Origin of the sequence: Lacinutrix iliipiscaria, assembly GCF_042686125.1 — a bacterium.
GTDB classification, from domain to species: Bacteria; Bacteroidota; Bacteroidia; order Flavobacteriales; family Flavobacteriaceae; genus Oceanihabitans; species Oceanihabitans iliipiscarium.
In genome coordinates, this window is record NZ_JBHUOV010000001.1 from 57,672 (window position 1) to 115,342 (window position 57,671).

The following is a 57,671-nucleotide window of genomic DNA, read 5'->3' on the forward strand; positions in this document are numbered from 1 at the left end:
AGTCCCAGAACGAGGCAAGCCAGAAACTATCACAATTTGATCTTTTCTGTGCTTATATTCTGCTTTATCAACAAATTCGTTAGTACCAATAAGCTTTTCTTCAATATTCTCTATCGCCTTTTCAGCTCGTTTGTGTTCCACTGGTTTTAACTTAGAAGCAGTTTCATAAGCTATTTTAGCATTTTCTAAATCACCTAATTTCTCAAGAGCTTCTCCTAATACATAATGCGCTTCTGGATAATATTTCACCAATTCAATAGCAGTTAAAGCGTGTTCTGCAGCTTCTTCATATTCGTTTAAACGCATTAAGACTGCAGCCATAGCTTGGTGGAATTTAGCACGATCTATTTCAAACTCTAGTGCTTTTTCAAAAGACGCTTTAGCCTCTTTAAATTGATCTAATTGCACATGAATTTTACCTATTTGATACCAAACCTCAGCATTTGGCTTCCTGTTTTTAGCAATTTGAAGCAATTTTAAAGCTTTATGAACTTGACCTTTACTCACTAAAATTTTTGCTTCAGCGAAATAAGTGTTGATTTCAAATTTTTTATCTAAAGTCCTTAGTTGATATAAATACTTTTCAGCGTTTTCAAACTGACTTTGGTTTAATGCTATAGTCAGTAAATCCATATAATAAGGAATAATATCTATCACAGAATCACCAACTTTAAAGCCTTGTTTCGTTAAACTTTCAGCATTTTTACCTTCAAAATCACTTTCTTGATATTTAGGATAAACGTCATGTATTAATTCTAATAAGATTTCTTTAGAGCTCTCAAAATCCTTTTTACCTAAAAACACTCTTGCCAAATTATGTTTTAAATCACATTTAGTTTTTAAAATAGCGATTTCTATTTTCTCATCTGGTTTTTGAATATAACCTAATTCTACTAACTGTTGTAAGGTTTCTTCATCATCTAAGGCATTAGGTTCATCTACATTTTCTAGTTGCCCAAAATCGCCTTCAACAGTTTCCCAACTTTCAATATAGCGAGGTTGGTTTGATTTTTTAAAAATATCAAGAGCCACTTTCCCATCCATATCCTCACCAATAGGTAAGTTAAACATATGCAATAGCGTTGGTGCAATATCTATTAAACTCAATCCAAACACTTTTTCGTTTTGTTTTATATTAGGTCCAGCAGCAACAAAAATTCCAAATTGGCGATGTTCTAAAGCTGGAGCCGCAGGATATTTAGGCATTTTTAAAATACGTTTATAACCAGACTCAAAACCATGATCAGACATCACTATAATTGTAGTATCATCATCAACCAACTGCATCGTACGCTCTAACATCATGTCCTGAATTTTATATGCACTAATCACAGCATCTTTATAAATATCAAATAAATGTTGTGGAACTGCATTTAATTTTGGTGGATGAAATTTCATAAAAGCATGGCAAAAATGATCTATTAAATCATAATAAACAGCCATAAAATCCCATTCGGTAGTTCGCAGTAAGTTAGTTGCTGCAGCATGTACTGAAGTATTCTCTGCTAATATTCTTGCAAAAGAAGAAAGCCCTCTATCATTGTCTTGGTCTATTTCTGAAGCTTTGGGAATACAAGGCAGAATATGCGCTTCGGTTACTTCATAAGGAAACATTCTTAAATCACTTAAGCCTTTTGAAAGTGATTTTGGATGTATTGTCCCTTCTAATAAAGGACTCTTTTTTTTAGGGTCTGCGCTTACCTTTTGAAATTTATCTGAAACGACAACTCCGTTTATAGGTTCGGCTGGATAGCTTGGCCACCAACCAACTAAATTGCTTTTAAATCCTTTATGATGTAGAATATTCCAAACGGCTTTAACTTTTCTAGAATTTGCAGTTACTGGGCGAATTCCATTCTTGTTTGGCATAAGCTCTATAAACCCTAACACACCATGTTTATCTGGAGTTTTTCCCGTAGCTACAGAAGACCAAAGCATAGGTGAATAAGGAGGATTCATAGTACTCATATTACCATAAACCCCCTTACTAATTAACTTTTTGAGTGCAGGCATTTCTCCTTTAGCAATTAAAGGCCAAATTGTTTTCCAATCAGCGGCATCCCAACCAATTAATAGTACTTTATTTTTTTTCATTAGTATTCTTCTCTTCCTTGCTTTTGTTCTTAACTTCTCGCCAAGCCCTTAAACCAATATCGCCATAAGCCAATAATCCTAATGATCCTTCAACAGTAACTACATAAGGTTGCTTTTCGTTAAGTTCTTTATTATCATGAGCCATTTTAATTGATTTATTTGTTTTATTAAATTATAATTAATAAATTGATATGTTTTTACATATGAAATGGAGGATTGTAAAACAACAAAACTTATGAATTAAAACCTAATTGATTATGAAAAAAACTACTTTAAAACCTACAAATAATTTAACAAAAAGGTTAGCTAAATATAGTGCGCTTACTGTCGCTATTGCAGGAATTGCAGATGCTAATGGGCAAATTATACACACTGATGTCGATCCCGATTTCGTGGGCACCTTACAAAGCACTTTTGATGTTGATTTTGATTCAAATGCTGTGAATGACGCGACCATTCTTCAAACTAATTTTTATGCTCCTGGCTACAGTTACATAGAACTTATGAGAGCTGAAGCTCCTGTAGGCAATGGTATTGTTGCCAATGTTGTTGGTGCTTATACTTATGGTGTAAACGTTCCTTTTGGCACTCCAATTGGTTCTACAGCTGCTGTGGCATCTTTTGGTGATATGTGTCAAGCTTCAGGATATACTAATAGTGGATTTTGCGGAACAACAGAAGATTCTTACGTTGGCGTAGCTTTTGACATCTCTGGAAACACACATTATGGTTGGATTAGATTAGCTCCAGGATCTAGTAGTGAAAACTTTACTATTGTGGATTTTGCTTATGAATCTACTCCAGGCGCTCCTATAAATGCTGGACAATCATTAAGTGTAGAAGATTTTGAACAAGCACATAATTATGTTATTAGTTTTGATGATAAACAAGTGACGATATCTAGTATTGTAGATGAAGCTAATTATAGAATTATTTCACTTAGTGGTCAGGTTGTTATAAATGGAAATACAACTTCAGAAACTCAGGTTATTGATTTAAGTCATCTTTCATCTGGTATTTATATTGTAGAAATTAGCGATGGAAATGAGCAAAGAATTCAACGCAAGAAGATTGCTATTCAATAATAGTTTATCTTTTATATGATTTAAAAAAAGAGTTGCTTAAAGCAACTCTTTTTTTTATGTTTTATTGGCTAATTGACCACAAGCTGCATCAATATCTTTGCCTCTAGATCGCCTTACTGTTACTGTAATATTGTTACGCTCGAGCATAGAAACATACAGGTCTATAGCTTCGTTGTCTGCTTGTTGAAACTCTCCATCGTCAATGGGGTTGTATTCAATAAGATTGACTTTACTAGGCGCAAATTTACAGAACTGAATAAGTGCATCTACATCTTGTTTGGTATCATTTATACCTTGCCAAACCACATACTCATAAGTAATTCTATTCTTGGTTTTTTTATACCAATATTCTAGAGCTTCTCTTAAATCTGCTAAAGGGAATGTTGCATTAAATGGCATAATAGATGTACGAACTGAATCTCTAGCCGAATGCAAAGACACGGCTAATTTAAATTTGACTTCATCATCAGCCATTTTCTTTATCATCTTTGGGACACCAGAGGTAGAAACTACTATTCGTTTAGACGACATGCCTAAACCTTCTGGAGACGTAATTTTATCGATAGCTTTTAATACATTTTTATAATTCATGAGTGGTTCTCCCATGCCCATAAACACAATATTACTTAACGGTCTGTTGTGATAAAGTTTACTCTCTTTGTCTATGGCAACAACTTGGTCATAGATCTCGTCTGGATTTAAGTTGCGCATACGCTTTAATCGCGCTGTAGCACAAAATCTACAATCTAAGCTACATCCTACTTGGCTAGAGACACATGCTGTGGTTCTTGTTTTAGTTGGAATTAAAACCGATTCAACAATCAAACCATCGTGTAAGCGCACAGCATTTTTTATAGTGCCATCGCTACTCTTTTGCATCGTATCGACATGAATGTGATTAATAACAAAGTGGTCTTGAAGCTTTTGCCTTGTGTCTTTTGAAATATTAGTCATATCTTCAAAAGTATGAGCTGATTTGCTCCATAGCCACTCATAAACTTGATTGCCTCGAAATGCTTTATCGCCTTCTTTGACAAAGAAATCTCTTAGTTGTTCTTTGGTTAATGCACGTATGTCTTTTTTATCTGCCATATAGTAGTACAAAAATAATGAATAGAAGTACGAATTACGATTATTAATTAATGAATTATGAAATGAAAGCGAATATGCATTAGGGATTGAGGCATTTGTTGAAGCTCTTTTTTGCTTGTCAGAAAAAGCGACTGCCGAAAGCCCGACATTTTGTTTACAAAATGAAATGCCATAAAAAAAGCCTCTAACACTTAGACATACTTCGTGACTAGAGGCTTAATATAGGTAGTAAAAACTATATGATTAACATGGCATCGCCATAACTATAGAATTTGTAATTTTCTTTAATTGCCTCTTCATAAGCTTTTTTAATAAAATCATGTCCTGCAAATGCTGAAGCCATCATTAACAAGGTTGATTTTGGTGTGTGAAAATTAGTAATCATGCAGTTAGCGATACTAAAATCGTAAGGTGGGAAAATGAATTTGTTTGTCCAACCATCAAACTCATTTAAGGTACCACTAGAAGACACTGAGCTTTCTATGGCTCGCATTGCAGTAGTCCCTACAGCACAAATACGTTTTCTGTTTTTAATCGCTTTATTAATTCGATCTGCTGTAGCTGTGCTAATAGTTACTTCTTCACTATCCATTTTATGTTTTGATAAATCTTCAACTTCAACTGGATTAAAAGTTCCTAAGCCTACATGCAATGTTACTTCTGCAAAATCGATACCTTTAATTTCTAAGCGTTTTAAAAGGTGTCTAGAAAAGTGTAATCCTGCAGTTGGTGCAGCGACTGCTCCTTCTTTTTTAGCAAAAATAGTTTGATAACGTTCTTCATCTTCTGGAGTGACGTCACGCTTAATATATTTTGGTAATGGTGTTTCACCAAGTTCGGTTAGTTTTCGTCTAAATTCTTGGTAAGAGCCATCATAAAGGAAACGTAAAGTTCTTCCTCTAGACGTGGTATTATCGATAACCTCAGCGACAAGCATTTCATCGTCACCAAAGTATAACTTATTTCCTATTCTTATTTTTCTAGCAGGATCGACAAGCACATCCCAAAGACGTTGTTCTTCGTTTAGTTCTCTTAATAAAAACACTTCAATTCTTGCTCCTGTTTTTTCTTTATTTCCATAAAGACGAGCAGGAAATACTTTTGTGTTATTAAGGATCATGACATCATCTTCTTCGAAGTAGTCTATAAGATCTTTAAATTGTTTGTGTTCTATGGTTTGCTTTTCTCTGTTTAAAACCATTAATCGAGATTCGTCTCTATTCTCTGCAGGAAACTCTGCTAGTAACTCTTCTGGGAGTTCAAATTGGAAGTGAGACAACTTCATTTTATAATTTTGCATCTATCTGTTTAAAATTTGTAAAACGGTTTACAAGATTGCAAATATACAATCTCAAAGTAGGCGTTGTCAAGTATTTAAAGGATTTTATTTGGAAATCTTAAAACCGATGTGTTTTAGGTCGTCCCAAAAACTTGGATAAGATTTTGAAACTACTGAAGCCTCCTCAATAACGATAGGTGTTTTCAAAGCCAAAGGCGCAAATGCCATGGCCATTCTATGGTCTTGATATGTTGCGATATTTATATTTGCATTTATTTTGTTTGTGGCTTCTAATTGCAAGGAATCTTCTGTAATTTGAATATGTCCGCCTAGTTTTTCAATTTCATTTTTTAAGGCCATTAATCTATCGGTCTCTTTTATTTTAAGTGTATGCAGTCCTGAAAGTTGACAAGCTAAGCCCAAACCTAAGCACGTTACAGCAATTGTTTGAGCAATATCTGGCGAATTATTTAAGTCTAATTTAATATAAGACGATGCTGGTGCTTCTTTTTTAAGAGTGATAGTATTATTCTTGAAAGTGGTTTGAACTCCAAACGCTTTATAAATATCTGCTAAGACCGAATCGCCTTGTAAAGAACGAGCCTTGTATGCTGTTAATCTAATTTCTGTGTCGATATCACTTAAAGCGACAATACTATAGTAATAAGATGCTGAAGACCAATCAGACTCTACTGTTAGGGTTTTAGTGTTTAGGGCTTGATTATTAGGCTTTATAGTGATTCTATTTTTATGGAAAGTAGACTTTATTCCTATTTCGTCTAATAAACTCAAAGTCATTTTTATGTAAGGCATTGAAGTGATTTCACCTTCTAAAGTCAGTTCTAAACCATTTTCAAGTTTTGATGCGATAAGCAATAATGCAGAGATGTATTGACTACTTACATGTGCTTTTAGTGTAACTTTATTTTTTGTAAGCGCTTTACCTTTAATTTTTAATGGTGGAAAACCATCATTTTCTAGATAAGTGATTTTTGCTCCGAGTTGAATTAGCGCATTAACTAATATTTGTATTGGCCGCTCATGCATTCTTGAAGAACCGCAAAGCGTAACTGATCGTCCTTCTTGTATAGAAAAATAAGCGGTTAAAAAACGCATCGCTGTACCAGCGTGATGAACATCAATGGTGTCTGATTTTGAACCTAATGCTTTAATCATGACCTTAGAATCATCAGAATTAGAAGCATTTTTAATTTCAATTTCCGGGTACAGTGCTTGTAATAATAACAATCTATTAGATTCACTCTTAGAGCCTGTAATTTGAATTACAGGTTTTTGGTTTTTAACTTTTGATAGATGAAGTTTGATATTCATATTTATTATAAGTGATGAGGCATAAAAACGACGAAGTGACTAAGCCGTTATTTTAACTTTTCATTATTATGATGACGCTCATGGTCACGATTCGTTTTAATCTCCAATTTTTTATTAAAAGCCTCTTGCAAATCTATTCCTGTTTGATTGGCAAGACATAATACAACAAACATGACATCTGCCAATTCTTCGCCTAAATCTTTACTTTTATCGCTTTCTTTTTCACTTTGCTCGCCATAACGTCTAGCAATAATACGTGCGACTTCACCGACTTCTTCTGTGAGTTGGGCCATGTTTGTTAGCTCATTAAAATAACGAACACCATGATTTTTTATCCAATTATCAACTTCCAGCTGGGCATTTTTAATATTCATGATTTTTAGTTTTTACAATAAACAAAGTTATTAAAATAATAAAGCATGGGATAGCAATATATTTAAGTTCGCTTAAAATAACGCGTATTCCCCATTCTGAAAAAAATTCTTGAATCCCTAAAGGAGACACTTTTATTAGTCGCCAAGGAAAGAAATACCTTGAGTTTTCAAAAGGAATAAAAAATCCAACGCCTTTTCCTCCAGTAGTCATAGCGTCTAAAAACCCATGAGAAAGTGTTGATAAAAATAGGATTGTAAAGTAAATTCCTTTTCTGTTTTTTCCGAAAATGAAAGCTAAAATAACACTCCACAACATTGCAAAAAGTATAGAATGTGTAAATCCTCGATGGCCTAAAGGATGCAAATAATCTATCCCAAAACTAAATGTTATAACATCTAAATCAGGAAGTACTGCAGAACTTATAGCCAAAAAAATCAGCCATTTATTTGACGTCCTGTCGCCTATTTTTGAAATGGTATATGCGACTAAGCCATGACCAAAAATAGATGCCATTTAGGATTTGGTTAGAATGATTTTTTCAGTTCCTTTAGAGATGATTTGGCTATAGAATTGTTTTATGAATTTATAATTGTTTGTTGGCACCAATGCATTAACAATTTCTTTGCTACACGATATTTGTAAGGTGTTCCCTATTACTTTTGTATTAAAAACGAATTTTGCGTTTCCATTTGGAGTTTTCATATTTATATTATCCACATTAGTTTTTATGGTATAGCCTTCTGGGATATTTATAGAAATATAAAATTGATCTTTTCTTGAATACCCAAAATCAATAGGATATAAACGCTCTTCTAATTTAAATGGATTCTCTTCAGTTTTAAATAACAAAAGTGGTTCGATGTAAATATCATCACCAATAATTTCAGCAGCATCTTCTAAAATAAAATTAAAAGACTCCAGTATATTACCTTCAACCTTCTCGATATTTTCTATAGTGTAGTCTGATATTTCAATATCATAAAAGTAATCTTCACGACTTGCTATAAAATCACTTTCGTTATTATTTTTATAATCTTCTCTAAACTCTAAAGCATAATGATTACTATATCTGGATTTCATGCTCCCAGACAATGTTCCATCTACATCAATACTTGCTTTTAATTGATGTTGGCCAATGGCTTGTTTTGGCTTATTAATAGAAATTAACTTATATGTATTTGTATTATTATTGATATAAACCCCTTGCCAATTATAATTTTTTGTAGGCATTAAATTAATATCGCTAAACTCATCTGTTGCATCAAGGAAAAACTTTTCATTATTAATAACTGCGTAAGCGACTACATAATTAAGTCGGTCTACTGTTGGAAAAAATGGCACACCATTGTCTTTTGTACTCATGACGACAGGATGAGCATCAATGCCTGCATAACGCAGCATTGCGACTAATGTTAAGTTGATATCACCAGCATTTCCTAAGTGCTCATCAAGAGCTTTTTTCATTCCTTTTTGGAAATACTTTCCATCATTTCCATTCCATTTTATTTCACTTTTAACATGATTAAATATGATTTGAAGTTTCTTTAATGGGTCTGCTTCTGTTCCTATAATTTCGTCAACAAAATCATCAACATATTTTGATTTATCAAGTTCTTTTTCATAATCATCAGAATTCCCTATAGTTGAAGCGACATCTTCCCATGTTTTAGCAAAGCTAGGATTATATTGTCCCGTAAAATTTGTCGCCACTAATTCTAACATTACTCCTGCTCTATAGTTCTTAATATTTCCTGCATATTTTTCTTCTAATAGAGCTGGTATATCATTAAGTTTATAGCTATCAATATAGACATCCATACCTAATCTATGATCGACTTTTGAAGTTCTAATAGGACTGAAGGAAAGAAATCCTTTAGGTGTTTTCTTAAATTCAAGCACTCTAGGCGTTCTAATTTCAACATCTAATTTATTAATTGGAATATCATATTGAAATACTAGTTCATCAATATTAGAATAAAATGGAGACGTCAATAAATATTTAAATTCAATTACAGAGCCTTCTTTTACATTAGGCATAGTAAACTTTATCTGATTGATATTATAGCTAAATTCATTTTCAAATATTCGATCTTTATCTAATTTACTTTCTTGTATAGCGCCATTCTCTAAATTATAAGTTATCCCTTTTATCTTGTATATTTTTTCTTTAGAGTTTCTAGTTTTAAAAAGATTTATTTCTTGAGTAGCATAATCAAACCCCTTTTGGTTATAGATTTTGATGCGCATATATATTTCTGTATTCACTAACACTTGGCCTTCGTGTGAAAAAAAGGTTTTTTGGCTTTTATAAAGGACTGCTGCATTAGCAGAAGTGTCTTTATCATATACGGTTTCTAACAATTCATCTTTTGAAACTTCTCCAAATTCGTACTCTTGAGCAAAAGTGAAGGAAGATATGCTTATTAGAGAAATAATTAATAGCTTCTTAAACATAGGTTTACATGGTTTTATTTAGAATTATTTTTGATTTATCTGCTTTAACTATTTGTTTTAAAAAGTCTCTATATTTTGAATAATCCTCTTTCGAATAATCGCCTTTATTTACCATTAAGCTCCTATGATAAATTATTTTTTGAGATTCGACTACATAGGATGCATTATACTCTCCATAATCACTTTTTATTGTTATATCTTCTGGTATAAAATCTATTTCAAAGCCATTTGGAATAGTTATATTTAAGTCATCTATATCTTGAAACCCTCTTTTAATAACAAAAGGGAGTTTTCTATTTGTATAGCGAGCAGGGACATCTTGGTTCGCATTAAAGACATTTACTCTAAAAATCAATTTGTCTGAAATACTTTTACCATAATTATTAACCTTAACTTTTAAGTTTTCGGTAAAAATCACTTCATCTTTATTGTTGTTAAAATCGTATGCTTCTATATCAAGAAAATTAATCTTATCCCAGAAATTTTTATAGTGCAGGTTAATGTTTTTATCAGAAAATTCTGCGATATAAAACCTATTGTCATACCTAATTCCTTCGGTTTCAATTTTTACATTAGAAGTAAAACCTCCTTGTTCATCTATAATGACATCTGCATTAATTTTTTGAAGATTGGTTTGATTGCTATAATTTGAGGTTTTTACAATTTTACTATCGCCTTCTTTAACTAAAAGAACTTTTCTATTATCTGTAAAATCGCCAATAAACCCAAAAGGATGTGATTGACTCGTACAATCTACCCATAATAAATCATCGTTATTTTCTATAGCTAATATTATATGATTGCCTTGAGCAAGCGAGAAAAAATTGTCATCAAAATCTATAATGTCTTTGCCTGCTTCAACTACGGAATAATAGGCAGGAACATTAGCTATTCTCATTAAAGCTAATGTGTAATTAGTTAAGCCTTTACAATCACCATATTTAACATTATCTACTTCTATGGCCTCTATTGGTTGTACACCACCTATACCAACTTGTACGCTTATATACCTTGTGTTTTCTTGCACATAGTTATAAACCAATCGTGCTCTTTCTATTGGGTCTTCAATTCCTTCTACTAAATCTATAATCTCTTGCTCAGTTTTTAAAGAAACTTGATCTCTTCCTTTTAAAAGCTTATGGATCATCCAATCACCAAACTCTACCCAATTAGTTGCCTGACCATCAACACCGTAAAAATGAAAATCATTCACAGTTACAGATAATCGCGGAAATATTTTTTCAAAAATCGGACTATAACTTTCTCTAGAAACTGCTTTAAAATTATTCAATTGATAATGATATGAAGATTCTGTGTTATTTGATTCTACGGTAAATCCTGTAAAATTTGATTCGTTTTTGTTGACACCTAAACCTGCTTCATCTTTAAGTGTATAAGTCGATTTTTCAACACTTACAAAATAACCTTCAATAGGAATCCAACTTGGTATTCCTGCAGTATTTTCTGTATCTAATGTGAATGAAAAATCAACTGTATAAGGATAACTTGTTGGTGTATATGGCATATACAAAACTCTTGAATCTGAATAAAGTGTTCCTCCATCAACAGCACTATGATCTATAAAATCCTTCTTTTTAATTTTTTTTATTTGATTTCCGTTTGCATCATACACTAAGGCTTCCAGCTGTTTAATCTTATTATATTTATCATAGCCAACAATAGCGTTTACATAATAATTTCCTTTTTCATTTAGCACAGTCACCACACGATGCTGTGATACTATCATTTTATTTTTAGATTCAATATTTACATCTGTTTCACAAAGCCTTATGACTGCATTAGCCTTTTCTAAAAACTCTGCATCAATTGTAGTATAATTTGTTATTTTATCTTGTGAAAAACTAAGAAACGAAAAAAGCGTTAGAATAACGCTTAATAAAAACCTGATATTCATCCATTTGTGTATATGTATAAATGTAGAAAAATATACTGAAAGTCTAAAGTTTTTCTATAAAATTATTCTTTATTTTTTGTGTCTATAATTATAGTTACAGGACCATCATTTAGAAGTTCTACTTTCATATCTGCACCAAACTGTCCTGTTTGAATAGGTTTACCTAAGTCATTTTCTAATTGCTTAATAAAAGTTTCATATAAAGGAATTGCCACTTCTGGCTTGGCTGCTTTTATATAACTTGGCCTATTCCCTTTTTTGGTGTTTGCATGTAACGTAAACTGACTTACAAGTATGATATCACCTTTAATATCAGAAAGGGATTTGTTCATCACATCATTCTCATCAGCAAAAATTCGAAGGTTCACTATTTTATTACTTAGCCAATTAATATCTTCTTGGGCATCTTCATTTACTATACCTAAAAGGACTAAAACGCCTTGTTGTATTGAAGCCACTTGTTCACCTTCAATAGTAACACTTGCATGAGTCACTCTTTGTATTACAGCTTTCATGTCTTAATTATAATTATCGGTTCTGTATTGTTCGTCTTCGCCTTCTAAAATACTGAGATAACTTTTATAACGTGAATAAGCTATTTCATCTTTATCTAAGGCTTCTTTAATTGCGCATTTAGGCTCTTCAACATGCAAACAATTATTGAATTTACAATCTTGTTTGAGTTCGAAAAATTCTGGAAAATAATCACTTACCTCTTCTTTATCCATATCTACAATTCCGAAACCTTTAATTCCTGGCGTATCAATAATTTTCGCACCAAAACTCAAGTCGAACATTTCAGCAAAGGTGGTTGTATGTTGTCCTTGCATGTGCTGAGCTGAAATGGCTTTGGTTTTTAAATCTAAATTAGGTTCAATAGCATTAACTAACGTTGATTTTCCAACACCTGAGTGACCAGCAAACATACTCACTTTATCATGCATCATGGCTTTAACTTTATCGACATTCTTTCCTGTTGCTGCCGAAATACCAATACACTCATAACCGATTTTTCGATACACATGAGCTAGATATTTTACTTCATCAAGCGCCTTTTCGTCATAAGTATCTATTTTATTGAAAAGCAAAATTGTTTTTATAGAATAGGCTTCGGCTGTTACTAAAAAACGATCAATAAAACTGGTAAATGTAGGAGGGTTATCGATAGTGATTAATAAAAATACCTGATCAATATTTGAAGCAATAACGTGTGTTTGCTTTGATAGATTCACCGATTTTCTAACAATATAATTAGATCTGTCATGAATACTATCAATAACACCAGTTATCGAATCATTATCTGTTTCTAGTTCAAAATCTACAACATCACCAACTGCAATAGGATTGGTGCTTTTAATACCTTGCAAGCGAAATTTACCTTTTATTCTGCATTGATAAGTAGCACCTAAATCTGTTTTCACAGTGTACCAACTTCCAGTAGATTTATATACAAGTCCAGTCATTAATACAAAGATGGTAAATTTCTAATTAGCATTTATAATCTTCTCTTGATGATTTATAGATTCTTGATGTATCGCCTTAAATACTCGTAATATAAATTCTTCGCTTAACTGTTTTTCTTCACCTTGTAAAATCATTTTACCTAAGATTTCATTCCAACGTTTAGATTGTAATACCGCGACATTGTAATCTTTTTTAAGCGTTCCTATATCATCAGCAACACTCATACGCTTTCCTAGCATTTCTATAAGCTGATGGTCTATCACATCAATTTTAGTACGTAAGGTGTTTATTTTGTTTTTAAATTCTGCTGCTTCTCCAACCTCTTTTCTAATTTTTAAATTTTCGGTGTATTGAATCAAAGTTTTTGGTGTAATCTGTTGAGCAGCATCGCTCCAAGCTTTATCTGGTGTGTGATGTGTTTCCACCATTAAGCCATCATAATTTAAATCGAGTGCTGTTTGACATAAATCGAAAATAATATCGCGTCGACCAGCAATATGTGAAGGATCTAAAATTAGCGGTAAATCTGGAAAACGATTTTGTAAATCTACAGCAATTTGCCATTCAGGATTATTTCTATAACGTGTTTTTTCATAAGTAGAAAACCCTCTATGAATCACGCCTAAATTCTTAACATCTGAAGCATAAAAACGTTCTACAGCACCTAACCACAAAGCTAAATCGGGGTTCACAGGATTTTTAATCAAAACTGTTTTATCTGTACCTTTTAAAGCTTCTGCAATTTCTTGAACGATAAACGGACTCACTGTTGTTCTGGCTCCAATCCATAATATATCGACGTCATGTTGCAAGGCTAAATCTACGTGATTAGCATTAGCCACTTCAGTTGTAATCAACATTCCTGTTTCTTCTTTAGCTTTCTGCAGCCATTTTAGTCCTAGTGCACCAACACCTTCAAAATTACCAGGACGTGTTCTAGGTTTCCAAATACCAGCTCTTAAAACTGTCGCATCGCTATCTTTTAATTGGTGTGCTATAGTTAGCACTTGTTCTTCTGTTTCAGCACTACATGGTCCAGCAATAACAAGTGGATGATCTAATCCAAATTTATCTAACCAGCCTCTTAATTCTTTTTTATTCTCCATAGTCTATTTTTTTATGCAATTCCGTTTAGTATGTCTTTAATATGATTCGTCGCTTTCATTTCATTAAAAATGCTTTCAAAATCATCTTGTTTCATCAGTGCTTTAAACTGTTCTAAATTGTTGATATATTCTTCTAATGTTTCAATGACATTTTCTTTATTATGTTTAAAAATTGGCGTCCACATTTCTGGTGAACTTTTCGCCAATCGTACAGTTGATGCAAATCCACTTCCAGCCATATCAAAAATATCGCGTTCATTTTTTTCCTTTTCAATAACTGTCTTTCCTAACATAAATGAACTTATATGAGACAAATGAGACACATAGGCAATGTGTTTATCATGAGCTTCTGGATTCATATAACGAATGCGCATGCCCATAATTTGAAAAATAGTTAATGCTTTTTCTTGAAGTTTAAAAGCTGTTTTTTCGATTTCACAAATGATATTCGTTTTATGTCGAAATAAGTTTTCAACAGCTGCTTTTGGACCTGAAAATTCTGTTCCAGCGATGGGATGCGTTGCTAAAAAATTTCTGCGCTTTGGGTGATTTGCAACAGCTTTACAAATGTTGGTTTTTGTTGAACCTACGTCCATGACTAAAGCATCATCATGAACTGTATCTAATATTTTTGGTAACAAATGTAATGCAGCATCAACAGGAACAGAAAGAATTACAAAATCGGCTTGTACAAGATCCTCTAATGTTGCTTTTTCATCAATAATTTGTAGCGCTTTCGCTTCATCTAAATGAGAGGCGTTAGAGTCTATACCAACGATATTTAAATTTGAATTTAGTCGTTTAATGTCTTTAGCGATACTTCCGCCTATAAGCCCTACTCCAACGATATATATATTTCTTACACTCATAATTATAGTCTTGCTAAAGCTTCTTCTAAATCTTCTGTTGATGCACATAAAGAAAATCGAACATAGCCTTCACCTTGACTTCCAAAAATAGTTCCTGGAGCAATAAATATGTTATTTTCTTTTAATAAAAGATCTATAAATTCTTCCGATTTAAAATGTGGTGGTAATTTTGCCCAAACAAATAAACCTGAAGCTGTTTTATCGTAAGTACAATTTAAAGCATCAGCTAATTTCCAAACCAATTCTCGTCGTTGTTCATACACACTATTCAAACTCATATACCACATATTTGAACAATTTAAAGCTTCAATGGCGCCTTTTTGAATACCATAAAACATCCCAGAATCCATATTACTTTTTACTTTTAAAATCGCTTCAATATGCTTAGCAGATCCCAAAACCATACCAACTCGCCAACCAGACATGTTAAAGGTTTTGCTTAAAGAGTTTAATTCTATACACACATCTTTAGCTTTTCTCACACTTAAAATGCTCTTTGGTTCTGAGTTTAAAATAAAGCTATACGGATTATCATTTACGATTAAAATGTTATTCGCTTTTGCTAAATCGACCAAGTCTTCAAACAACTGCTCAGTAGCTTGTGCGCCAGTTGGCATGTGAGGATAGTTAATCCACATAATTTTTACTTGACTTAAATCAGTTTGTCTTAATTGTTTTAAATCTGGAAGCCAACCCTTACTGTCTTCAAGATCATAAAACACAGGTTTTGCACCAATCAGCTTCGCCACTGAAGCATAGGTTGGATAGCCAGGGTTTGGAATAAGCACCTCATCGCCTTCATTTAAAAAAGCCATAGAAATATGCATGATTCCTTCTTTGCTTCCCATAAGCGGCAGTACTTCTGTCATTGGACTAATATGCACCAAAAATTGGTCTCTGTAAAATGCAGCAATGGCTTCGCGTAACTCTGGCAAACCTTGATAACTTTGATATTTATGCGCATTCGCATCATTTAAACTACTTCCTATCGCATCAATAACTCTTTGAGGTGGTTGTAAATCAGGACTCCCAATACCTAAATTAATAATGGGCTTTCCATTCGCTTTAAGCAGATTTACCTCTCTTAGTTTTCGCGAAAAATAATATTCTTCAACAGTATGTAATCGTTTTGCTACATCCATTAGTGTTTGGTGTTTTTATATTCGCCTAAAACTTTAAAGTCTTGAGCCATAATTTTTAATATTGCCTTTGCCTTTTTATAATTCTTTAAGTCCTCAAAAGTCACATCAACAAAAAAAGCATACTTCCAAGGGGTTTCAATTTTTGGCAACGATTGTATTTTAGTTAAATTTAGCTTACAGTCACTCATGACGTTAAGCATCGCTGCCAAACTACCACGTTTGTGTTCTAATTCAAATTTAAGTGATGCCTTATTAATATCAGCTTCAGGGATTTCGTGATTTTCGCGCTTCACAATAACGAAACGGGTTTCGTTATGTTTAATCGTTTGAATGCTTTTGGCTAAAATATGAAGTTGAAATAGTTCAGCAGCTAAAGTACTTGCTATGGCACCTACATTTTTAAGCCCTTTTGATTGAATTCGTTGAGCAACAGAAGCTGTATCTTTATCCTCTATAAGCTTGATATGAGGTTGGGTTTTAAAAAACGCTTTACACTGAAGCAATGCCATAGGATGTGAATACACTTCAGTAATATCATCAATACTTTGATTTGGCAACGCCATAAGATGATGCTGAATATCTAAGTACTCTTCTCCAACAATACATAAATTATGGCTATCTATTAATGCATAGTTAGGAATGATTGATCCTGCAATAGAGTTTTCAATAGCCATAATTACAGCATCTGTTTCTTTATTTAATAGGCATTGTACTGCTTTATCAAATGACAAACATTCATGTATTGCGACTTGGTCTCCAAAATAATGTTTAGAAACAATATGATGAAAAGACCCTTTAATACCTTGAATTGCTACAGATTTTATCATAAAAAAAAGCCTCGATATATCGAGACTTGTTGTTTAATTTATAGTTTTAAATTTCACATATACCATCTCGTTTCTTCATTTAAAAAAGAAATAAAACCAATTGTAATATGTAAAATTTGTACTCGTATTCATATATTGAATAGCTAAAGTAATTAATAATATGAAAAAACAAAATTGTTGAAATAGTTTTTTAATATCTACGTTTAAGTTTTAAAGATTTAATAGTAATCATTCCTTTAAATTATATAATTACTATTTTTGAACAAATAATATATTCATGTCTATAGAAGTCACAAACATTTCAAAAGTATATGGCACTCAAAAAGCTTTAAACCAAGTCTCTTTTAAAGTGAACAAATCAGAAATTGTTGGTTTTTTAGGTCCAAATGGCGCAGGAAAATCCACCATGATGAAGATTTTAACGACTTACTTAGATGCTAGTGATGGTAAGGCTAAAGTTAATGGACATGATACAAAAGCGAATACCAAACAAGTACAACAAAGTGTTGGTTACTTACCAGAACACAATCCGCTTTACTTAGAGCAATACGTTAGAGAATATTTGAGTTTTAATGCACAAGTATATGGTGTTGCTAAAAGCCGAATTAATGAGGTTATTGAATTGACTGGTTTGACTTCTGAAGCACATAAAAAAATAAGCCAGCTCTCTAAAGGTTATAGACAACGTGTTGGATTAGCTAATGCGCTTTTACATAATCCTGAGGTTTTAATTTTAGACGAACCAACGACTGGATTAGATCCTAATCAATTAGTTGATATTAGAAACTTGATAAAAAACATCGGCAAAGAAAAAACGGTTTTCCTATCAACACACATTATGCAAGAAGTTGAAGCCATGTGCGATCGTGTAATTATTATCAACAAAGGTGAAATCGTCGCTAACACCACTTTAAAGGCCTTACAAACTGAAAAAGAACAAGTCGTTGTTGTTGAATTTGATTATCGTGTTGAAGATGCTTTTTTACTAAAGCTTCCAAAAGTAAAAGCTGTAGAAAACACGCATGATTTTGTTTACGAAATTACCTTTGCAACAGCTGATGATATGCGTTCTCATGTTTTTGATTTTGCTCATGATAATCAACTAAAAATTCTTCAGCTTAACCAAAAGAATGCAAGTTTAGAAACTTTATTTAGAGAATTGACGAGTTAATGATACTACCGAAAGATAAGTCTTCCTGTATATAATTCTTCAACCTCAACAGTTGGAGGTACGTTTAATGAAATCAGATTACCTGTGCCTCGAAGTTCACCAGTCAGTGACAACTGCGGATGAACAACCATATCATTACTTGCTCTATGGTATATATCGACATTTTGAGCTATTAAGTTTTCCCCTTGAAAACGTCCTGTTCCTGAATAAAACCCAACAAATAAATCTTCCGTTTCTCCAGAGATGTAATACGATGAAATATTGTTACTTGTTATTCTTAGGTTTTGCGTATTAACTACTAACTTAAAATCGCCTACAGTAAAAGTTCCTGAGGCGCTGAAGTCTTCAGACAACAATCTTAAACTATCATAGTTTAATACGCCATCACTAGAAATGTCAAATTGAGTCGAGCTTCTTATGTGTGTGATGTTTGGCGCAGTAACATAAACCTTAGTGCTTGCATAATCGCGTACATAATTACAGATGTTGTTATCTGTAAGCTGTAATTCATTATTGACAACTTTAACGTCTATATCATTTAAAAGATTCTCGCCAGTTTCAATAATAACTTGAATATCTGGACCTTCTTTAAGGATTAATTCGACATTTCGATTCACCAAGATTTTTTCAAAATCTGACACTATAAACTCTTCTTGAATGCTATTTCCTGACTCTTGAAAACAATCGTTAGCGCTTTCGCTATCACAAGAAAGAATGCATAAGGCTAAAATTAAGTATATATAATGTTTCATTTTTTTATAATCTAATTCCAACTCCAAGTTCGACAGCTTCAGCTTTAGCAGCATGAGATTTTAAGGTTAATGCCGCAAACCATTTTTCTCCAAAATAACGTTTTAACCCAACTCTAATATAAGTTCTACCTTCAAAATCGTAAGGATAATACACGTAGTATCCTATTTGAGTCACTAACGACATTTTATTAATAAACAACTCATGACCTGCAAATACTCCAACACGCTTATAATCTGCTGTACCATCTTCGCCTTCTTCAGGAAAAGCCACATGTCTGTATTTTATATATTCCTTTAAAAAATTAGAAAAGAACACATCTGTTCCTAATTGAACAGCACTTTTATGTCCTAAGCGTTTGTCTGCATAAGCCGAAATAATATAAAATGGATATTGCCCACTTCCAACCACATCACTTTCATTTATACCACTTCTAAAAACCAAATTATATTTTATAGGTTGAGTGAATTTTTCTTTAGTTATGGTTTTAATATACTCTTGGGCTTCTTCATCTAAATCATAAGTGACACCAACATTAAACGCAATCGTATTTACACTTGTATTTGGCGCTTTAACGTTCGCATTTGAATAGTGTATTAATGAAAACCCAGCTTGCAGACCAAACCGATCTATGATGCGCTCTTTTTTATAATTAAGCATCATATACGTACTGCTTAAAATATGAGAACCAAAAGCCACGTTTTTATGATTATCAACTTTATCATAAGGATTTGAATTATAAGCTAAACCTTGACCAATACGAAACATTAAATTTCGTTTTAAAAAGTAAAAATTATAGTGCGCATATAAAGAAATGTTATTTCCTAAGACCTCATTTTTTAAATCTTGATAGATTAAAGACACTCCATAATCTGGATAATTATAGCGCTGTTGCCAAGGATTTTCACCAAAAGTTTTCTTATTCCAACTTAAAATAGTGCCTTCAGGATGACCTTTAATAAGATGCAAAATATCATCATTATGCAAAGCGATGTTTCCTGTAAAATAATTGACATCAAAAGATGAGGAGGTTGGTTTTTTTTCTTCTTGTGAAAAAGTGACACAAAAAATAAAAAAGAATAAGCAGGCAGTTAAGTGTTTCATTATAAATCTTATGAAGCAAATGTATATAAAATCTTAAAACTTATTCATTTAATTTTTCAAGCGCAGTTTCAAGCAGTTCAAAAATAGTAGCAATATCATCTTTTTTTGCAGTACCAACCGAAAGCCTAAACCAATTCGAACCTGTAGATGTCCCAAAAGCATAAAATGGCACAATTGCTAATTTAGCTTCATTAATCAAATAGCTTGTCACTTCTTGAATGCTATTTAGCACTTCACCTGATGCAGTTCTTTTACCTATTAAATCAAATTGAACCGTTAAATACAAAGCAGCTTCAGGCTCAATAGCTTGAACTGAAAAGCCTTTTTCTTTCAAAGTATTAAATCCTTTATAGAACTCAATTAACCTATAATTTAGCTCTTCTTTTATATGCTGTAAATAGTTTAAAACCGAAGACGTTTGTTGCAAATAAGAAGCTGTTGCGATTTGCTCTGCTTTTGGTGCCCAAGCACCTATATGACTTAGCATTGCTTTCATTTTGTTAATCACATGTACTGGACCAAAAGCCCAGCCTACACGAACACCTGTTGCTGCAAATGCCTTAGAAATACCATCAATAAAAATGGTGTAATCTCGCATTTCTGGAACTAGTTCTACTGGATTATAATGTACAGTTTCACCATACGTTAATTGCCAATAAATTTGATCATATAACACATACAATGGTTTCAAATTATGCGATTTTCTGCGTTTGTTCTCATCTACTATAAGCTGAGATATTTCTAATAACACTTCCTTTTTAAACGTGGTTCCTGTTGGATTAAGCGGCGAGCATAGCGCAATTAAATTCACGTGTTGTAAATGCGGCTTAATATCAAGAGCTGTAGGCATGAATTTATTTTCAGGTTTAGTCTCAATAATAACCGCTTTATTTCTTGACAGATAAGTATAAGCATCATTATTCCATGAAGGCACAGGATACAACACAGTATCATCAAGATCAAGAATGGTTTGGTATGTGGCATAAATTAATGGTCGTGCACCACCTGAGATTAAAATTTCATCTGATGCATAATCAAGCCCAAGATTTGCTGAAAGGTAACTCGAAACCGTTTCTCTTAAGACTTGCATACCATTAGCTTGCGGATAATTGGTTTGATTATCATGGTAAGCCGAAACTATTTCTTGTTTTAATTCTTGTGGAATAGGAAATATACTAGAATCAAAATCGCCAATAGTTTGATTGTAAATCACTTCACCTTGTGCTTTCAAAGCATTAACTTCTCCAGCAATTTTAATGATTTCTGACCCTTTTAAACCTTCGGCTAATTTTGATGTTTTCATACCTTAACAATAACGTTTTCGTTTTTGTAAAAGTAAGCTATATTGAGTGATTTCTAAATAACTCCAACTTCTTTTTTAAAACAATTCTGAAGCAATCGCTTTTATGTTATCACTTTTCCCCATAGAATAATAGTGTAACACTGGAATTCCAGATTTCTGAAGTGCTTTAGACTGTTGGATGCACCATTCTATACCAACAGCTCTCACCTGACTATTGTCTTTACATTTCACAATTTCAAGGATAAGATCTTCAGGCAAATCAACATTAAAACGTTGTGGAATTATATTCAATTGTTTTCGTGTTGCAATGGGTTTTAGTCCAGGAATTATAGGAACCTTAATACCTTCATTTCTACATTTTTTTACAAAATCGAAATACTTTTGGTTATCAAAAAACATTTGTGTGACAATATATTCTGCTCCACTTTTTATCTTCTTTTTTAAGAAATGAATATCGCTTTCAAGGCTCGGAGCTTCTAAATGTTTTTCGGGATAAGCAGCAACACCACAACAAAAATTCGTAGCTGATGAATTTTGCAAAGCATCATCTAAATAGTTGCCTTTATTAAGTTCCATAATCTGAGAAACCAACTCACTGGCATAGCTATGACCTTCTTTTTCTGGTTTAAAATACGTTTCACTTTTTACAGCATCACCACGTAAAGCCATCACATTATCAATCCCTAAAAAATCCAAATCAATTAAGAAGTTTTCAGTATCTTCCTTAGTAAAGCCTCCACATAAAATATGAGGAATCGCATCTACTTGATATTTATTTTGAATTGCAGCACAAATGCCAACCGTTCCTGGTCGCTTTTTTACTACTTGTTTTTTAAGCAATCCATGACCTAAATCCTTATATGTATATTCCTCTCGATGATAAGTCACATCAATAAAAGGTGGTTTAAACTCCATCAAAGGATCAATATTATCAAAAACAGATTGAATGTGTTGCCCTTTTAAAGGTGGTAATATCTCGAATGAAAACTGTGTGTTTCCGTTGGCGTTTTTTATGTGGTCAGTTACTTTCATGTTTATGTTCCCCAATCATGGGAATTATTTTTTTTATAATTATTTTTTGGGCGTTACCTAAAGGTCGTGCTTTCCGCTATATCTTTTTTGCTTAAAGGTTTCGCATCTCGACTTCGCTCGAGATGACAGCTCAACCAGACAAAAAAGGATGTCGCTTCAATCACTAACGCGCTAATCAACCAAATTAGGATTCAACCATTTTCTGGCTTCTTCTTGTGATATATTTCGTCGTTTTGCATAATCTTTTAATTGATCTTCAGTAATTTTTCCTAAGCCAAAATACTTTGCTTCTGGATGGCCAAAATAATAGCCACTTACACTAGCTGCTGGCCACATGGCCAAACTATCGGTTAATTGTACACCTATGTTGTCTTCAACATTTAACAACTTCCAAATGGTGATTTTTTCTAAATGATCTGGACATGCTGGATAACCAGGTGCTGGACGAATCCCTTGGTAACTTTCTTTAATTAAATCGGCATTAGATAAATTTTCATTTTGATTATAACACCAATACTTAGTTCGGATTTCTTTATGCAGATATTCTGCAAAAGCTTCTGCTAAACGGTCAGCTAAAGCTTTAACCATGATAGCATTATAATCGTCGTGATGCGCTTCAAATTGCTCAGCCAATTCTTGTGTGCCAAATCCAGTAGACACACAAAAAGCACCAATATAATCTTGAATTTTCGAGTCTTTTGGTGCAATAAAATCAGATAACGCTAAGTTTGGTTTTCCCTCTGCTTTTTTAGACTGTTGACGCAGGGTTAAAAAGTTTAATTTGCTAGGCTTTACATCGACCTCAATATCATCGTTGTTTATTGTATTTGCTGGAAACAATCCGAAAACTGCTTTTGCTTTCAATAACTTTTCATCAAAAATACGTTTTAGCAATTCTTGAGCATCAGAAAACAGTTCGGTAGCTTGCTTTCCAACGACATCATCATTCAAAATTTCTGGATATTTACCATGTAAGTCCCAACTTCTAAAAAAAGGTGACCAATCAATATACGCTTCAAGTTGTGTGATATTAAAATCTTCAATTACTTGAATTCCTAGTTGTTTTGGCTTTATAATTTTTGAGGCTTTCCAGTCGATTTTGAATTTATTCTTTCTCGCCGCTTCAATAGAAACATATGTCTTATGTGTTCCTCGATCTAAAAACCGAGCTCTAAAGTTATCATACTCTGCTCTAATTTGATCTTTATACACCTGACTATCGTTTTGCAATAAATTTCCAACGACAGTCACTGCTCTAGAGGCATCATTTATATGCACTACAGTATTGCTATAATTTGGAGCAATTTTAACTGAAGTGTGTGCTCTTGACGTTGTTGCTCCTCCAATGATTAATGGAATATTTACATTTTGCTTTTCTAGTTCTTTAGACACATAAACCATTTCATCTAATGAAGGTGTGATTAGTCCACTTAAACCAATAATGTCGACATTTTCTTTTATCGCCATTTCAATTATTCGTTCTGGAGGAACCATAACTCCTAAATCGATAATTTCATAATTATTACAACCCAAAACCACACTCACAATATTCTTACCAATATCATGTACATCACCTTTTACGGTTGCCATTAAAATTTTACCTGCAAATTCTACTTTACCATCTTTTTCTGCTTCAATAAAAGGCTGAAGATAAGCCACTGCTTTTTTCATTACACGAGCAGATTTTACCACTTGCGGTAAAAACATTTTTCCACTGCCAAATAAATCACCAACCACATTCATACCATTCATTAAATGTCCTTCAATGACTTCAATAGGTTGTTTTGAGGCTAAACGAGCTTCTTCAACATCTTCAATAATGAACGTATCAATACCTTTTACCAAAGCATGTGTGATTCTATCCTGTAAAGACTCATTTCTCCATTCTTGAACTGTTACATTTTGTGCTTTCTTTTGACTTTTAACCGATTCGGCAAAATCTAATAATCGTTCTGTAGCATCTGCCCTTTTATCAAACAAAACATCTTCTACACGTGCTAATAAATCTTTATCGATTTCATCATAAACCTCGAGCATCGCTGGATTAACAATTCCCATGTTCATTCCATGTTTAATCGCATGATATAAAAACGAAGAATGCATCGCTTCACGAACTGTATCATTTCCTCGAAAAGAAAACGACACATTACTTACACCTCCAGAAACATTGGCATAAGGTAAGTTTTCCCGAATCCATTTGGTGGCATTAAAAAAGTCAAGGGCATTTTTTCTATGCTCATCCATACCAGTCGCAACTGGAAAAATATTGGGATCGAAAATGATATCCTGAGCCTTAAATTTGACTCGATTAACTAATATATCATAAGATCTTTTACAAATTTCAATACGTCTTTGGTAAGTATCTGCCTGACCTGTTTCATCAAAAGCCATAACGATAACTGCAGCGCCATAACGTTTTACCAATTGAGCCTGACGAATAAATTCGGCTTCACCTTCTTTTAAACTAATAGAATTTACTACACATTTACCTTGAGCGACTTGCAAACCAGCTTCTATAATGTCCCATTTAGAGCTATCAATCATTAATGGAATACGTGCTATATCAGGTTCTGAAGCAATAAGATTTAAGAACGTAGTCATAGCATAAACACCATCAAGCATGCCTTCATCCATATTAACATCTAAAATCTGTGCTCCACCTTCAACTTGATGTCTTGCCACTTCCAAGGCTTCGTTATAGTTTCCCTCTTTAATTAATCTTAAAAATTTTCTTGAACCAGTAACATTAGTCCGTTCACCAACATTTATAAAATTGCTTTCTGGAGTTACGACTAAAGGTTCTAGACCAGATAAGGTTAAATATTTTGTACTTCTATTACTCATAAGACTTCTTCTTTTATTGATCTTGGGCTATACTTCTGAGTGACTTCAGCTATGGCCTTTATATGATCTGGATTTGTACCACAGCAGCCTCCTATAATATTAATAAGTCCATCTTGTAAATACGATTCTATTAACGCCTGCATTTGTTTTGGTGTTTGATCATACTCACCAAAAGCATTTGGCAAACCAGCATTTGGATGTGCTGAGGTATAAAATTCTGTTTCATTAGATAATCGCTGTAAATATGGTTTAAGCTGTTCTGCGCCTAAAGCACAATTAAATCCAATACTTAATAAGGGAATGTGCGAAACAGAAGTTAAAAAAGCCTCAACGGTTTGTCCAGACAGAGTACGTCCAGAAGCATCAGTAATGGTTCCAGACACCATAATTGGAATATCTATTTTTCTTTCTTCCTTAACTTCTTCAATAGCAAATAAAGCTGCCTTTGCATTTAATGTGTCAAAAATTGTTTCAACTAATAAGATGTCAACTCCTCCATCAATTAAAGCTTCTACTTGCTGTTTATAAGCTCGACGTAATTCATTAAAAGTAATCGCTCGATATTCTGGTTTATTGACATCTGGCGATAAGCTTGCTGTTCTGTTTGTTGGCCCGATACTTCCTGCTACAAATCGTGGTTTATTAGGATTAAGCTTAGTAAACTTATTAGCAACGCGTTTAGCAATCTTAGCCGATTCATAATTTAGTTCGTAAACCAAATCTTCCATTTGGTAATCTGCCATCGCAATTGTAGTTCCAGAAAAGGTATTCGTTTCAACAATATCTGCTCCAGCTTCAAAATATTTTTCATGAACTTCAGCTATGGCTTCGGGTTGTGTAAGCGATAATAAATCGTTATTACCTTTTAAAGGAGTTGGATAGTCTTTAAAACGTTTACCACGAAAATCGGCTTCGGAAAAATTATAACGTTGCAACATGGTTCCCATGGCACCATCAAGAACAAGTATGTTTTTTTGAATAGCTTGATAAATATTTGACATCTTGATTGTATTATATCAAAATGCCATCAGGAAAGTAAAAAGGAAATTACTTTAGGTTATCTGCCAAATTAAATAAATAATCTGTAGAATGTAGCACCTTCTTTATAAATAAAGGGTTGCTAAGGCTTCACAGGGTCTAATCCCTCTACCTTTCATGATAACATTTCAATAAATGATTGAACTTAATTGACAACAATATTGCAACAGAAAAACTTAATATCCAAATTTCAAGCCTATTATTTTGAAAAAACTATAAAATGGCTTTTAAAAAAAGAAACCCATAATTTTTTAGGGTATAAAAATAAATATTCGTAAAAATCAAACCATGCACCCTATTTTTTTTAGGGTATAAACATTTTTGAGTAAATTTACATTGTATTTATATATAAACGATGAAAAAAATTGAAGCTATTATTCGCAAATCTAAATTTTCAGATGTAAAAGATGCTCTACATGATGTAGGCGTTAATTTCTTTTCGTATTGGGATGTTACAGGTTTAGGCAATGAAAAAGAAGGACATGTATACAGAGGTGTTTCATATAGCACAAGTGATATTCAACGAAGGTATTTATCAATAATAGTAAATGATGATTTTGAAGAGGTCACTATAAAAGCCATTTTAAAATCTGCTGCCACTGGCAAAGTTGGAGATGGAAAAATTATTGTATCTAACGTCGAAGAAGTTTATAGAATTCGAACTGGTGAAAATGGTGGAGAAACTTTAAATTAAAAAAACAATGGAAATCTTAACCTCAAATAATATTTGGATGATGGTGTGCACTGCACTTGTTTTTTTAATGCATCTTGGATTTGCATTCTTAGAAATAGGACTAACTAGGCAGAAAAATACGCTGAACATTTTATTTAAAAATATTTTTATAATCACTATTGGACTTTTATTATACTGTTTAATTGGTTTTAACTTAATGTATCCTGGTTTTGAAGAGGGCTCTTTCGGCATCATAGGGTTTTCTGGCTTTGGACTAGACGCACCTTTAAATAGTGAAGGTGTAATTGATTTAACTTATAATTCAGGATACACGTATTGGACTGAATTCTTATTTCAAGGTATGTTTGCAGCTACTGCAGCAACTATCGTTTCTGGTGCAGTTGCAGAACGCATGAAAATAAGCGCATTTATGATTTTCACCTTAGTTTATATTGGACTTATTTATCCTATTGCTGGGTCATGGAAATGGGGAGGAGGCTTTTTACACATGAGAGATGTTCCTTTTTATGATTTTGCGGGTTCAACTTTAGTGCATTCAGTCGGAGGCTGGGCCGCTTTAGTTACAGTTTGCTTACTTGGTGCTCGTATTGGAAAATACAAAGACGGCAAACCTCAAGCCATTCCAGGTCATAATATTCCATTAGCAACAGCTGGTGTGTTAATACTTTGGTTTGGTTGGTTTGGATTTAATGGAGGTTCTGTTTTATCTGCTGAACCTGGAGCAACATCTTTAGTATTAGTAACAACATCATTAGCAGCCTCAGCTGGAGGTATTGTATGTGTTTTGTTTTCTACATTAAAATATAAAAATTTTGATTTAACCATGTTTCTAAATGGCATCCTTGGTGGACTTGTAGCTATTACTGCAGGCGCAGATCAAATGAGTCCTTTAGACGCTATTTATATTGGAGGTATTGGAGGAATAATAATTGTATTTGCTGTATCATTTATTGATAAATTAAAACTTGACGATCCTGTTGGAGCTATTGCTGTTCATTTAATTTGTGGTATTTGGGGCACATTAGCTGTGGGACTTTTTGGAAACCTTGCTAGTTTATCTCAATTTATTAGTCAATTAATAGGCATATTAGCATATGCCGCCTTATGTATTATATCTTCATTTATAATTATTTATAGTCTAAAAAAGACTATAGGTATTCGTGTCACAAAAAAAGAAGAACTTGAAGGTTTAGACGCTCACGAACATGGCATGGTTGCTTACCCTGATTTTAGACTAAACGAGCACTAGTTTAACTTTTATAAACCGATTACAATAAATAGAACTAATTCTTTTCTATTTAGTTGTTTTCGTTTTTCAGAAACTATTGCTTTTTTTATCTACACAGATTTTCGTCATCACTATTTTATAGTAATAATATTATATGTACTTTTGAATCTGAAAAAATAAAGAGGAAAGATTTGACTGATTGCAACCTCACAAAAAAATGCTAAAGGACAGTTGTAAACTTCCTTCGACGCTTTCGTCAAATCACAATAACAATATTATAACATATACCTATGGCGTATTTATTTACTTCTGAAAGCGTATCAGAAGGACATCCAGATAAAGTAGCAGATCAAATTAGTGATGCTTTAATTGATCATTTCTTAGCTTTTGATAAAGACTCTAAAGTAGCTTGCGAAACTTTAGTAACTACAGGTCAAGTCGTTCTTGCTGGTGAAGTAAAATCTAACACGTATTTAGATGTTCAAAAAATAGCACGTGATACTATAAATAAAATTGGCTATACCAAAAGCGATTATATGTTTGATGGTAATTCTTGTGGTGTATTCTCTGCTATTCATGAGCAATCCGAAGATATTAATCGTGGTGTTGATCGCGAAAGCAAAGAACAACAAGGTGCTGGCGACCAAGGTATGATGTTTGGTTATGCGACTCGCGAAACTGAAAATTATATGCCTTTAGCTTTAGATTTAGCACACCGTATTTTAATTGAGCTTGCTGAATTAAGAAGAGAAAATAAAGAGATTACGTATTTACGACCAGACTCTAAAAGTCAGGTAACAATTGAATATAGTGATGATAATATCCCACAACGCATTGATGCTATTGTGGTCTCTACACAACATGACGATTTTGATAAAGATGACGCCATGTTAGCAAAAATTAGAAAAGATATTGTTGATATTTTAATTCCAAGAGTGGTCGCAAAACTACCAGAAAACATCCAAAATTTGTTTACTGATGATATTACTTATCATATTAACCCTACTGGAAAATTTGTTATTGGTGGACCTCATGGCGACACTGGACTTACAGGACGAAAAATTATAGTGGACACCTATGGTGGAAAAGGCGCGCATGGTGGAGGTGCTTTTAGCGGAAAAGACCCTAGTAAAGTGGATAGAAGTGCTGCTTACGCAACGCGTCATATTGCAAAAAACTTAGTCGCTGCTGGTGTTTGTGATGAAGTTTTAGTACAAGTTAGTTATGCTATTGGAGTAGTTGAACCTATGGGAATTTTTGTAGATACTTATGGCACCTGCCCTTTTAATATGACTGACGGAGAAATTGCACAAAAAGTATCAGACATTTTTGATATGCGACCAGCTTCTATTGAAGAACGTTTAAAATTACGCAATCCAATGTATAGTGAAACTGCTGCTTATGGTCACATGGGAAGACCAAGTGAAACAGTTAGTAAAACGTTTTCGCAACCTAATGGTGACGATTTAACTGTTGATGTGGAGTTATTTACTTGGGAAAAATTAGATTATGTTGACAAAGTTAAAGCCGCTTTTGGTCTTTAATATATTTGCTGCATAATATCATTAGACAGTTCTGTTGCAATAATATGATTGGTGATAATTTCATCAATTATGAATTGTGTTTTATCTGGAAAATCTAATTCTATTTTTTGAGTTTTGTGCATCCAATTCTCTACAAATTGAAGGTGCTTACGATTAAACTCTGGAAGCACATCAACGCCAATGCCTTTAAGCGAAGCGGCATTGTATAGCTGTTCATACTGTCCTTTCATAGGAATAACCAGTAGTTTTTTTCTAAGATATAAAGCCTCTGCTGGTGTTTCAAATCCTGCACCACAAATAACACCTTTACAATAAGCCAATCTTTTTTCAAATTGAGCTTCACCCACAGGTTTTATTTTAATATGATTAACCTTATAACTTTTCTTAGAATGTTTAGAAAAAACATACCATTTAGCATTTGTTTTTAATTTGGAAAGCACCTCAATAATATTTTTATCACTATAGGCTGGCAAGTAAATAACATAATAGTTTTTTTCTTTTACTTGTTGCATTCTTATATCTTTCCTTATTATTGGAAGATTAATATTCTTATCATATCGCTTAAAATGAAAACCATAATTGACGATGGTTGGCGCATAATTTCTTAAAATAAACTCACCTATACGATTTCTCTTTTCAGGCTTAGGTGATTGTTTAGACAGCAGCGCACTTTGGTGACTTAAAGCCACGCAATTTATATCTTGATTCAAATAACTTGCCCAAGCTGTAATAGGTTCAAAATCATTGATAATAAGATCATATGCTTTCACATTACAAGCTCTTATTTCTTTAATGATTCTAAAAAGATTATTCGCTCTTAAACTTTTCCAATAATCTATACCTCCATTTTTTCCAAAAACAAAACTAATTCCTGATAATTTATACTTTATTGGATATGGTAAATCAATATCACTTTGAGTACCACTAACTAGTATATCTACTTGAGCACGACTTAATAAAGCCGGAATGACTTCTTTAGCTCTACTTAAATGCCCATTGCCTGTTCCTTGTATCGCATATAATATTTTCATTGACTTTTCATGAGGTTAAATTCGGCCAAAAGCGCATTAAAAATTTCTTTATTTGACTTATCCGTTTCATCTATTTCCTTTTCATCTTTCATCTTGGCATCCTTATAATGAGCATCATTAAAGGTGTAAATAGACCATTTAGATTGATGATACTCCAGTGCAGTTAAGTTTTCAATCCAATCGCCAGAATTTAGATATAATGTTTGTCCAGAATTATTAGTATAGGTTTTAATAGTTGGCTGATGAATATGTCCGCAAACCACATAATCGAATTCATTCTCAATGGCGATATCGGCTGCTATTTGTTCAAAATTATTAATATACTTCACAGCGCCCTTAACACTATTTTTTATCTTTTTTGAAAGTGATATTCTTCCTTTTCCAAAAAATTGACTTACTGCATTTACCACTTGATTTAATCTAATAAGTACATCATAACCAACAGCACCTAATTTAGTTAGCCACTTTGAATGCTGCATCGTGACATCAAAGACATCTCCATGAAAAAACCATGCTTTTTTGCCGTCAAGATTAAGCACAACCTTGTTGACGATATGAAATGAATTGATATTAAACCCAACAAATTTTCTAAGCATTTCATCATGATTTCCAGTAATGTAGTAAACAGGAACTCCGTTAGTTATCCACGAAATAATATGCTTTATTATCTTCATGTGTGCTTTTGGCCAATACCGTTTTTTAAACTGCCATATATCAATAATATCGCCATTTAAAATAACTTTTTTAGGCTGAATGCTTTTTAAATATTTCAGTAATTCCTCTGCATGACAGCCATGTACTCCAAGGTGAACATCTGAAATAACTACTAATTCTACTTCGCGATGATTAGATTTGTTTTTGGGCATAACTTGAATTGAAAAAATTATAATGCAAGCTGCCTTATGTATTTAATTTAAAGGTTATTAAAGAGTTACGATTATATTATTATCACTTTTTTTAGATTAAGATAATGTAAACAAAAGCCTTCACCATTGTGAAGGCTTTTGTTTTTAGGATAATTTATAATATGACGCAACCTTTTTAACATTTCTGCATCTACTATAAAACAACTAACCCTCCAACACATGAAACATTTAAGAATTGCCTCACTTCTTTTAGTATTTATCCTTGCTCTAGGATGCAACAAAGATGATGACTCATCTCATACACCTACTGGTCAAGATCCAAATACATTTGTAGAAAACTTCGGCAATGAAATTACTAGAAACTTTCTAGGAACCGTAGTTGACAAGAATAGAAATCCAATAGAAAATGTAATTATTACTATTGGGAACTTAACCGCTCAAACAGATAGTAATGGTATTTTTATTATTCAAAACGCTCCAGTTTATGAACGCTTTGGATATGTGAAAGCCGAAAAAGCAGGTTACATATCTGGCTCTCGTGCTGTCGTACCTTCTTCTGGAACAAACAAAGTAACCATTATGTTATTAGATGCCACTGTGGTTGGCACCACCAATTCTGGGACTGCAGAAACCATTGCATTGACTAATGGTGCTTCTCTAGCATTAGGAGGTGATTATATTACCGAAGATGGCTTTGACTATTCTGGACCTGTGAATGTAATGATGCATCATTTAGACCCAACAGATGAAGACATGGCAGACCAAATGCCTGGTATGCTTTATGCCGCCAATGCTAATAATGAAGAACAAATGCTAATTACCTATGGCATGCTAGCTGTAGAATTAAGAGGAAGCGCAGGTGAATACTTAAATCTTGCGGAAGGCACAACGGCTGAAATTACCATGCCACTAGATGAGACTTTATTAGCAGATGCACCAAGCAGCATACCTCTTTGGTACTTTGATGAAACACATGGTTATTGGGTAGAAGAAGGCGAAGCCACTTTAGTTGGTAATGCCTATGCAGGCACGGTGTCTCATTTCTCGTTTTGGAACTGTGATATACCTACTGATGCTGTGAATTTATGTTTAACAGTAACTAATGATGAAGGAAATCCTTTAGCGAATTTATGGGTTGAAATTTCTAGTCCAATTTATGGTACACGAGGAAATTATACTAATGAAAATGGTGAAGTTTGCGGTTTAATCCCTGCCAATGAAATCTTATACGTTTCGATTTATAGTTGGCATCATTGTGAAACACTTATTATAAGCGAAAGTGCCATTGGTCCGTTTACATCAGACGCTTCTAATACTATTGTTTTGAATAGTAATACTCAAAACTTATCAGGGAATTTTATTAATTGCGATGGAAACCCTGTAGATAATGGTGTTTTAAGAATAATTATTGGCGATCAAATATATTTTGAATCTATTAATGATGGGTATTTTAATATTTCATTTGACTTGTGCGACAATGTTGATTTTTATACCATAGAAGCTATTGACCTTTATAATTCTCAAAGTTCTGGATTAATTACATATTATTACGAAACTGCCTCAACAAATATTGGTACCATTAGGGCTTGCGAGGATGTAGTTGAATATATTGAATATATAGTTGACGATATATTTACACAAACGTTTAATTCTCCAATGTATGTTGAATTTAAAGAGGATTTTTTAGCAGATGGTTCTTTTTTTCTAATTCAGTCTCAAACAGATAGTTGTTTTTTTATGGAGGGAATATTACCTCCACACCCTCCATTTGTAGGGTCCTATGACTCCGATTCACTACCCTTTAATTTTTATGTTAGCGAATGTTTTGACATCTCTGATACTAACAATAATATAAATTATAATTTAGTTAATTTAGGAGAAGTTGGTGATTATGTAGACATCAACTTTAGTGGTGATTATGAAGATAATGCAGGTAATCCACACACTATTTCTGGGGTTATTCATGTCCTTAGAGACTATTAAATTATGACAACTAAAAAGCCTTCACCATTGTGAAGGCTTTTGTTTGCGTTAAGGATTGAGCGATTTGTTTGAGCTCTTTTTATTCTAGATTCCGCATCGTTGTGCGGAATGACAAAAATAAAAAAGCGAGTCGTGAAAGCCTGACCAAGACCTAAGCTATCTTAGGTCTTGGTAACGCCCAAATGCTATAAATTATACTTCACACTCAACACCAAATAACGTGGTTGAATAAAGTACTCTCTGTTACTTACTGAGACGCTTCCTGTGTTACTCTGACTTAAACTTTCGGTATCTAATAAATTGGTCGCACCTAGTTTGTATTCCCATTTGCTATCAGTTTTTTGATAGATTAAAGAGGCATCCCAAAAACTATACGCGTTTAATGAGTCGTCTTGGTCTCTAAAGTCGTAATAGCTGTATTCTGTAAAGAATCTGAAGTCTTTTAAAATGACTGCATCTAAGTTTATAAATGGTCTGTGTGTGTAAAACTTTGTGGTTCTATTACCTTGGTCATTATCGTTTATCGTTAAGTCATAACCCATTTCTACGTTTGGTGCTTCTTTAAAAAAGGTGCTAATTCGTGTGCCATAAGTTTGAGTAAAACTTGTGTTTTCACTCACATTTCCGCCAATAAATTGATTGAATACAGACCAGCTCCAAGACCCTGAAAGATTCGCTTTTATTTTTCCGAAGCGACGCTCAAAACGCCCACGTGCTGAAAAAGATTCGTTAGCAAAATTTGAGTTGAAAGGTGATGATGTTGTAATAACACTATTGAAATTAGTTATATTTTGAATGGCATCTACACTTTTACTATAATTTAAAAAGGCAAATACATTCGTATAATTAAACATATTGAAACTAAAGTAAGATAAATTTAAATTATGTGATAATGAGTTTTCCAGCTCTCTGTTTCCAGAAAAAAGTGAGTTGTAATTATTCATCACTAAACCTTCGGCTAACTTACTTACGTCTGTAAAATTGGTTTGCATAGAATAACGCAAGTTTAAACTCTCGCTCTTTTTTATCTGAAATCTAATATTTGCATCTGGCAAGACTCTAAAAAAGCTGTTACTGTTGCTCGTTCCAAACTGCTCATCTTTTGTATTATAGGCATGTGCTGAAAATCCAGGAGTGATGGTAAATTTTCCAGCTTTTAAGTTATAATGCAATCCGAAATACGCGTCTGTAAATCTGTAAGACACATCATTTGTATTCGTGCCTTCTACAGGTGTTGGAAGAAACTCTGAATCGTCATCTAGTATTTGAAAGATTTGCGAATCGAATTGTTGGCTACTCGATACTAATCCTAGAGTATAGTTTAAATTACTTTTTTGATTTAATACATTCCAATAGTTTAAACGTGCATCAAATTTATTAGATTTTACACGCTTGTCTTGTGCAGCATCATAAGCCGATTGTGAATCATCAAACCCTAAGTTATCTGCAGTACTTTCGTAGGTTGCTTTTTGTTCGATAAATGCATTATAAAACGGATCTTCATCTTGAAGTAAGTGTTGCACTTCGAATGAAAAGATATTACTATCGTTCAGCGTGTAGTAATAATTCAGGTTTTGATTTATACTATATGGTGTTTGATCTTCAATTTGGTTAACTTGCCCTAAAACTGTTGAATTAAAAAAACGATTTTGAGTTTGTTTAGACAGTCTTCCGAAGATATCATAATCTAATTGATTGTTAGCGTTAGGCTTGTAAACAGTACTCAATTTTAATAACGCCAAATCTGATTTCTGTTCCGTGAAACTTGTTGTCGATTCATCAGGAATATTTAATTCATCATTAGTATAGGTTATATCGTTCGTTTCACGAATATCGGTTTCATTGCCTGAATAAATACCGAAACCACTAATCGTTAAAGCTTTATTTGGCGAGTAACTAAAATTAGCTGCTCCAAATTTGATGTCAATATTTTCTGCTCTATTATTCGTTGTATTCAAAAAATTTAAGCTGTTATCGCCTAAACTAATATTTGTTCCGCTACTTTGATTAAAGTTTCTAAAGCCTCCTGTAAAGTTAAAATAATCACGACGTGTAAAAGCGACTTCACCAGTGTTATTCATATCACCAATAAAATTAATGCTGGTTGTTGGACTATAATAAAACAATTTAGGCTGTACCTTATAGAGGCCTTCATCTGGTGCTACACCAGCGCCAACAGTAACATCTCCAAACCAAAATTTGTTCTTCCCTTCTTTAAGTTTCAGGTTAATGGCTACATTATCTTGATTGTTTGTGACACTACTTAATTGTCCGACTTCGCTAAAATTTTTGAGGACTTGTACTTTATCGACAGCATCAGAAGGAATATTTTTTGAGGCGAGTTTGGTATCTCCATCAAAGAAGTCTTTACCTTCCACCATGATTTTAGATACTTTTTTACCTTCAACTTCAATTTCGCCATCATCGTTAATTTCTACACCAGGAAGTTTTTTTAAGACATCTTCTAGTTTTTTCTCTGTTCCTGTTTTAAACGAATCTGCATTGTAAATTAAGGTATCGCCTTTAACGGTTACAGGCATTTCATAGATTAACTCAACCTCATCTAAAGTATTATCATCTAACAAATTATAATTTCTAGTTAAGTCTTCTTCTTTGGTATCAATATAATCTTCAGCAGTGACCATACCAATGTAACTGACTTGAATTTTATAACTTGTATTTTTCTCTAAAGCTAATTTGTAGCGTCCAGCATCGTTAGTTATTCCGTAAGAATCAAGTGCAAGGGTAGCTTGGTTTATGGCAACAACATTGGCAAGTTCTAAAGGATTACCAATACTATCTTTTACGACACCTTCTACTCTAACTTGAGCAAAGGTCGTGCTTACTACTATGAAGAATAGTAGGGTTAATAGGTTTTTCATTTGTTTAGATTGATTTTGTTTTTTTTAAATCGTTAGTTACATGAAGATTAACGTCCGCGTCCTCCGCGTCCTCCGCCTCTTCCTCCACGTCCACCATACATTTCACGCATTTCTTCCATTTTCTTTTTCACAGTTTCTGAATATTCTTCTCTAGTAACTTCTTTTCCTTTAGATGGCACTTTTATGTCTTCTTTTTCAGCAGGATTAAGAACAATTTTTGAACATAAAATTGTTGTTCTGTCTGCATTAATTTCTAGTATCAAACCAGGAAGTCCCCAATATTCACCTGGACCTTGGTTAACAGGAATTTGCATCGTGTACCAAGCTGTAACTTCAATTTCTTTTGGCACTTCAATTTCATCTAGCAAATTTGTACTTGCTGTTTGCGTTGTATCTGTTTTTTTCTCTGCTTGGTCTTTATTATCATCCTCTTTTTTATCGTCATCAGAACCACGTCTTCTCATACTTCTCCAATCATTTTGGTCTACAGGTTTCATTGCGGTGGCCTTCATACATGTGTATTGTCCGATTTGTTTGGTTTCTCCTGTTAATTTCCATGCTAGTTTAGGTAATGAATCTTTAATTAAGAATTGCTTTCCAAAAAACTCTTGCTCCTGTAACATTTGGTTGCTTTTTACATTCTTATATTGTTCTCCAGCAGTAAAACTTGACATCATTCCTCCAAACCCACGACCTTGTCCCGGAGCTTCTAACTGCTCTTCCTCTTTATAGGTTGACTCAGTTTTATTGAAGGTAAGAGTATAGCTTTTTTCAAGAAAACTTTTCATTCTGTCCATAATCATCTTCTTTCTTTCTGGGCTCATTTCACGTCCTCCAAAATTGTCCATATCCATGGTTGTTTTAGACTCGTAATAAGCAACTCCTTGAAAGTCTTGTTGCGCATATGTAAAAGCAGTTGTAAAAAGGGCTATACAGATTACAAATAATGTTTTAGATGGTTTCATGTTTTTAGTCTTAATTATTTTGATATTCAAAAATACAGTTATTAACTACTGTAAGACATAAAAAAAATCAAAACGTTTAAGGTTAAAACGTTAAAGTATTCTTAAAACATTACCCTCCAATTGTAATAAATACTTTATCTCCATCTTTTTTTCTAGACTCTAGGCGCTCCATCATTTCATCAGTTTTTTTATCCATAATCTCATCAAACTTTTTTTGCGAAACCACCTTTCCTTTATTTGGCGCTTTAATTTCTACAGGTTCTTTTGGATTCATTATAATTTTAGAACAAATTAAAGTTAAGTTTCCATCATTAATTTCTAGTATGAGACCTGGCAAACCATAATAATCTCCAGGACCATTATTTACTGGTATTTGAGGTGTGTACCAAGCCGTAGTAATGCGTTCTTCTTTAACGGTTTCAAGATTATTATCCACCATTTTTCGAGTTTCAACCTCTTCAGAAAATGTTGCTTTATAGCACGTGTATGCTCCAATGTTTTTAGTTTCATTGACTAATTTCCAAGCCCTATTAACTAAGCTATCTTTTATTAAAAATTGCTTTCCAAAAATTTCAGCTTCGTTAACGTATCTATTTTCTTTTACATTTTTATACATAATGTCTGAGCTGGATTCAAGTGTAATTTTAAATCCACCTGATGATGGTGCAGGAGCCGCTAACTTTTCATTTTCCCTATAAATAGATTCGTTTTTAGTAAAGGTTAAGGTATATTCTCTTTGCATCTGTTTTTGAATCTGCTCTTGAATTTGTTTTTGCATTTCAGCACTTTGATTGTCATCCATTTTTAATTCCACTTTTCGATATGATTTATATGTTGCAACGCCTTGAAAATCTTGAGCAAAAATGGATATTGAAAAAAGTAAAATAAAAAGGGATAAACTTTTCTGAATGGTCTTCATATTTAAAATTTTATGGATTATTACTCCGCAAAGATTAAAATTTACATCCTTTATTTAAGTTATCTAGTGTTAACGTGTGTTAAGCGATTGGTATATTACTGATGTAACGAGTACTTTTGACCTATGAATGAAAAAAAATATAATATTATTCTATATTTTATTACCATAATAATGCTACTAACAATAGTAGTACAATGCTATTGGAATTATAAAAACTACCTACAAAACAAACAACATTTTATCAATCAGGTTCAAATTAGTTTAGACAATGCATTAGAGGCGTATTATGCTAATCTTGCTGAAGCTAACCATATGACCTTTATTGATATTCCTTCAGACACACTTCATTTTGATAACAAGCTTAAGCTCTTAAATACAGACTCGCTTATTTTAACACTTCAAAATGATTACAAATCTGAGTTTGAGGACGATTTAAAAATTAAAGGCATTACTCAACTAATCGATTCTACAGGATACACCTATTCTAGCACTTCAGATAAGCTAACACAAATTAAAGTCATAAAAGGAAAAAAGGCTTCAGACAGTATTAAGCTATTAAAAGGAATTACTTCCATTTTCATTTCTATTCAAGATGATTCTTTAAATTTCTCTAAATTAAATCCACTCTTAAGCAACGAATTAAAACGGAAAAAATTTGACATTCCTTACGCCTTAAAACACTATAGAAATGATAGTTTAATAAATTCCTATAACCCACAAATTATTCAACCAGATTTTTTAAACACAACGTCTAAAACCAAATTTTTAAAGCAGAATGAGTCTTTAAGCCTCACTTATCCTAATGCCACTAAACTAATTTTAAGACAAGGTTTATCTGGCATTTTATTGTCTTTGCTTTTTACCTTTGCTATTATTTCTTGTCTGTTTTATTTATTAAAAACCATCAAACATCAAAAACAGTTAGCAGAGGTTAAAAATGATTTAATAAGCAACATAACACACGAGTTTAAAACACCTATTTCTACAATTGGTATTGCTCTTGAAAGCATTAAAGACTTTAAAGTTATTAATGACAAAGAAAAAACGAAGGACTACATAAACATGTCTACCAGCCAGCTTAACAAGCTTAATATCATGGTTGAAAAACTTCTAGAAACAGCCACTTTAGATAATAATGGACTAAAATTAGTAAAAGAGGATATTAATATTATAAGCCTCCTAAATACTATTATTGAAAAACATACAGCAACCCTTCATAACAAAACCATTAATTTTAAAACAGATTTAAAAAACTTAATGGCAAAAGTCGATGGCTTTCATTTTGAAAATGCCATTAATAATATTTTAGACAATGCTATAAAATATGGAGGTGATCTCATTACAATAAACCTCACTCAAAACAAGCATGCTTTTACGATATTAATTTCAGATAACGGAAATTCGCTCAATTCATCACATAAAGACAAAATATTTGAAAAATTTTATCGTGTTCCTAAAGGCAATATTCATGATATAAAAGGCTTTGGAATTGGATTATATTATACTAAGAAAATTATAGAAAAACACGACGGAACGATTCAATTAGAATTAAACCATAACCTTACAACATTTAAACTAAGTCTTCCTCATGAATAAGCCTATAACCATACTTTTAGCCGAAGACGAACCTGCTTTAGGTCAGATTATAAAGGAAAGTTTAGAAACGCGAAATTTTAAAGTGTTGCTTTGTAATAATGGCGAAATAGCTTACGAAAGCTATAAAAATGAAAACCCTGAGCTTTTAGTGCTTGATGTCATGATGCCTAAAAAAGATGGATTCACATTAGCCAAAGAAATCAGACGTGAAAACGACACGATACCAATTATATTTTTAACCGCTAAATCGCAAACACAAGATGTTGTTGAAGGCTTTACTATTGGTGGTAATGACTATTTAAAAAAGCCTTTTAGCATGGAAGAGCTTATTGTAAGAATTCACAATTTAATTCATCGTACGCATGTTCAAAAAACATCTAAAGTATTTCATTTAGGGCATTATAATTTTAATTTCCCAAAACAGACGCTTCAATTCAAAACAGAAAATCCTATACAGTTGACCCATCGTGAGGCGCATTTATTATTTCATTTAATAACCAATAAAAATGAAGTTTTAGATCGTTCTTTAATCCTTAAAAAACTTTGGGGAAATGACGATTTCTTTAATGCCAGAAGTATGGATGTATTTATTAGTAAACTTCGTAAAAAACTAAAGCAAGACACTTCGATACAAATTATAAATGTTCGTGGTTTTGGTTATAAATTAATTTGCTAAAAGTGGTTTGATTTTTGTACTTTTCAAACTACAATGAAAAACTACCTGTATTTATTTTTATTCCTATCGTCTAGCGTATTCTGTCAACATACGTTTGAAGTTGTTTTAATAGAACAAACGAATCCTAAAATTCAATCTATTGTAGATATTGATGATTTTGGGATATACTACTTTATTCAAGATCATGTTTTTTATAAAAAAGACGCTAGCAAAACCACTAATTACAGTAATGTGCAATTAGGTGAAATGACTTCTGCCAATGCTTTTAACCCTTTAAAGATTAATGTTTTTTATAAAGATTTTAATACCGCAATTATTTTAGATAACCGATTAGCTGAAATATTTAAAATAGACTTTAACACTGTCAAACCATACAAAAGTGTCTCACACATCTCAACTGGAAATGATAATGCAATATGGATTTTTAATCAAGATACAAGACAGTTAGAATTATATGATTATAAGTCAAATAAAACAAGAGCAACAACGCTTCCTGCGCAAACCAACATACTCGATTTAAAAAGTAACTTTAATTTTTGTTGGCTCCTTACAGAAAGCTATCTATACAAATACAATTACTTTGGAAGTTTAACACTTAAAATCAAAAACGAAGGTTTTACAGCAATAGAAGAAGACAATGGTAATCTCATTCTAAAAAAAGAAAACGAACTGTTTTATTTAAAAAAAGGAGAAGACTCAATTGCAAAAATCACAACACCAGAATTGTTAATAAATCAGTTTTTACTAACCAACGAAACCTTGTATATTTACAGCAATGAAACCCTTTCTAAATTCCAATTAAAAATCAAATAACTTATGCACGTTGCCATAGCAGGAAATATTGGTGCTGGTAAAACTACCTTAACAAAATTACTCGCCAAACATTATAAATGGGAAGCACAACTTGAAGATGTCGTTGACAATCCGTATTTAGACGATTTTTACAATCAAATGGAACGTTGGAGTTTTAATTTACAAGTCTATTTCTTAAATAGCAGATTCCGTCAAGTCGCTCAAATAAGAGAAAGCGGAAAAGATATTATTCAAGACCGAACCATATACGAAGATGCACATATCTTCGCGCCCAACTTGCATGCAATGGGTTTAATGACTAATCGTGATTTTGAAAACTATAAATCACTGTTTGACCTTATGGAATCATTTGTTCAAGGTCCAGATTTACTCATTTATTTAAGGAGCTCTATTTCTAACTTGGTCTCTCAAATTCACAAACGAGGACGAGATTACGAAAACTCGATTAGTATCGATTATTTAAGCCGATTAAACGAACGCTACGAAGCTTGGATCTCTGGTTACGATAAAGGGAAATTACTTATTATCGATGTCGAACCCTTAGATTTTGTGGCTAATCCTGAAGATTTAGGAAATATTATTAATAAAATTGACGCGCAAATAAACGGTTTATTTTAATTTAATTTGGGCGTTTTTACTTCCAGTAAAACGCGCTTTCAGCAGTCGCTCTTTTCAAGGAGCTTCAACAAAGCTTCAATCGCTAACGCAAATAAAAAAACCACGCTAAAAGCGTGGTTTTTTTATTAAGAAATATCTAATTTTAGTTATTCAATAACCTCTTTTACTTTAACAATAACACCATCTCCTAAATCGTCAACTTTCTTTTTAACTTCTTCAAAAGAACCTTTAAAAATTTCAGATTTAGTATCTTCAATTCCGTCAGTAATTGTTACTGTTTTCACTGTTGCTTTAGCAGAACCATCAACATATTTTTCAATAGCAGCTTTAGTAATCACTTGGTTATGCTCATCAGTGATTATTTTTTCAACACTAATCTCATTAGTCATAGCCATACCATCTTCAGTATGTCCACCTAAGATAGGCGCAATAACCAATCCAATTAAACAGGTTAATTTAATTAAGATATTCATTGAAGGTCCAGACGTATCTTTAAACGGATCTCCAACAGTATCTCCAGTTACAGCAGCTTTATGAGCATCAGAACCTTTATACGTCATTTCACCATTAATCTCAACACCAGCTTCAAATGATTTTTTAGCATTATCCCATGCACCACCAGCATTATTTTGGAAGATCGCCCAAAGCACACCAGAAACAGTAACACCAGCCATATAACCTCCAAGCATTTCTGCAATAGCCATATGATTCATTCCAAATAACATAGGACCAAAAGCAATAACTAAAGGAAAACCTATAGTTAATAAACCTGGTAACATCATTTCTTTTAAAGAAGCTTTAGTCGAAATAGCGACACATTTATCGTATTCAGGCTTTCCAGTACCTTCCATAATCCCTGGAATATCTCTAAACTGACGACGCACTTCTTCTACCATCTCCATAGCAGCTTTACCAACCGCGTTCATTGCTAATGCAGAGAATACTACTGGCACCATACCACCAACAAATAACATAGCAAGTACTGGCGCTTTAAAAATATTAATTCCATCAATTCCTGTAAACGTTACATAGGCTGCAAATAAAGCTAACGACGTTAATGCTGCAGAAGCAATAGCAAATCCTTTTCCAGTTGCAGCAGTTGTATTTCCAACAGAATCTAATATATCTGTGCGTTCTCTTACGATAGGCTCTTGTTCACTCATTTCAGCAATACCACCAGCATTATCAGAGATTGGTCCAAAAGCATCAATAGCTAACTGCATTGCAGTAGTAGCCATCATTGCAGAAGCCGCTAAAGCCACACCATAAAATCCAGCAAATGCATAAGATGCCCAAATGGCTCCAGCAAATAATAACACTGAAGGGAACGTAGAAATCATACCAGTTGCTAAACCTGCGATAATGTTTGTTCCAGCTCCTGTAGAAGATTGTTGTACAATATTTAATATTGGCTTTTTACCTAAACCAGTATAGTATTCAGTAACAGAAGAAATAACTGCTCCTACGAATAAACCAACCAAGGTCGCATAAAACACTCTCATTGAAGAGATTTCAACTAAACCTTCGCCAAAGAAATTCATTTTCATAGTTTCAGGAAGCATGTATATACACAATCCAAAACAAGACGCAGCAACTAGCGCAATTGATGTCCAGTTACCAATGTTTAAAGCGCCCATTACTTGAGCTTCTTTAGCGTCGTTATTTTTTATTTTCACTAACATGGTACCAATTACAGAAATAATAATTCCTGCACCTGCAATTGCCATTGGTAATAAGATTGGGCCTATACCGCCAAAAGCATCAGAGATTGCGCCTCCCATATCTTTAATCACATAGTTTCCTAATACCATTGCAGCAAGTACTGTTGCAACATAAGATCCAAATAAATCCGCTCCCATTCCAGCAACATCTCCAACATTATCCCCAACGTTATCTGCAATAGTTGCAGGATTACGAGGGTCATCTTCAGGAATACCAGCTTCAACTTTACCAACTAAATCGGCTCCAACATCTGCAGCTTTAGTATAAATACCACCACCAACACGAGCAAATAATGCAATAGATTCAGCACCTAAAGAGAACCCAGCAAGTGTTTCAAGCACTATCGTCATATCCATAGTGTTGGTCCATGTCCCTTCCATAAATACATGAAAGAAAATAATAAAGAATGCTGTTAGCCCTAATACTGCTAAACCAGCAACACCTAGTCCCATTACAGTTCCACCACCAAAAGATATTTTTAAAGCATTTGGCAAACTTGTTCGCGCAGCTTGAGTTGTTCTTACATTTGTTTTGGTTGCAATTTTCATCCCGATGTTTCCAGCAAATGCTGAAAAAACAGCACCAAAAATAAAGGCAACTACAATTAACCAATGCGTTGTTGGCACAACAAAAGACACTATAGCTAGTAATACACTTACTATGATAACAAACACTGCTAACAATCTGTATTCAGCATTTAAGAACGCTAAAGCACCTTCATAAATGTGATCTGAAATTTCTTTCATTTTACCATCTCCAGCATCTTGTTTCATTACCCAAGATTTCTTTACAAGCATGTAAATTAATCCTAAAAGTGCCAAAGCGATTGGCATATAAATCATCATTGATTCCATATTATAATATTTGATTAGTTTTTAACGAAGGCAAAAGTAACAAAATCCTCTAGAATAGAAAAGCTCTTGCAGAGGTATCTACGAGAGCTATGACTATTCATGAGTTAAAACTAGAATTTATATGGTAAAATGGCCAGCTTTTTTATGCTCGCTAGTTTGGTAACGCTCAACACATTTATTTAAAATATCGTAAGCTTCTTCTGCATTTCCCCAACCGCCTACATCTACTTTCTTTTTCTCTAAATCTTTATAGACTTGAAAGAAGTGAGTGATTTCCTTTATCCTATGTGGATTTAAATCTTGTATATCATTATAACTGTTCCAAATTGGATCTGTAACTGGTACACAAATTAATTTTTCGTCAGGTCCTTTTTCATCTGCCATATGAAAAACACCAATAGGCTTCACTTCCATAACACACATTGGAAAAGTAGGCTCTGTTCCCATTACTAAGACATCTAAAGGGTCGCCATCTAACGCTAAAGTTTCTGGAATAAAACCATAATCTCCTGGATACATCATTGAAGAAAATAACATGCGATCGAATCGAATTTTGTTTAGTTCAAAATCGTATTCGTATTTGTTTCTACTCCCTTTTGGGATCTCTATTAAAACATCAAAAGTTAACTTTCCTTTTGGACTCATATCTTCCTATTTTTTGGGTGGCAAAAGTACTGAATCATTTATGTTTTGACAACAAAAACACTTTTGATTTTAAAATAAAAGCATTAACTTGTTATTTCCTAACTATTAAATACCATAATAATACCATGTTTAACTTATATCGAGTTATTATACTAAGTGCGCTCCTTTTTCCCTTAAATCTCCTAGCACAAGACAAAGACTGCTGTTCTTCAGAAAAGGAATTAGAATCTGTACTTTCAGGATATTGGAAAATTAAAGATGATGATTCTAAAAGTTTATACCATTATTGGTTTAAAAACAATCGTGGTAATGTTGAAACGGTCCAGACTACTGGGACTGTAGGCCAATTTATTCCAGTTGAAAATTCACATTCTTATACTTATATAAAAAAGGTAAATGATTCGTTTGTTTTAGAATACATTTATAGGTATGGAAACTGGACGTCAGTTATAAAACAAATTGATGAAAACAATTTAGTTTTAGAAACAAATGGGGAAATCACCAAATATTATAAGATAAAGTATTAGAAATTAAACCCAAAACTTCCCGTAATACCAAATTTTCGAGCATCTGGATTTTCGAGGTAATTCCCTCTAAAGTTAAAATCTATTCGAAACACTTTAAAAATATTACCAATACCAAAACTGTACTCGTAATACATCTTATCGTTTGGAGCATTTAATGGGATATTATAAGGATTCGTTGTTGTATTTAAAGCTCTATTCTCTTCAGAGAGTTCTCCCCAAGCCGTTCTAAAACCAATAATTTCACGCCAATTTAATTTACGTAAAAGTGGGATTCTCGAAAACAACCTTCCGTTAAAGTTATGCTCTAAATGTAATGAAGCATAGGTATCTGTAACAAATTCGTAATAATTTAGCTGTGAAAAATTGTTAAATACTGAAAAATACGATTGATTTCCAGGGACAACACTTAAAAGTGACAATGGTACTTCTCCAAAGGTTTTACCAATTTCAATTGATGAATATAAACGTCCGAAACCTCCTAATTGCCATGGTTGAAAATAAGAGCCTTGCAATCGTGTGTAATCAAAATCACTATCAAATACTCCTTTATCAGCTCGAGTAAACTGCGCAAATATTCTAGCAAAGTCATCATTAGCTTCGCGACGTTCTACACCAAACCCTGTCATTTTTCGTTTTGGAAAATAAGAAATCGATAAGGCACTTTCAAATTGCTTTATTTCAGAGGCTATACCATTAGGAGTATTATAGTCTAAGCTAAATTTTGATGATGCAGATTCTAAAGTCCTATAATTTCCACTCACTCGGAACACCACATTTCTTACAGGTTCTAGCTCAATAGCTAAGCTACTTAAATTTATAGAGGTTAACTTATCGTTAGGCGCTGTATTAAATAAAGATGTTGTTGCTAAAGAACGTCCTAATATATCTGTAGAAGCCGTTAAACTTGCACCAATTTGCTCAACATCTCGCCTATTACCTACAGAAATAATAAGTCGATTTTTTTTATCGAGCAACCATTTTCCTGAAACACCGTATTTTACTTTATCATCTTTAAAACCATACGCCAAATAGCCTTCAATACGCCATAAATCATTTTGCCCAAAATAGGTTCGTCCTCCAGTTCTCAAACGGACTCCTTCTACATCATTAAACCCAAAAGACTTAAAAATAGGACCATAGTCTAAATTTAAACTCGGAAACTCAATATAACCTGAGGCTAAAATACTTCCAATGTTATAAAGTCGTTTAAACTTTTTAACCGTTTTTAAAGTATCTAGCATTTTATAAACGCCTTTTTCGTCTTTACTTAAAGCTTCCATTCGGTTATTTTCCCAAAAGTCATCTTCGCGGTTATAAATATCTTTATCATAATTATAAACCTCTTGTCCATAAAACTTTTCGTCTTTGGGAATGTCAAATTCATAATTATCATATAATGTTGTACGCTTTCCGTAAACACCACGTGATTTCTCCTTTTTATTAAAGGCAAAATCAGACATAAAGTAGTCGCGTTTCATTAAGAATAACGAGTCATTTAAGACCTCAAATTCTTGTTCTATATAAATTTCTTTAACCCAATTTATATTCGCGCTTTTAGATGCCTGCATGTTAATTTCTTTGATTGCATACGTTGTATCTGCAACCCAAAAATCACCTTTAAAGGTCAATTCATTTTTTCTTCTTGGATAATAAATAATATTATAACACCATTTATTGTCAATATATGTACTATCTGATAATACATAATTGTAAGTATTAATTCCTGTTCTAGAAATAGGACTTACAAAGCTTTTATCAAAAAATTTCAGATAATTATCATAGATATCAAACTCAGAGTATAGGTCATTTATAAAATCGATAATGACTTGATTATCGCTAAAACCTGAGTTTTTATTTCCTTTTAAATCCTCTTTTTCTTTATTCAGAATATTGTCGCCATAGACTTTAGTAACAGCTTCATTTATAAAAATAGGTAAATATGTTTTTCCTGTAACGCTAGACGTATCGACTTCATTGAAGACAAACTCCATCCCTCTAAATAATTTACTTTTAATGAGTGAGCTGTCTATAGTATTTAAATCAAACTCTACCTTTTCATATTTATCAAACTGATATTGCTTAAATTGCCTTAAACCATTCTTTCGTTTATGTTCCCAAACTTTTTTAAGAATAGCTATAGCAGGGTTTTCTGATTCTTTTTTAGATTGCTTACCTGTAACGATAACTACTTCATCAAGTGAGCCAGTCTCTTCTTTTAAAACAAACTCCAGATCGTAATTTACTCGTTTTTCAAGAGGAATATCTATAGTTGCATAACCTATAAAGGAAACTAAAACAGCTTCCCAAGTAGTGTCGGACTCTAGGTAAAATCTTCCGTTTTCATCAGTTATTGTACCTTCAGAAGAATTTTTAAATACCACATTAGCAAAGGCAATGGGTTCATCATATTCATCTAAAACATGACCACTAACTTTTGTTTGCGCTGTAACGGAAAGTAATCCGAAAAAAAACAGTATTAGACTTAGTTTATATTGCATAATAAGAAAACTTCATCAACAATGTTGCCAATGAAGTTTATATAACGAAAATAAAATTTATTTATTTGTACATCACTTTCTTAACAGCTTTAATAACATCCTCGCTATTAGGCAGCCATTCAGCTAGTAAAACTGGTGAATAAGGTGCAGGAGTATCTGCTGTATTTATTTTTACAATTGGTGCATCTAAATAATCAAATGCTTGTGCTTGTACTTGATAAGTAATTTCTGTAGCTACATTTCCAAAAGGCCACGCTTCTTCTAAAATAACTAATCGATTTGTTTTTTTAACAGAATTTAAAATCGTGTCATGATCCATAGGTCTTACTGTACGCAAATCTATGATTTCACAAGATATACCTTCTTTCTCTAATTCATCGGCAGCTTTATAAGCTTCTTTTATAATTTTTCCAAAAGACACAATAGTAACATCTGATCCTTCACGTTTTACATCTGCAACACCAATAGGAACAACATATTCGCCTTCTGGTACTTCCCCTTTATCGCCATACATTTGTTCACTTTCCATAAAAATTACAGGATCATCATCACGAATAGCTGCTTTTAATAATCCTTTAGCATCATAAGGGTTTGATGGTACAATAACTTTTAAACCTGGTGTATTGGCATACCAACTCTCAAAAGCTTGTGAATGCGTTGCACCTAACTGCCCAGCAGACGCTGTTGGCCCACGAAAAACAATAGGACATTTAAACTGTCCGCCAGACATTTGTCTGATTTTTGCAGCATTATTAATAATTTGATCAATTCCAACTAGAGAGAAATTAAAGGTCATAAACTCAACAATTGGTCTATTTCCGGTCATGGTAGAACCTACTGCAATACCAGCAAACCCAAGCTCTGCAATTGGTGTGTCTATAACGCGTTTTGCACCAAATTCATCTAACATTCCTTTACTTGCTTTGTAAGCACCATTATATTCAGCAACTTCTTCTCCCATTAAATATATGGATTCATCTCTGCGCATTTCTTCGCTCATGGCCTCACAAACGGCTTCTCTAAATTGAATTGTTTTCATTTTACTTTATTTATCAAGTGAACAAAAATAGCAATAAAAGAAAAATAATCTCTATAAGATTAGTTTAAAATTTACTATGCATGCATAGTAAAGATTCAAAATAAAATAATTATCTTCGTAACCTCAAAAAAATATACTCATAAAACATAAAATAAATATGAAAATCTTAGTGTGTATTAGTCATGTACCAGACACTACTTCAAAAATTAATTTTGCAGAAGGAGATACCAAGTTTGACACCAATGGTGTACAATTCGTAATTAACCCAAATGATGAGTTTGGTTTAACACGTGCCATGTGGTTTAAAGAAAAACAAGGCGCAAGTGTAACTGTTGTAAATGTTGGCGGTCCAGAAACTGAACCTACATTACGTAAGGCATTAGCAATTGGTGCAGATACTGCAATTCGTGTAAATACTGAAGCTACTGATGGTTTTGCAGTTGCAAATCAATTAGCAAAAGTTGTTCAAGATGGTGGTTACGATTTAGTTATAGCTGGTCGTGAGTCTATTGACTATAATGGTGGAATGGTTCCAGGCATGATGGCTGGACTAACAAATGCAAATTTTGTAAATAATTGTATAAGTCTAGAAATTGAGGGCTCTAACGCTACTGCTATTAGAGAAATTGATGGAGGAAAAGAAACTGTATCTACAACTTTACCTTTAGTTATTGGAGGCCAAAAAGGACTGGTTGAAGAAAGCGACTTACGTATTCCGAATATGAGAGGAATAATGATGGCGCGTCAAAAACCTTTACAAGTACTTAACCCTGTAGCTTCAGAAGCTGAAACTACTTCAGTGAAGTTTGAAAAACCAGCGCCTAAAGGTGCTGTAACTTTAGTCGCTCCAGATAATTTAGATGAATTGGTAAACTTACTTCATAACGAAGCTAAAGTGATTTAATCAACTTTTAAAAGAAAAAACATGTCAGTTTTAGTATATACAGAATCAGAACAAGGAAAATTTAAAAAAGTAGCTTTTGAAGTTGCTTCTTATGCAAAAGCTGTTGCTGACCAATTAGGCACAACAGTAACTGCAATCACTATTAATGCTAATGATACTTCAGAGTTAGGAAACTATGGTGTAGATAAAGTGCTTAAGGTGTCTAACACTCAATTAGATCAGTTTAATGCAAATGCTTATGCCGCAGTTATTAAACAAGCAGCGGAAAAGGAAAATGCCAAAGTTGTAATTGTAAGTTCTAGTGCAGACAGCAAATACTTAGCACCTTTATTGGCTGTTGGTTTAAACGCTGGCTTTGCCTCTAATGTTGTTGAAGTTCCAAGTAACACTGCGCCTTTCACAGTAAAACGTACAGCATTTACAAACAAAGCATTTAACATCACAACAATTAATACTGAGGTTAAGTTAGTCGCAGTTTCTAATAACTCTTTCGGACTAGTAGAAAACTCAGGTAGTGCTTCTTCAGAAGATTTCGCTCCTAGCATTCCAGACTTTGGAGTCCATGTACAGGCTATTGATAAAGCTAGTGATAAAGTGAGTATCGCTGATGCAGAAATCGTTGTTTCTGCTGGTCGAGGATTAAAAGGGCCTGAAAATTGGGGAATGGTAGAAGAGCTAGCCGAAGTATTAGGCGCTGCAACTGCATGCTCTAAACCTGTTAGTGATTTAGGATGGAGACCACATAGCGAACACGTTGGACAAACGGGTAAGCCAGTCGCTTCAAACTTATATATTGCCATTGGTATTTCTGGAGCTATTCAACATTTAGCAGGAATTAATGCCAGTAAAGTAAAAGTGGTTATCAATACAGATCCTGAAGCACCTTTCTTTAAAGCTGCAGATTATGGTGTAGTTGGTGACGCTTTTGAGGTGGTACCAAGCTTAATCGAAAAATTAAAGGCTTTTAAAGCACAGCAATAAATTATTTTTTATAAATTGTATTTATAAAAGGACTGTTTAAATTTTGTTATGTCCTAATTTAAACAGTCTTTTGTGTTTTAAATTATGAGTCTAGTTAAATTAAATATAAAAGGCATTTCTTACAGCCAAACCCAAAATGGCGCTTATGCTTTAATTTTGAATGAAGTCGATGGCGACAGAAAACTTCCTATAGTTATTGGTGCTTTTGAAGCTCAGTCAATTGCTATCGCCTTAGAAAAAGAAATTCGTCCGCCAAGACCCTTAACTCACGACTTATTTAAAAACTTTGCAGATCGATTTGATATTGTCGTCAAACAAGTTATTATTCATAAATTAGTTGATGGTGTTTTTTATTCGAGTTTAATTTGTGAACGTGATAAAATTGAAGAAATTATTGATGCTAGGACTAGCGACGCTATCGCTTTAGCACTTCGTTTTCAATCACCAATTTTTACATATAAAAATATTCTGGACAAAGCTGGAATTTATCTCAAAGTTAACCCTGAAAAAAAGGGCGAAAATACTGAAGAAAACATCTTACTAGATGATTTGGTTGCTGAAGAAATAGAAACCGTTACTCCAAATGAAAACTATAAAAATAAAACACTCGAAGATTTACACAATATGCTTGATGAAGCCGTTGCTAATGAGAATTATGAAAAAGCTGCACATATTCGAGATGAAATTTCAAAACGATAATTAAACAACATCACATGAAAAATGTTCTTCTAGCTATTACAGCTATTTTTTTTGTTTTTACATCAAACTCATTCGCTCAAGATTTAAACAAAACCTGGCAATTTGAAGCTATTCAAAATAACGCTGGGGAACAACTCTTTTCAATTGATAAAAACGCTGATATTTTAGAACTTAAAGCTGGTGAATTTTCATACGCCTTAGCATCAAAAAACAACTTAAATGCTTCAGGAGATTATATACATCAAAATAACCTATTGGTTTTTTATTACAATCAGCCTAAAGACACCATAAGACGATACAAAATCAAAGAACATACAGATTCTACTTTAGTGTTTTCTGAAAATGGAATTGACTACCGTTTTATAGCTTCTAAACATAATGAGGCTTTATTAACAAATACTACAACAGATACAAATGACACCATCGTACCTAGTCAAGGGTTTTCTATGCAAAGTTTATGGCGAGGTATTTTAGGAATGATTACACTTTTAGTTTTAGCCTTTTTATTCAGCAGTAATAAAAAAGCTATAAACTGGAAAACTGTTGGGTTAGGCTTAGCCTTTCAACTTATTATCGCTGTTGGTGTTTTAAGGGTTCCTTTTGTTCAAAAAATATTTGAATGGGTAGGAGGTTTATTTGTGAGTGTTTTAGATTTTACAAGAGCTGGAAGTAAATTTCTTTTTGAAGGACTAGTCGTAGATATGGATACCTTTGGTTTTATTTTTGCTTTTCAAGTTTTACCAACCATTATATTCTTTTCTGCATTAACATCGCTTTTATTCTATTTAGGAATCATTCAAAAAGTAGTTAAAGCTTTTGGCATGTTACTTACAAAAGTATTGAGGATTTCTGGTGCAGAAAGTTTAAGTGTTGCTGGAAATATTTTTCTAGGACAAACCGAAGCGCCTTTGTTAATCAAGGCCTATTTAGAAAAAATGAATCGCTCTGAAATGCTTCTGGTTATGATTGGTGGCATGGCCACTGTTGCTGGTGCTGTACTGGCAGCATATATTGGATTTCTAGGTGGCGACGATCCTGTTTTAAGATTGCAATTTGCTAAGCATTTATTAGCAGCTTCTGTTATGGCTGCACCTGGAGCTATTGTGGTTTCTAAAATATTATATCCTCAAACTGAAGAAATTAATACTGATGTTCATGTGTCTTCTGAAAAAATAGGTTCTAATATTTTAGATGCTATTGCTAATGGTACTACCGAAGGCTTAAAATTGGCTGTGAATGTTGGCGCAATGCTTTTAGTCTTTGTGGCTTTTATCGCCATGCTAAATGGTATTTTAGGTTGGGTTGGAGATGTTACCACCATCAATTCTTGGATCGCCTCTAATACAGCATATCAAAGCTTATCCTTAGAACTTATTCTTGGCTATCTATTCGCTCCTTTAATGTGGCTTATTGGTGTCGCTACTGAAGACATGGCGCTGATGGGACAACTCTTAGGAATCAAATTAGCAGCTAGCGAGTTTGTTGGCTACATTCAATTAGCCGATTTAAAAAATGTCGCTAGCGCTACACATCTCACCTATAATAAATCTATTATAATGGCCACTTACATGTTATGTGGTTTTGCAAATTTTGCATCTATAGGCATACAAATTGGAGGTATTGGATCATTAGCTCCTGGACAACGTAAGACCTTATCAGAATTTGGAATGAAAGCTTTAATTGGTGGGACAATAGCGTCGCTTATGTCTGCAACAATAGCAGGAATGATTATAGGTTAATAAGAGCTTACTTTGCTTGAATCTTATTGCACATTCGTTAATAACTTTATAATATATATTAAAGTATCAAGCTTAAAAACTTGATGCTTTTTTTTATTTTAGCCTTTAGTATTATGCTGAATTTATTTCAGCATCTTTTGTATAATTTAAAGAGATTTCCGCTTTAGCGGAAAATAAACATGAAACAATATTTAGACCTTGTTAAACACGTTTTAGAAAACGGAAACGAAAAAGGAGATCGCACAGGAACTGGAACGAAAAGTGTTTTTGGACACCAAATGCGTTTTGACTTAAGCGAAGGTTTTCCAATGGTAACGACAAAAAAACTACACTTAAAATCTATAGTACACGAATTGCTCTGGTTTTTAAAAGGTGATACTAATATAAATTACTTAACCGAAAACGGCGTTCGTATTTGGAATGATTGGGCAGATGAAAATGGCGACTTAGGTCCTGTTTATGGTCATCAATGGCGCAACTGGAATAATGACGAAATCGATCAAATTAAAGACGTTATTCACGCATTAAAAAACAATCCTAACAGTAGAAGAATGTTAGTCTCTGCTTGGAATCCTTCAGTATTACCAGATACATCTAAATCGTTCAGCGATAATGTAGCCAATGGTAAAGCAGCACTTCCTCCTTGTCATGCGTTTTTTCAGTTTTATGTAGCCGATGGAAAATTATCTTGTCAACTTTATCAACGTAGTGCCGACATCTTTTTAGGCGTGCCTTTTAATATTGCTTCTTATGCTTTATTTACTATGATGATGGCTCAAGTTTGTGGTTATCAAGCCGGAGAATTTATTCACACTTTTGGTGATGCACACATTTATAGTAATCATTTTGAACAGTTAGAATTGCAACTCTCTAGAGAAACTCGCAAGCTTCCTAAAATGATTCTTAATCCAGAGGTTAAAGATATTTTCGATTTTAAATTTGAAGATTTTACTTTAGTGGACTACAACCCGCATCCACACATTAAAGGCGTTGTAGCCGTTTAATTTATACTTATGAAAAAACAACTCCTTCTTTGTGTTCTTTTTATCAGTTTTACTGTTTATGCTCAGGATGAGAACATCAAACCGATTAAAACAGATTCTATTGAACACATAGAAAAGGTTCCTATTTACAAAGGTTGCAATGAAAATTTAAGCAATTTGGAATTAAAGGTTTGTATGGGTGAAGCCATGTCTAAATTTGTTTCTAAAAATTTTAATGTAAACATCGCAAATACACTGAACTTACCTGCTGGAGAAGTAAGAATATTGGTGCAATTTAAAATTGACACTATAGGTAACGTCATTGGGATAAGAGCAAAAGCACCACATCCTAAACTTGAAGAAGAAACTATTAGAGTCTTAAAATTACTTCCAAAATTAAAACCAGGTATGCAAGATGGAAAAGCAGTTACAGTACCTTATGGGTTCCCAATAAAATTTGTTATTGAAAACAAGAAATCAAAAATGCAAGTTAGTAACACTATTAAAATTGACAAATACCCAGTTTACAGAGGCTGCAATGAAGAGTTAGACTTTCTAGGTTTAAAAACATGCACCACTGATAAGATTAAGGATTTTATTAAATTGAGTTTTGATTTAGAACTCGCTGACAGATTATTTCCTTTAGAAAAATCCACACAATTTCTAGTCGAATTTGTTATTGATAAAAATGGAAAAGTAAAAGACATAAACGCCAAAGCGCATAAAAGAGAAATTGCAGCAGAAGCGATTAAAGTGGTAAAGCGCCTTCCAAAATTCAAAAAACCAGGCTACTCAAATGGTAAACCTACGGATGTACCTTATAGTATTTTAATGACTATTTATTTTTAATACATTTCCTTCCTTTTATTTAAACCACAAAAGAATTATATTTATATATATTAGAAAATTATATGTTCGGGAAAAAGAAAAACAAACCACAAATAGATGCAGTCCAATTAGAGCTGATTCAAAATGCGCAACGTCGTATTCGTCAAAAAAAGCGTTTCTATTCGCATGTCATTGTGTTTTTTATTTTTTCTGTTCTACTCTATACTTTTAATGTCGGTCTAGGTTTTTATGACGAGTTTACATTTATCACCTTGCCTTGGTCTGTAATCATTATTATCATTTGGTGTGTGCTATTATTTTGGCATTTTTTAAACGTGTATCTATTTCAAGCCTTTATGGGAAAGGAATGGGAACAACAACAGTTAAACAAATTGGTAGCGAAACAACAAGTACGTATTGAAAAAATAAAAGCCAACTTAAAAAAAGAAGCTCCTCACATTGCTGAAAGTGAAGTTTATAATGAAACTTTAAATACTGAAAAACAAATAGTAACGATTATTGTTGCTGCAGGAGAAAATGATGCTATAGGAAAAGACAATCAATTGATTTGGCATTTACGAGATGATCTCAAGCGCTTTAAAGCGCTCACTTCTGGTCATCATATAATTATGGGAAGAAAAACATTTGAGAGTTTTCCGAAACCCCTTCCAAATAGAACACATGTTGTAATTTCAAGACAAGAAAACTACCAAGTTCCAGATGGTGTAATTCTTGTAAATTCTTTAGAAAAAGCTATTCTAGTTGCTAAAAACGACACCCAACCTTTCATCATTGGAGGTGGCGAAATCTATAAACAAGCCATGCATTTGGCAAATAAAATAGAGTTGACTCGAGTACACGAAAGTTTTGAAGCTGATACTTATTTTCCAAAAATTGATACATCAATCTGGAAGGAAACCAGCAACACTTTTCATAAAAAAGATGAAAATCATAATTATGAATTTTCGTTTTTGACATATCTAAGAAAATGATCAAAGACCTTCAGCTTCGTATTAGCTTAAAAGAAGAAGAAATTCCAAATATTCTTTTAAAAAAAGCTGCAAGTTGGTTAAGTATTCCTGTTGATGATATTTCTGGAATCAAAGTCCTTAGAAAATCCATTGATGCCAGAAAACCAAAAATCATCTTTAATTATAAAATTGCAGTTTATATTAAAGAACCTCTCCCAAAAACTTCAGAATATCAATTCGACTACAAAGAGGTTTCAAATGCAAAACCTATTCATATCATTGGTTTTGGACCAGCAGGAATGTATGCGGCTTTGCGCTGTATTGAATTAGGCTTTAAACCCATCGTTTTAGAACGTGGCAAGAATGTTCAAGACAGGCGTCGGGATTTAAAAGCGATTAATCAAGACCATTTTGTAAACGAAGATTCTAATTATTGTTTTGGTGAAGGTGGCGCAGGAACTTATTCTGACGGAAAATTATACACACGTAGTTTAAAACGTGGTGATGTTAGACGTATTTTTGAAAACTTAGTATTTCATGGTGCAACCGATCAAATTCTGGTCGATGCGCATCCACATATTGGAACCAACAAGTTACCCAAAGTGGTCCAGAATATAAGAGAAACTATCTTGAGTTTTGGTGGTGAAATTCATTTTGAATCTCGCGTCACAGATTTTATCATAAAAAACAATTCTATTCAAGCCATCCAATTACAAAGCGGAAAAGAACTAACGGCAAATCGTGTTATTTTAGCTACTGGTCATTCTGCTCGAGATATATATTATTTACTTCATAAAAAAGAAATTACTCTAAAGGCCAAGTCATTTGCTATGGGAGTTCGTGTTGAGCATCCACAACATATTATAGATACTATACAATATCATTGCCAAGGTCAACGTGATGCATTACTTCCTGCTGCAGCTTATAGTTTAGTGCAACAAGTTAACAATCGAGGTGTTTATTCTTTTTGTATGTGTCCTGGCGGATTTATTGTTCCAGCAGCAACAGCAAATGGTGAAGTCGTTGTAAATGGTATGTCACCTTCTAAACGAAATAATGAATTTGCAAACTCAGGCATTGTTGTAGAAATTAATAGTGACGAGGATTTGTACAAATACGAACATTTTGGCGTGTTAAAAGGTTTAGAATATCAAAAGGATTTTGAACGTTTAGCCTTTACTTCTGGAGGA

Annotated in this window: 49 protein-coding genes and 1 riboswitch (2 of these 50 cut by a window edge); of the genes, 19 read left to right on the forward strand and 30 right to left on the reverse strand. The window is 33.2% G+C overall.

The features are described 5' to 3' along the window. Positions 1-2,094 carry the 5' portion of an alkaline phosphatase family protein gene (locus ACFS5M_RS00280; protein WP_183484136.1) on the reverse strand. The gene continues 510 nt to the left of window position 1, outside the view, so only the first 2,094 of its 2,604 coding nucleotides appear in the window; the start codon lies at positions 2,092-2,094; the stop codon falls past the left edge of the window. Next, entirely contained in the window at positions 2,081-2,239 is a 159-nt protein-coding gene (locus ACFS5M_RS00285; protein WP_183484139.1) for a hypothetical protein, read from the reverse strand. The genes ACFS5M_RS00280 and ACFS5M_RS00285 overlap by 14 nt, the downstream gene beginning before the upstream one ends. 112 nt (positions 2,240-2,351) lie before the next feature. Here ACFS5M_RS00285 and ACFS5M_RS00290 point away from each other — a divergent pair, with 112 nt between their 5' ends. Then, on the forward strand, positions 2,352-3,179 hold the full coding sequence (locus ACFS5M_RS00290) for a T9SS type A sorting domain-containing protein (protein ID WP_183484141.1): 828 nt from the start codon (positions 2,352-2,354) through the stop codon (positions 3,177-3,179). A gap of 54 nt (positions 3,180-3,233) precedes the next feature. Here the strand turns inward: ACFS5M_RS00290 and rlmN are convergent, their stop codons facing one another. The 13 genes from rlmN to ACFS5M_RS00355 form a co-directional block, all read right to left on the reverse strand. Continuing rightward, entirely contained in the window at positions 3,234-4,271 is a 1,038-nt protein-coding gene (rlmN, locus tag ACFS5M_RS00295; protein ID WP_183484144.1) for a 23S rRNA (adenine(2503)-C(2))-methyltransferase RlmN, read from the reverse strand. A 235-nt stretch (positions 4,272-4,506) separates the two neighbouring features. Further along, the gene (gene queA / locus ACFS5M_RS00300) at positions 4,507-5,556 is read right to left on the reverse strand and encodes a tRNA preQ1(34) S-adenosylmethionine ribosyltransferase-isomerase QueA (protein ID WP_183487170.1); all 1,050 of its coding nucleotides are present in this window, start codon (positions 5,554-5,556) and stop codon (positions 4,507-4,509) included. Positions 5,557-5,655: 99 nt separating this feature from the next. Then, positions 5,656-6,882 (reverse strand): 3-phosphoshikimate 1-carboxyvinyltransferase, encoded by a 1,227-nt coding sequence (locus tag ACFS5M_RS00305; RefSeq protein WP_183484147.1) that lies wholly within the window; start codon positions 6,880-6,882, stop codon positions 5,656-5,658. A gap of 47 nt (positions 6,883-6,929) precedes the next feature. Beyond that, positions 6,930-7,256: a nucleotide pyrophosphohydrolase gene (locus tag ACFS5M_RS00310; protein ID WP_183484149.1), complete on the reverse strand. Its 327-nt coding sequence runs from the start codon at positions 7,254-7,256 to the stop codon at positions 6,930-6,932. Next, positions 7,246-7,770, reverse strand: a complete 525-nt coding sequence (locus tag ACFS5M_RS00315; RefSeq protein ID WP_183484152.1) for a metal-dependent hydrolase — start codon at positions 7,768-7,770, stop codon at positions 7,246-7,248. Before ACFS5M_RS00315 ends, ACFS5M_RS00310 begins: the two co-directional genes overlap by 11 nt. Next, the gene (locus tag ACFS5M_RS00320; protein WP_183484156.1) at positions 7,771-9,711 is read right to left on the reverse strand and encodes a DUF3857 domain-containing protein; all 1,941 of its coding nucleotides are present in this window, start codon (positions 9,709-9,711) and stop codon (positions 7,771-7,773) included. Between the two features lie 4 nt (positions 9,712-9,715). Continuing rightward, positions 9,716-11,626, reverse strand: coding sequence for a DUF3857 domain-containing transglutaminase family protein (locus ACFS5M_RS00325; protein ID WP_183484159.1), 1,911 nt, complete (start codon positions 11,624-11,626; stop codon positions 9,716-9,718). 62 nt (positions 11,627-11,688) lie between these two features. Next, positions 11,689-12,141 carry a D-aminoacyl-tRNA deacylase gene (dtd, locus tag ACFS5M_RS00330; RefSeq protein WP_183484162.1) on the reverse strand — a complete coding sequence of 151 codons (453 nt, stop codon included), beginning with the start codon at positions 12,139-12,141 and terminating at the stop codon, positions 11,689-11,691. A gap of 3 nt (positions 12,142-12,144) precedes the next feature. Beyond that, positions 12,145-13,089, reverse strand: coding sequence for a ribosome small subunit-dependent GTPase A (rsgA, locus tag ACFS5M_RS00335; RefSeq protein WP_183484164.1), 945 nt, complete (start codon positions 13,087-13,089; stop codon positions 12,145-12,147). 21 nt (positions 13,090-13,110) lie between these two features. Continuing rightward, positions 13,111-14,196 carry a chorismate mutase gene (locus ACFS5M_RS00340; protein ID WP_183484167.1) on the reverse strand — a complete coding sequence of 362 codons (1,086 nt, stop codon included), beginning with the start codon at positions 14,194-14,196 and terminating at the stop codon, positions 13,111-13,113. Between the two features lie 11 nt (positions 14,197-14,207). Then, positions 14,208-15,065: a prephenate dehydrogenase gene (locus ACFS5M_RS00345; protein WP_183484170.1), complete on the reverse strand. Its 858-nt coding sequence runs from the start codon at positions 15,063-15,065 to the stop codon at positions 14,208-14,210. 2 nt (positions 15,066-15,067) lie between these two features. Beyond that, positions 15,068-16,207: a pyridoxal phosphate-dependent aminotransferase gene (locus ACFS5M_RS00350; RefSeq protein WP_183484173.1), complete on the reverse strand. Its 1,140-nt coding sequence runs from the start codon at positions 16,205-16,207 to the stop codon at positions 15,068-15,070. Then, entirely contained in the window at positions 16,207-17,034 is an 828-nt protein-coding gene (locus tag ACFS5M_RS00355) for a prephenate dehydratase (RefSeq protein WP_183484176.1), read from the reverse strand. The genes ACFS5M_RS00350 and ACFS5M_RS00355 overlap by 1 nt, the downstream gene beginning before the upstream one ends. A 277-nt stretch (positions 17,035-17,311) precedes the next feature. Here ACFS5M_RS00355 and gldA point away from each other — a divergent pair, with 277 nt between their 5' ends. Then, entirely contained in the window at positions 17,312-18,205 is an 894-nt protein-coding gene (gene gldA / locus ACFS5M_RS00360; RefSeq protein ID WP_183484180.1) for a gliding motility-associated ABC transporter ATP-binding subunit GldA, read from the forward strand. A 5-nt stretch (positions 18,206-18,210) separates the two neighbouring features. On the opposite strand, the gene ACFS5M_RS00365 is transcribed toward gldA, so the two are convergent. From ACFS5M_RS00365 to ACFS5M_RS00390, 6 genes are all read right to left on the reverse strand, one after another. Further along, entirely contained in the window at positions 18,211-18,957 is a 747-nt protein-coding gene (locus ACFS5M_RS00365) for a head GIN domain-containing protein (RefSeq protein WP_183484183.1), read from the reverse strand. 4 nt (positions 18,958-18,961) lie between these two features. Then, positions 18,962-20,059 carry an acyloxyacyl hydrolase gene (locus ACFS5M_RS00370; RefSeq protein ID WP_183484186.1) on the reverse strand — a complete coding sequence of 366 codons (1,098 nt, stop codon included), beginning with the start codon at positions 20,057-20,059 and terminating at the stop codon, positions 18,962-18,964. A gap of 40 nt (positions 20,060-20,099) precedes the next feature. Next, on the reverse strand, positions 20,100-21,362 hold the full coding sequence (locus tag ACFS5M_RS00375) for a pyridoxal phosphate-dependent aminotransferase (RefSeq protein WP_183484189.1): 1,263 nt from the start codon (positions 21,360-21,362) through the stop codon (positions 20,100-20,102). Positions 21,363-21,437: 75 nt separating this feature from the next. Next, positions 21,438-22,394 (reverse strand): methylenetetrahydrofolate reductase [NAD(P)H], encoded by a 957-nt coding sequence (metF, locus tag ACFS5M_RS00380; RefSeq protein ID WP_183484192.1) that lies wholly within the window; start codon positions 22,392-22,394, stop codon positions 21,438-21,440. Between the two features lie 171 nt (positions 22,395-22,565). Continuing rightward, positions 22,566-25,238 (reverse strand): methionine synthase, encoded by a 2,673-nt coding sequence (gene metH / locus ACFS5M_RS00385; protein WP_183484195.1) that lies wholly within the window; start codon positions 25,236-25,238, stop codon positions 22,566-22,568. Next, complete coding sequence (locus tag ACFS5M_RS00390; protein WP_183484198.1) at positions 25,235-26,239, reverse strand: homocysteine S-methyltransferase family protein; 1,005 nt, start codon at positions 26,237-26,239, stop codon at positions 25,235-25,237. Before ACFS5M_RS00390 ends, metH begins: the two co-directional genes overlap by 4 nt. A 53-nt stretch (positions 26,240-26,292) precedes the next feature. Then, positions 26,293-26,403: riboswitch (SAM riboswitch) on the reverse strand. 228 nt (positions 26,404-26,631) lie between these two features. Here ACFS5M_RS00390 and ACFS5M_RS00395 point away from each other — a divergent pair. The 3 genes from ACFS5M_RS00395 (at position 26,632) to metK (ending at position 29,742) form a co-directional block, all read left to right on the forward strand. Continuing rightward, positions 26,632-26,970 carry a P-II family nitrogen regulator gene (locus ACFS5M_RS00395; protein WP_183484201.1) on the forward strand — a complete coding sequence of 113 codons (339 nt, stop codon included), beginning with the start codon at positions 26,632-26,634 and terminating at the stop codon, positions 26,968-26,970. Between the two features lie 7 nt (positions 26,971-26,977). Next, on the forward strand, positions 26,978-28,219 hold the full coding sequence (locus tag ACFS5M_RS00400) for an ammonium transporter (RefSeq protein ID WP_183484204.1): 1,242 nt from the start codon (positions 26,978-26,980) through the stop codon (positions 28,217-28,219). A 269-nt stretch (positions 28,220-28,488) separates the two neighbouring features. Then, the gene (metK, locus tag ACFS5M_RS00405) at positions 28,489-29,742 is read left to right on the forward strand and encodes a methionine adenosyltransferase (RefSeq protein WP_183484207.1); all 1,254 of its coding nucleotides are present in this window, start codon (positions 28,489-28,491) and stop codon (positions 29,740-29,742) included. Here the strand turns inward: metK and ACFS5M_RS00410 are convergent. Both ACFS5M_RS00410 and ACFS5M_RS00415 read right to left on the reverse strand, forming a co-directional pair. Continuing rightward, entirely contained in the window at positions 29,739-30,773 is a 1,035-nt protein-coding gene (locus tag ACFS5M_RS00410; RefSeq protein ID WP_183484210.1) for a glycosyltransferase family protein, read from the reverse strand. The genes metK and ACFS5M_RS00410 overlap by 4 nt on opposite strands. Then, a complete protein-coding gene (locus ACFS5M_RS00415) occupies positions 30,770-31,639 on the reverse strand; it encodes a UDP-2,3-diacylglucosamine diphosphatase (protein WP_183484213.1) in 870 nt (289 codons plus the stop codon). The genes ACFS5M_RS00410 and ACFS5M_RS00415 overlap by 4 nt, the downstream gene beginning before the upstream one ends. Positions 31,640-31,858: 219 nt before the next feature. Between ACFS5M_RS00415 and ACFS5M_RS00420 the strand changes: the two genes are divergently transcribed. Further along, positions 31,859-33,622: a carboxypeptidase-like regulatory domain-containing protein gene (locus ACFS5M_RS00420; protein WP_183484216.1), complete on the forward strand. Its 1,764-nt coding sequence runs from the start codon at positions 31,859-31,861 to the stop codon at positions 33,620-33,622. Positions 33,623-33,807: 185 nt separating this feature from the next. Here ACFS5M_RS00420 and ACFS5M_RS00425 read toward each other — a convergent pair whose 3' ends face one another. The 3 genes from ACFS5M_RS00425 to ACFS5M_RS00435 form a co-directional block, all read right to left on the reverse strand. Further along, positions 33,808-36,504: a carboxypeptidase regulatory-like domain-containing protein gene (locus tag ACFS5M_RS00425; RefSeq protein ID WP_183484218.1), complete on the reverse strand. Its 2,697-nt coding sequence runs from the start codon at positions 36,502-36,504 to the stop codon at positions 33,808-33,810. 47 nt (positions 36,505-36,551) lie between these two features. After that, the gene (locus tag ACFS5M_RS00430; protein WP_183484221.1) at positions 36,552-37,469 is read right to left on the reverse strand and encodes a GLPGLI family protein; all 918 of its coding nucleotides are present in this window, start codon (positions 37,467-37,469) and stop codon (positions 36,552-36,554) included. Positions 37,470-37,578: 109 nt separating this feature from the next. Next, the gene (locus tag ACFS5M_RS00435) at positions 37,579-38,388 is read right to left on the reverse strand and encodes a GLPGLI family protein (protein WP_183484224.1); all 810 of its coding nucleotides are present in this window, start codon (positions 38,386-38,388) and stop codon (positions 37,579-37,581) included. Between the two features lie 171 nt (positions 38,389-38,559). On the opposite strand from ACFS5M_RS00435, the gene ACFS5M_RS00440 reads away from it, so the two are divergent. The 4 genes from ACFS5M_RS00440 to ACFS5M_RS00455 are packed head-to-tail and all read left to right on the forward strand — an operon-like array spanning position 38,560 to position 42,091. After that, entirely contained in the window at positions 38,560-39,984 is a 1,425-nt protein-coding gene (locus tag ACFS5M_RS00440) for a sensor histidine kinase (RefSeq protein ID WP_379897579.1), read from the forward strand. Further along, positions 39,977-40,660: a response regulator transcription factor gene (locus tag ACFS5M_RS00445; RefSeq protein WP_183484230.1), complete on the forward strand. Its 684-nt coding sequence runs from the start codon at positions 39,977-39,979 to the stop codon at positions 40,658-40,660. The genes ACFS5M_RS00440 and ACFS5M_RS00445 overlap by 8 nt, the downstream gene beginning before the upstream one ends. Before the next feature lie 33 nt (positions 40,661-40,693). Further along, entirely contained in the window at positions 40,694-41,473 is a 780-nt protein-coding gene (locus tag ACFS5M_RS00450; protein WP_183484233.1) for a hypothetical protein, read from the forward strand. Between the two features lie 3 nt (positions 41,474-41,476). Further along, positions 41,477-42,091 carry a deoxynucleoside kinase gene (locus ACFS5M_RS00455; RefSeq protein WP_183484236.1) on the forward strand — a complete coding sequence of 205 codons (615 nt, stop codon included), beginning with the start codon at positions 41,477-41,479 and terminating at the stop codon, positions 42,089-42,091. Positions 42,092-42,237: 146 nt separating this feature from the next. Here ACFS5M_RS00455 and ACFS5M_RS00460 read toward each other — a convergent pair whose 3' ends face one another. Further along, complete coding sequence (locus tag ACFS5M_RS00460) at positions 42,238-44,667, reverse strand: sodium-translocating pyrophosphatase (protein WP_183484239.1); 2,430 nt, start codon at positions 44,665-44,667, stop codon at positions 42,238-42,240. Positions 44,668-44,784: 117 nt separating this feature from the next. Beyond that, entirely contained in the window at positions 44,785-45,312 is a 528-nt protein-coding gene (locus ACFS5M_RS00465) for an inorganic diphosphatase (protein WP_183484242.1), read from the reverse strand. 125 nt (positions 45,313-45,437) lie between these two features. Between ACFS5M_RS00465 and ACFS5M_RS00470 the strand changes: the two genes are divergently transcribed. Continuing rightward, complete coding sequence (locus ACFS5M_RS00470) at positions 45,438-45,839, forward strand: hypothetical protein (RefSeq protein ID WP_183484245.1); 402 nt, start codon at positions 45,438-45,440, stop codon at positions 45,837-45,839. Here ACFS5M_RS00470 and ACFS5M_RS00475 read toward each other — a convergent pair. Further along, on the reverse strand, positions 45,836-48,337 hold the full coding sequence (locus tag ACFS5M_RS00475; protein WP_183484247.1) for a DUF5686 and carboxypeptidase-like regulatory domain-containing protein: 2,502 nt from the start codon (positions 48,335-48,337) through the stop codon (positions 45,836-45,838). The genes ACFS5M_RS00470 and ACFS5M_RS00475 overlap by 4 nt on opposite strands. Before the next feature lie 61 nt (positions 48,338-48,398). Next, positions 48,399-49,376: a pyruvate dehydrogenase complex E1 component subunit beta gene (locus ACFS5M_RS00480; protein WP_183484249.1), complete on the reverse strand. Its 978-nt coding sequence runs from the start codon at positions 49,374-49,376 to the stop codon at positions 48,399-48,401. Between the two features lie 157 nt (positions 49,377-49,533). Between ACFS5M_RS00480 and ACFS5M_RS00485 the strand changes: the two genes are divergently transcribed. From ACFS5M_RS00485 to ACFS5M_RS00520, 8 genes are all read left to right on the forward strand, one after another. Further along, complete coding sequence (locus ACFS5M_RS00485; RefSeq protein ID WP_183484252.1) at positions 49,534-50,280, forward strand: electron transfer flavoprotein subunit beta/FixA family protein; 747 nt, start codon at positions 49,534-49,536, stop codon at positions 50,278-50,280. 21 nt (positions 50,281-50,301) lie between these two features. After that, positions 50,302-51,261, forward strand: coding sequence for an electron transfer flavoprotein subunit alpha/FixB family protein (locus ACFS5M_RS00490; RefSeq protein ID WP_183484255.1), 960 nt, complete (start codon positions 50,302-50,304; stop codon positions 51,259-51,261). Between the two features lie 84 nt (positions 51,262-51,345). Beyond that, positions 51,346-51,960 (forward strand): bifunctional nuclease family protein, encoded by a 615-nt coding sequence (locus tag ACFS5M_RS00495; RefSeq protein WP_183484258.1) that lies wholly within the window; start codon positions 51,346-51,348, stop codon positions 51,958-51,960. Positions 51,961-51,974: 14 nt separating this feature from the next. Further along, a complete protein-coding gene (locus tag ACFS5M_RS00500; protein ID WP_183484261.1) occupies positions 51,975-53,699 on the forward strand; it encodes a NupC/NupG family nucleoside CNT transporter in 1,725 nt (574 codons plus the stop codon). 179 nt (positions 53,700-53,878) lie between these two features. Continuing rightward, the gene (locus ACFS5M_RS00505) at positions 53,879-54,703 is read left to right on the forward strand and encodes a thymidylate synthase (protein WP_183484264.1); all 825 of its coding nucleotides are present in this window, start codon (positions 53,879-53,881) and stop codon (positions 54,701-54,703) included. A 9-nt stretch (positions 54,704-54,712) separates the two neighbouring features. Next, positions 54,713-55,531, forward strand: coding sequence for an energy transducer TonB (locus tag ACFS5M_RS00510; protein ID WP_183484268.1), 819 nt, complete (start codon positions 54,713-54,715; stop codon positions 55,529-55,531). A 62-nt stretch (positions 55,532-55,593) separates the two neighbouring features. Beyond that, entirely contained in the window at positions 55,594-56,502 is a 909-nt protein-coding gene (locus tag ACFS5M_RS00515) for a dihydrofolate reductase (RefSeq protein ID WP_183484271.1), read from the forward strand. After that, positions 56,499-57,671, forward strand: the 5' portion of a protein-coding gene (locus ACFS5M_RS00520; RefSeq protein ID WP_183484274.1) for an NAD(P)/FAD-dependent oxidoreductase. The gene runs 384 nt beyond the window's last position; the window shows 1,173 of its 1,557 coding nt (coding positions 1-1,173); its start codon is at positions 56,499-56,501; its stop codon lies beyond the right edge, outside the window. The genes ACFS5M_RS00515 and ACFS5M_RS00520 overlap by 4 nt, the downstream gene beginning before the upstream one ends.

Coding starts and splice junctions, on each gene's coding strand:
- ACFS5M_RS00285 (WP_183484139.1), bottom strand. CDS start 2,239: ATGGCTCATGATAATAAAGAACTTAACGAAAAGCAACCTTATGTAGTT.
- ACFS5M_RS00290 (WP_183484141.1), top strand. CDS start 2,352: ATGAAAAAAACTACTTTAAAACCTACAAATAATTTAACAAAAAGGTTA.
- rlmN (WP_183484144.1), bottom strand. CDS start 4,271: ATGGCAGATAAAAAAGACATACGTGCATTAACCAAAGAACAACTAAGA.
- queA (WP_183487170.1), bottom strand. CDS start 5,556: ATGAAGTTGTCTCACTTCCAATTTGAACTCCCAGAAGAGTTACTAGCA.
- ACFS5M_RS00305 (WP_183484147.1), bottom strand. CDS start 6,882: ATGAATATCAAACTTCATCTATCAAAAGTTAAAAACCAAAAACCTGTA.
- ACFS5M_RS00310 (WP_183484149.1), bottom strand. CDS start 7,256: ATGAATATTAAAAATGCCCAGCTGGAAGTTGATAATTGGATAAAAAAT.
- ACFS5M_RS00315 (WP_183484152.1), bottom strand. CDS start 7,770: ATGGCATCTATTTTTGGTCATGGCTTAGTCGCATATACCATTTCAAAA.
- ACFS5M_RS00320 (WP_183484156.1), bottom strand. CDS start 9,711: ATGTTTAAGAAGCTATTAATTATTTCTCTAATAAGCATATCTTCCTTC.
- ACFS5M_RS00325 (WP_183484159.1), bottom strand. CDS start 11,626: ATGAATATCAGGTTTTTATTAAGCGTTATTCTAACGCTTTTTTCGTTT.
- dtd (WP_183484162.1), bottom strand. CDS start 12,141: ATGAAAGCTGTAATACAAAGAGTGACTCATGCAAGTGTTACTATTGAA.
- rsgA (WP_183484164.1), bottom strand. CDS start 13,089: ATGACTGGACTTGTATATAAATCTACTGGAAGTTGGTACACTGTGAAA.
- ACFS5M_RS00340 (WP_183484167.1), bottom strand. CDS start 14,196: ATGGAGAATAAAAAAGAATTAAGAGGCTGGTTAGATAAATTTGGATTA.
- ACFS5M_RS00345 (WP_183484170.1), bottom strand. CDS start 15,065: ATGAGTGTAAGAAATATATATATCGTTGGAGTAGGGCTTATAGGCGGA.
- ACFS5M_RS00350 (WP_183484173.1), bottom strand. CDS start 16,207: ATGGATGTAGCAAAACGATTACATACTGTTGAAGAATATTATTTTTCG.
- ACFS5M_RS00355 (WP_183484176.1), bottom strand. CDS start 17,034: ATGATAAAATCTGTAGCAATTCAAGGTATTAAAGGGTCTTTTCATCAT.
- gldA (WP_183484180.1), top strand. CDS start 17,312: ATGTCTATAGAAGTCACAAACATTTCAAAAGTATATGGCACTCAAAAA.
- ACFS5M_RS00365 (WP_183484183.1), bottom strand. CDS start 18,957: ATGAAACATTATATATACTTAATTTTAGCCTTATGCATTCTTTCTTGT.
- ACFS5M_RS00370 (WP_183484186.1), bottom strand. CDS start 20,059: ATGAAACACTTAACTGCCTGCTTATTCTTTTTTATTTTTTGTGTCACT.
- ACFS5M_RS00375 (WP_183484189.1), bottom strand. CDS start 21,362: ATGAAAACATCAAAATTAGCCGAAGGTTTAAAAGGGTCAGAAATCATT.
- metF (WP_183484192.1), bottom strand. CDS start 22,394: ATGAAAGTAACTGACCACATAAAAAACGCCAACGGAAACACACAGTTT.
- metH (WP_183484195.1), bottom strand. CDS start 25,238: ATGAGTAATAGAAGTACAAAATATTTAACCTTATCTGGTCTAGAACCT.
- ACFS5M_RS00390 (WP_183484198.1), bottom strand. CDS start 26,239: ATGTCAAATATTTATCAAGCTATTCAAAAAAACATACTTGTTCTTGAT.
- ACFS5M_RS00395 (WP_183484201.1), top strand. CDS start 26,632: ATGAAAAAAATTGAAGCTATTATTCGCAAATCTAAATTTTCAGATGTA.
- ACFS5M_RS00400 (WP_183484204.1), top strand. CDS start 26,978: ATGGAAATCTTAACCTCAAATAATATTTGGATGATGGTGTGCACTGCA.
- metK (WP_183484207.1), top strand. CDS start 28,489: ATGGCGTATTTATTTACTTCTGAAAGCGTATCAGAAGGACATCCAGAT.
- ACFS5M_RS00410 (WP_183484210.1), bottom strand. CDS start 30,773: ATGAAAATATTATATGCGATACAAGGAACAGGCAATGGGCATTTAAGT.
- ACFS5M_RS00415 (WP_183484213.1), bottom strand. CDS start 31,639: ATGCCCAAAAACAAATCTAATCATCGCGAAGTAGAATTAGTAGTTATT.
- ACFS5M_RS00420 (WP_183484216.1), top strand. CDS start 31,859: ATGAAACATTTAAGAATTGCCTCACTTCTTTTAGTATTTATCCTTGCT.
- ACFS5M_RS00425 (WP_183484218.1), bottom strand. CDS start 36,504: ATGAAAAACCTATTAACCCTACTATTCTTCATAGTAGTAAGCACGACC.
- ACFS5M_RS00430 (WP_183484221.1), bottom strand. CDS start 37,469: ATGAAACCATCTAAAACATTATTTGTAATCTGTATAGCCCTTTTTACA.
- ACFS5M_RS00435 (WP_183484224.1), bottom strand. CDS start 38,388: ATGAAGACCATTCAGAAAAGTTTATCCCTTTTTATTTTACTTTTTTCA.
- ACFS5M_RS00440 (WP_379897579.1), top strand. CDS start 38,560: ATGCTACTAACAATAGTAGTACAATGCTATTGGAATTATAAAAACTAC.
- ACFS5M_RS00445 (WP_183484230.1), top strand. CDS start 39,977: ATGAATAAGCCTATAACCATACTTTTAGCCGAAGACGAACCTGCTTTA.
- ACFS5M_RS00450 (WP_183484233.1), top strand. CDS start 40,694: ATGAAAAACTACCTGTATTTATTTTTATTCCTATCGTCTAGCGTATTC.
- ACFS5M_RS00455 (WP_183484236.1), top strand. CDS start 41,477: ATGCACGTTGCCATAGCAGGAAATATTGGTGCTGGTAAAACTACCTTA.
- ACFS5M_RS00460 (WP_183484239.1), bottom strand. CDS start 44,667: ATGGAATCAATGATGATTTATATGCCAATCGCTTTGGCACTTTTAGGA.
- ACFS5M_RS00465 (WP_183484242.1), bottom strand. CDS start 45,312: ATGAGTCCAAAAGGAAAGTTAACTTTTGATGTTTTAATAGAGATCCCA.
- ACFS5M_RS00470 (WP_183484245.1), top strand. CDS start 45,438: ATGTTTAACTTATATCGAGTTATTATACTAAGTGCGCTCCTTTTTCCC.
- ACFS5M_RS00475 (WP_183484247.1), bottom strand. CDS start 48,337: ATGCAATATAAACTAAGTCTAATACTGTTTTTTTTCGGATTACTTTCC.
- ACFS5M_RS00480 (WP_183484249.1), bottom strand. CDS start 49,376: ATGAAAACAATTCAATTTAGAGAAGCCGTTTGTGAGGCCATGAGCGAA.
- ACFS5M_RS00485 (WP_183484252.1), top strand. CDS start 49,534: ATGAAAATCTTAGTGTGTATTAGTCATGTACCAGACACTACTTCAAAA.
- ACFS5M_RS00490 (WP_183484255.1), top strand. CDS start 50,302: ATGTCAGTTTTAGTATATACAGAATCAGAACAAGGAAAATTTAAAAAA.
- ACFS5M_RS00495 (WP_183484258.1), top strand. CDS start 51,346: ATGAGTCTAGTTAAATTAAATATAAAAGGCATTTCTTACAGCCAAACC.
- ACFS5M_RS00500 (WP_183484261.1), top strand. CDS start 51,975: ATGAAAAATGTTCTTCTAGCTATTACAGCTATTTTTTTTGTTTTTACA.
- ACFS5M_RS00505 (WP_183484264.1), top strand. CDS start 53,879: ATGAAACAATATTTAGACCTTGTTAAACACGTTTTAGAAAACGGAAAC.
- ACFS5M_RS00510 (WP_183484268.1), top strand. CDS start 54,713: ATGAAAAAACAACTCCTTCTTTGTGTTCTTTTTATCAGTTTTACTGTT.
- ACFS5M_RS00515 (WP_183484271.1), top strand. CDS start 55,594: ATGTTCGGGAAAAAGAAAAACAAACCACAAATAGATGCAGTCCAATTA.